We start from the raw sequence: 57,671 nt of genomic DNA, 5'->3' as shown, positions 1-57,671 counted from the left end.
TCGAGGAGGACCGAGTCCCCTCCGGCGTGGTGATCCAGGTGCTGACGCAGGCGCGGGAGGAGCTGATCGAGCGGACCTTCGAGTCGCTGCGCGGAGCGCGGGCGGCCGTCGTCCACCTGTACAACTCCACCTCGACGTTGCAGCGGCGGGTGGTGTTCGGGCTCGATCGCGAGGGGATCACCGCGATCGCGGTGGAGGGCGCCAAGCTGTGCCGGAAGCTGGCGGAGGAGCTGACGGGCACGGACGTGTTCTTCCAGTACTCGCCCGAGTCGTTCACCGGCACCGAGCTCGACTACGCGCTCGAGGTGTGCGACGCGGTCACCGACGTGTGGCGGCCGACCCCCGACCACAAGGTGATCCTGAATTTGCCGGCGACGGTGGAGATGGCCACGCCGAACGTGTACGCCGACCAGATCGAGTGGATGCACCGCAACCTGGCGTACCGCGACTCGGTGGTGCTGTCGCTGCACCCGCACAACGACCGGGGGTCGGCGGTGGCGGCGGCGGAGCTGGGCTACATGGCCGGGGCGGACCGCATCGAGGGCTGCCTGTTCGGCAACGGCGAGCGGACCGGCAACGTCTGCCTGGTCACGCTGGGCATGAACCTGTTCTCCCAGGGGATCGACCCGCAGATCGACTTCTCGGACATGGACGAGATCCGCCGGGTGGTCGAGCACTGCAACCAGCTGCCGGTGCATCCGCGCCACCCGTGGGGCGGCGAGCTGGTCTACACGGCGTTCTCCGGCTCCCACCAGGACGCCATCAAGAAGGGGCTGGAGCGTCTGGAGCGGGACGCCGCCGCGGCCGGGGTCGGGCTGCGTGAGTTCGGCTGGGAGGTGCCGTACCTGCCGATCGACCCCAAGGACATCGGCCGCACGTACGAGGCCGTGATCAGGGTCAACAGCCAGTCGGGCAAGGGCGGCGTGGCCTACATCATGAAGGCCGACCACCAGCTCGACCTGCCGCGGCGGCTGCAGATCGAGTTCTCCCGCGTGATCCAGGCCCACACCGACGCCGAGGGCGGCGAGGTCACCGCCGCCGACATGTGGCGGATGTTCCAGCGGGAGTACCTGGTCGCCGGCCCGCGGCTGGAACTGATCGCCCACCGCGCGACCTCCGAGCTGGGCGAGGAGGACATGCTGAGCTGCGTGGTCCGGATCGACGGCAAGATCCGCCAGATCACGGGCGCCGGCAACGGGCCGGTCTCGGCCTTCGAGGACGCGCTCACCTCCGCCGGGATCGACGTGCGCGTCCTGACCTACGCCGAGCACGCGCTGGGCGCGGGCGGCGACGCCCGCGCCGCGGCGTACGTCGAGTGCGAAGTCGACGGCGTCGCCGTATGGGGCGCGGGCATCGACGACAACATCGTCACCGCGACCTTGATGGGAATCGTCTCTGCGATCAACAGGAGAGGTTGACTCCGCAATGGATTACCGAAAGCTCAACGAGCTCGTCCGGTTCGTCCGAGAGAAATCGCCTTTCTACGGGGAGCTCTACCAGGGGTTGCCCGACCGGATCGACGACATCACCACGCTCCCGATCGTCGACCACACGGCGTTCTGGGAGGCGAACACGACAGCGAAGAACCGGGTGCTCACGGCGCCGCTCACCGACGCCCTCATTTTCAAGACGGGAGGGACCACCGGAGCTCCCAAGTTCGCCGCCTATTCGTCCGGCGAGTGGCAGGACTTCGTCCTCGACCTCGGCCACTCCATGGTGCGGAACGGCCTCCACCACGGGCACCGGGTGGCCAACCTGTTCTACGGCGGAGAGCTGTACGCGAGCTTCGTCCTCTGGCACGAGGCGCTGATCCGGATCTCCACCGAGAACGTCCTGCTCCCCATGGGCGGCGCGGCCTCACCGGCGGCGATCTCCACGGTGCTGTCCGACTTCGAGGTGCAGGTCACCTGCTCCACGCCCACCACCATCTGCAGGGTGGCGAACCACCTGCTGGAGCAGGGGCGCACCCTTCCGTCGATGGAGATCGTCTTCTTCGCCGGTGAGCCGATCTTCGAGGACCAGCGGCGGCTGCTTGCCGCGGCCTTCCCCAACGCCGAAATCTGCGCGGCCATCTACGGCAGCGTCGACTCCGGGGTGATCGGCCGCCCGATGCGCGGGAGAGACCAGCGGCTCTTCCTCGGCCCCGACCGCGACGCGGTACTTGAGATCGTCGACGAGGTCACCGGTGAGCCCATCCGCGAGCCGGGACGGACCGGGCGCCTGATCAAGACGGATCTGCGCAGGCGGCTCCTGCCCGTGCTGCGTTATCCGGTCGGCGACCTGGCCGAGTGGGTGGATCCCGCGTCCGGTCTCTACCGCCTGAAGGGCCGGCACGTCGAGGGCCTCAGGATCGGCCCGGTGACCCTGTTCACCGAGGACGTCCGGGGCGTCGTCGACGGTCTCTCCACGGCCGACGCGATCATCGGGATGCAGCTCGTGGCCTATCGCTCCGACGGGCTGGACGGGCTCCTCATCAAGCTCGCGGCCCGGCCCGATTTCGCGGACGCCGACGCCACCGCCGCCGAGCTGATCGCGACGCTGGACAAGTGCCGCCCCCTGCTGGCCGAGACCGTGTCCGCCGGAATGATTCACCCGGTGCGGGTGGAGTGGAGCCGCTACGGCGATCTCGAGGTCAACAACCGCAGCGGCAAGCTGCGGGCCGTCATCGACACCCGGCCGACCGACTAGCGCGACAGGCAGACCGGAACGAGCCTCCACGCGATTTCGCGTCCTGTCCGCACCCGCCGGGCGGGACGTCCCTCCAATCAGCGGGATTAGGGGAAATGTCATGACAGAGACCATTCCGTCAGCCGCGGACGTCATCCCGGCCGTATTCGCGGCCCTGCCCGGCCAGAAGATCGAGCACCGCCCCCTCTCGTTCCGGCCGCTGGCGTCCGACGGGAGGGTGGGAGCCGAGATCCACGAGCTGTACACGACCGAGGAGACGGGGCCCGACGGCCCGGCTGCGGCCCTGGTCCGGTACCTGCCGGGCGCGACCGCCAAGCCGCACCTGCACCCGGGCTACGAGACGATCTACGTGCTCGGCGGCGAGCTGGAGACGGACGACGGGGTCTTCCCGGCGGGCAGCGTTCTGGTGATGCATCCCGGGAGCGTGCACGCCCCGCGCAGCCCGCGCGGATGCCTGACGCTCGTGGTGTGGGAACAGCCCGTACGAACGATCTGACCTCACTGCCGTTGTTTCTGTACCTACTAGTATGTACAGTACTGGCGTGGACACGGTAGAGCGTCTGATTGAAAGCACGCGCGAGCTCCTCTGGGAACGCGGCTACACCGGCACCAGCCCCCGGGCGATCCTCGAACGGGCCGGGGTGGGGCAGGGGAGCATGTACCACCACTTCGACGGCAAGGCGGACCTCGCCCAGGCGGCGATCGAGCGGACCACGCAGGAGCTGCGGACCGAGGTCGGCAAGCTCTTCGCGGGGCCGGGGCCCGCGCTCGATCGGATCACCACCTATCTGCGACGCGAGCGTGACGTCCTCAAGGGCTGTCCCATCGGACGGCTGACCCAGGACCCCGACGTCGTGACCAACCCCGACCTGCGCCGTCCGGTGGACGAGACGTTCGCGTGGCTCAAGGCCCTGCTCACGGCGGTGCTGACCGACGGCCAGAACAACGGCGAGCTGGACGCCTCCCTGGATCCGGCCGCCACGGCGTCGACCATCATCGCCGTGATGCAGGGCGGCTACGTCCTGGCCAGGGCGGGGAACGATCCCGCCTACTTCGATCAGGCCATGGTGGGCGTCGTGGCCCTGCTCGACCGTGCCCGTACGGACGCCGGCCGCGCCTCCTGACCGCCGGCGTCCGGAGCGCCCTCGGATTTCCCTCACCTGACCTGGGAGCACACATGACCGACCGGCAGGAAGCCATCGTCGGAGAAGAGCCGTTGCCACCTCCACCGGAAGCCGCGCAGGAGGCCCGGCAGGAGACCCGGCAGCCGGAACCCGAGGACGCCGGGGTCGCGCGTCATCCGGGGATCGCCTTCACCCTCGCCGTCGTCGGCTATTTCATGATCGCGCTCGACATGACGATCGTGAGCGTCGCGATGTCGGCCATCAGCAAGGGCCTCGACTTCTCCGGCAGCGCGCTTTCGTGGATCACGACGTCGTTCACGCTGACGTACGCCGGGTTCATGATGTTCGGCGGGCGCGTGGTCGACCTGTTCGGGCGCCGGCGTTCCTTCGTCCTCGGGATCGGCCTGTTCACCGCCGCGTCGCTGGTCTCCGCGATCGCCCCCAACGGCGGGGTGCTGATCGCGGCGCGGGCGGTGCAGGGCCTGGGCGCCGCCATCACGACGCCGTGCACCCTCGCGCTCATCCTCGACCTCTATCCGGACGGCCCGCGGCGGCGCCGGGCGATGGGCGCGTTCCAGGCGGTGATCGGCTCGGGCGCCGGCTTCGGCCTGATGCTCGGCGGGGTGCTCACCGACGCCTTCGGCTGGCGGTGGCTCTTCCTGGTCAACGTGCCCGTCGGCGGCCTCATCCTCGCGCTGACGCCGTTGTTCATCCCCACGCAGGTCAGGGCCGCGGTCCGGGCCCGCAGGTTCGACGCGCTCGGCGCGGTGACCATCACGGCGGCGCTGGTCCTGCTGATCTACACCCTGTCCGAGACGGCGCAACGGGGGTGGCTGAGCACCGCCACGCTCGGCGGCGTCGCGGGCGCCCTGCTGCTGCTCGTCGCCTTCGTGCTGAACGAGCGGCGCAGCCCCGATCCGCTGCTACCGCTGCACATCCCGCGCAATCCGGTCGTCTACACGGCGAACCTGCGGGCGGGACTGGTGTCCGGGGCGTTCCTGTGCGCGCTGGTCTTCCTCGCCCTCGACGACGAGCAGGTGATCGGCCACACGCCCACCCAGGCGGGCCTGACCATCCTGCCGACCGCCGTGATGATCCTCGCCCTCGGCCGGATCGGCCCGCGCATCGTCGGCCGCTTCGGCATCCGGCTGGTGGCGCGGACCGCGCCGCTGATCATGGCGGCCGGCTTCCTCTGGCTGGCGGTCACGCCGTCGCTCTCCTTCCTGACGAGCAGGCTCGGGCCGGAGCTGCTGATCGGCTTCGGCGCGACGCTGGCCAACCTCTCCAACACGCTGGCCGCCACCGGAGCCGCCCGGCCCGCGGAGCGCGGCGTGGTCTCCGCCCTGCAGTACACGGCTCAGCAGACCGGGTCGTCCGCGGAGGTCGCGGCCTTCGTGGCACTCGCCGCCGCGCACACCGCGCAGCTGATGACCGGCCCGTCGCCGATCGGCTACACGTCCGCGCTGCACCAGGGCTTCCAGTTCGCCTTCCTCGCCGCCGCGATCGCCGGCTGCCTGGCCGCCCTCCTGGCCGTACGGCGGGCCAACTTCCCCGCCTGAGCGTCCCCGCCGTCGTGCCGGCCCGCCCGCGCCGGTACGACGGCGGCGGGCTGAGCAGCTCCTGGTGACGTCGTCTCCGTGCGGATCGCCGCACGGGCGAGAAGAATCCGCTACCTTCGTACAAGCGGTGACGAATCCATAGCTCGATGTCATGATTGGAGTCGCTTCTCGCGATTCTCCCACCGAAGTCACAGGGAGCACGCCGATCCTCCCATTAGGGGGACCGATAACGGCGGCGAGTGACTCGTGGAGGCGATTATGCGCGGGCCTCATGGGCAATGGGTATTTCCGCCCCGGTTGGGGAAAGGTCTAACGAGTCATATAGGTCGGACAATGGGGTGCCGATGAGGTCGCAGATGGTTCTCCGCCGTCTGCCGTTCGTCGTTATGGGCCTTGTGGCCCTGGTCGACGTGCTCGTCGGCCCGTCCCTGGGCTTCCTGCCGCTGCTGACGCTGGGGCCGACGTTCGCCTCGGTCTCGGGGAGCGTCCGCCGTACGGCGGCGGTGGGGGCGCTCGCCGTCACCATCTGCATTCCCCTGGCCGCCTACAGCCACCTGCTCGGCAAGCCGCAGAACAACCTCACCATCGCGACGATCGCCGGCATCACCTGCGCGAGCATGCTGGCGAGCTGGTTGCGGACCCGGCGCGAACGCGAGCTGGCGAACGTGCGGATGGTGGCGGAGGCCGCGCAGCGGGTCCTGCTGCGGCCGGTTCCGCGCCGCGCGGGAGAGCTGCGCATCGCCCTGTCCTACACCTCCGCCGCGGCCGAGGCCCAGATCGGGGGCGACCTCTACGAGGTCGTGACCACGCCTGACGGTGTGCGGCTGCTGATCGGCGACGTGCAGGGCAAGGGCCTGGAGGCCGTGGAGACGGCGGCCTGGGTGCTCGGGGCGTTCCGGGAGTCCGCCTACGACCAGCCCGAGCTGCTCGGAGTCGCCGAGCGGCTGGAGACCAGCCTCGCCCGCCATCTGGGCGGGGAGAAATTCGTCACGGCCATCCTGGCGGAGGTGCGCGGCGACGACATCCTCCTGCTCAACTGCGGCCATCCCGCTCCTGTCGTCCTGAGTCAGGACGGCGAGGTGCGCCACGCGGAGCCGCCGGAGGAGGGGGCGCCGCTCGGACTGGGACAGCTCGGGCTGTCGCTGCCGAAGCCCTATCACGTCCCCTTCGCCCACGGCGACCAGATCCTCTTCTACACCGACGGCGTCATCGAGGCCAGGAACCGGGACGGGGAGTTCTATCCGCTCGAGGAACGCACGCACCTGCTGCTCGGACCCGATCCGCAGGAGGCCCTGGACCAGTTGCGCGCCGACCTGCTGCACCACGTCGGCGGCCCCGTGCCGGACGACGCCGCGATGCTGCTGCTCCGCCGGCACGGAGCCTGAGGGCCGCGCTTTCACGCGGCTTCACGCGACTTCACGTGCTGTCACGCCAGGTAGCGCAGCCAGAGGTACGGCACGACCAGGGCGACCGTGACGACGGTGACGACCAGGCCGTAACGGGTGAACTGCCAGAAGCTGATCGGTGTGCGGTTGCGGGCCGCGACGCCGAGGACCACGACGTTGGCCGCCGCTCCCACGGCCGTCGCGTTCCCGCCCAGGTCGGCGCCGAAGGCCAGCGCCCACCACAGGGCGCGGGCCGGCCCCCGCGCGCCCTCGACCTGGATCACCTCTTCGACGACGGGACTCATGGTCGCCACGTACGGGATGTTGTCCACGATCGCCGACAGCACGGCGGAGACCCCGAGCAGCCCGAACATCGCCGCCTCCGGCCGTCCGGCCGTCGCGTCCCCGGCGACGTGGGACAACCGGTCGATGACGCCGGTCTCCACCAGGCCGCCCACCATGACGAACAGTCCGGCGAAGAACACCAGAGTCGGCCACTCCACCTCCGACAGCGCCCGCGTCGTGGTGATCTTGGTAACGGCGACGAGGGCGCCGGCGCCGAGCAGGGCGACCACGGACGGCTCGTAGTGCAGTACCGGGTGCAGCACGAACGCCGCCATGACGAGCGCGAGCACGGCCAGGCTCTGCACCAGGAGACGCCGGTCGGCGAGGGCCTCCCGCTCGTCCAGGGACATGACCGCCGACGCGAGCTCCGCGTCGTATTTGAGGTACCGCGCGAAGATCAGCCGGCACAGGGCGAGGAACACCACCATCAGAATGACGATCATCGGCGCCATGTGGACGAGGAAGTCGTTGAAGGTCAGGCCGCCGCGGCTGGCGATGATGATGTTGGGCGGATCGCCCACCAGGGTGGCCGCGCCGCCGATGTTCGAGGCCATCGCCTCCGCGATCAGGAACGGCGCCGGCGCGAGAGCCAGCCGTTCGCACACAAGGATCGTGACCGGCGCGATGAGCAGCACCGTGGTGACATTGTCCAGTAGCGCCGAGGCGATCGCGGTGATGACGACGAGCAGCGCCATCAGCCGGAACGGACGTCCCCGGGCCCGTTTGGCCGCCCAGATGGCCAGGTATTCGAAGACACCGGTCTCCTTGAGCACCCCGACGATGACCATCATGCCGAGCAGCAGGAAGATAACGTTCCAGTCGATGCCCGCGTGCGGCGAGAAGAAGGCCGCCTTGGCGTCGCTCGCGTGAATGAGCAGCATGATGCCCGCGCCGCCGAGGGCGGCGGCCACCCGGTGGATGCGTTCCGTGGCGATGAAGACGTAGGCGATCAGGAAGACGGCGACACTGAGCCAGGCGAGGGTGCTCATGCCCTCAGCGTCCCGTTGATGGTGAGCAGATTACGGGGCTGCACCGGCACATCCTTCGCATAGAGGACACGGACCTGCCGACCAGGCTTCCCGGCTCACCAAGGTCCACCCTATGCGGAAACGCCGTTCTGGCGACATAGCGCCCGAACACTCTCCGGCGGCCGACGCCGCCGGAGAGACGGTGCGGCCGCCGGGGCCGGTGGGATCACCACCGGCCCCGTGGGCGGTCAGACCGAACCGGTCATCGCCGCGTGGAGCCGCAGGTATGGCGCGGCGTCCGCGGACCTGTTCTGCCGCTCCAGGGTGCGGCCGAGCAGCAGATAGGCGTACTCCTCGGCCGGATCGCGCTCCAGGATCAGCCGGAGCTCCGACTCGGCCCGGCCGAGCTGGGCCGAGTGGTAGTAGGCGCGGGCCAGCAGCAGCCGGGCCGCGAGATCACCCGGGGCCTCGCCCACGACCTCCGTCAGGATGCTCGCGGCCCCGATGTAGTCCTTCAGCTCGAAGAACAGCCTGCCGCGCGCGTACCGCTCGGCCAGCGTCTCCATGTGTCACTCCGTTCCGGTTGTCAGAGGGCCGTCGGTGTGCGGGACCCGCTCGGGGGGGATGACGCCCAGGCGGCCCGCCTGGTAGTCCTCCATCGCCTGGATGATCTCGTCGCGGGTGTTCATCACGAACGGGCCGTAGTGGACGACGGGCTCACGGATCGGCTGCCCGCCGAGCAGCAGCACCTCCAGGTTGGGCTCCGCCTGGGGCTGGGCGGTGTCCGCGGCGACGGTCAGCGACCCGCCCGCGCCGAAGGTGGCCAGCTGGCCCTTGCGGAACGGCCGCCGCTCGGCCCCCGCGAACCCCTGACCGGCCAGAACGTAGGCCAGAGCGTTGAAGCCGGGGTTCCACGGCAGGTCGAGCCGGGCGCCGGGGGCGATGGTCGCGTGCACCATCGTGATCGGCGTGAACGTGACGCCGGGACCGGCGTGTCCGTCCAGTTCGCCGGCGATCACCCGCAGCAGCGCGCCGCCGTCGGACGAGGCGAGCAGCGCCGCCTCGCGAGCCCGGATGTCCTGGTAGCGCGGCAGGTGGAACTTGTGCGCCCGGGGGAGGTTGACCCACAGCTGGATGCCGTGGAACAGGCCGCCCGAGACCACCAGGTGCTCCGGCGGCTTCTCGATGTGCAGCAGGCCCGCCCCGGCGGTCATCCACTGGGTGTCGCCGTCGGTGATCGTGCCGCCGCCCCCGTTGGAGTCCTGGTGCTCGAAGACACCGTCGATCATGTAGGTGACGGTCTCGAATCCGCGGTGCGGATGCCAGGGCGTGCCCTTGGGCTCACCGGGGGCGTACTCGACCTCGCCCATCTGGTCCATGTGGATGAACGGGTCAAGCACGGACTGGGGGACCCCGGCGAACGCGCGGCGGACGGGAAAGCCTTCACCCTCGAGCCCGCTGGGCGCGGTCGTCACCGACCGCACGGGGCGCGGTCCGGCGACGGCCGGATCGGGTACGACGACGCGCGGCAGCGTCAGGGTGTCGGCGGTGACGGCTGGCATGGCCACCCTCCTGATTGAAAGTTAAAACACTGACGCCTTGAACCAACCGCGGCTCTCATACATTCCCGGACCGTCCCGGTTTGGGGGTAAGAGACGGATCGGGCCGGGATGGAGGTCCCGGCCCGATCTCACTTCTGCCTTCCCGGAGGGCTCAGGGGCTGGTGCAGGTCACGGTCGGCGTGGCCGCGGATCCGTTGCCGAGGAACCCGAAACTGGTGGACCCGCCGGCCGCGATCGAGCCGTTGTAGGACACGTTGCGGACGGTCACCTCGGAGCCGGAGGTGCTCAGGTCACCGCTCCACGCCTGGCTGATCGTCTGCCCGCCGGTCCAGGTCCACTTCACCGTCCAGCCGTTGATCGCCGAGCTGCCCGCACGGACGGTCACGTTCGACTGGAACCCGCCCGGCCACGAGTTCGTGGTCTCGATCGTCGCCGAGCACGCACCGGTCACCGGAGTGGACGGAGAGGCCGACGGGGACACGGACGGAGACACGGACGGAGAAGCCGACGGGGACGCCGACGGCGACCGGCTCGGCGTCGCGGAGGGAGAAGGCGACATCGGCGGGGTGGACTGGAACTGCGTGAAGAACTTCCACACCTCTCCCGAGGTCCAGGTCTGCCAGCCGTCACAGGTGCACCCGTCCCGCGGGCCGGGGTCGTGACCGGCTCCGTCGAAGGCGGCCCAGACGACCGGATATCCGGCCCGGCAGCCGGAGTAGTAGGTGACGATGTGGGTCAGGCTGCCCTGCGCGGGCTCGGGCGGGTTCTGCGGGGTGCAGCCGTTGTTCCTGACGAACGTGTCACGCAGCGACCGCCCGGAGGAGATGGGCAGCACGTTGTCCCGCAGGCCGTGGAGGCCCATGTAGCCGACCGGCTGCGTGCCGCCGCTGCACCCGCTGAGGTTCGCCCCGGAGTAGACCGCGACCGCGCGGAAGACCGTCGGACGGGCACAGGCCAGCGCGTACGACATCGCACCGCCGTAGCTGAACCCCGAGGAGAAGATCTGCGCCGTGTCGACGCACAGGGCCGCCTCGATCTGCTGAAGCATGTCGTCGACGAAGGTCACGTCCCGGCCGCCGGAGTTGGCCCAGCCGTTGCCGATGCCCTGGGGCGCGACGAAGATCGTGCTGTTGTTGGCGTTGTCGGCCAGGCGCCGCAGGCCGTAGTACGACCAGTTGTACCCGTCGGTCCCGCCCGAGTCGACGTCGTTGGCGGTGCCGCCGTTCCAGTGGAACCCGAAGATCAACCGGTAGGGGTGGTTGTTGTCGTAGGCGGCCGGGACCCGCAGGATGTAGCTGCGGCTCTGGCCGCCGCTCGTGATCGTGTGGGAACCGCTCGCCAGCGCGGGGGCCTTGCCACATCCGCCGGTCGCCGCGGCCGCGACCGACGCGCTTTCGCCGATGCTGCTCAGCGCCGCCTGGGCCGTGCCCAGGACGAGTAATACCGAGGCCGCGACGGCGGCGAAGACAGATCTATTCCTTGACATCATGCAATTTCCTCTGCCGTTCAAATAGGGAGACCATTTGTTTCTCCTCGACCGGCCGGCGCTCCCGAGATGTAGTCGAACCTTGGTTGCGCCCGCCGTCGGCCGACCCGGAACGGCGTGGCGACCAGCCATCGCTTTCAGCGTGCGTATGCTCAGCCCTTCCCTGCCGCCGGTGAGCAGGGCGGATTCAGGCGTGTGGCCGGCGCCGGCACCCGTCTCCCGAGGCGGAAAAGGAGGCAGGGGTCGGAGCGGGCTTCTGATCCGGCAATGCCCGGTGAATGCGGCGGATGCCGCCTCTCCGGTGAACTGGACCGCACTGGCGTTCACGGCTGGTCGAGCCGTAGGGGTTGGCGCTAATATCGTGGAGGGTGTCGAGTGCTCCTCTCTTCCGACTGGCGGGAGACGCTAGTGGAGCGGAGCAAATAGGACGCCACTGAGGAATGTCAAGGATCCGGCTTTTCTCCGCGCGGACCGATCGCCGAAAAAGGCCATTCCTCTGTTTCTGACCAGGTAGACGGTCGCGGTCATCGCCGATGCGCCGGGGTGAAAGTTTCACCGTGGGTGGTCGTGAAATTTTCACCCGCGTGGCTCCGTGTGTCCGGCGACGAGGTCGCCGAACCGTTCGATGCCCCCTTCATACGTGCCGACTCGGGACCGAATGGTGGTCGAACCGATTCGACAGTCGTGCGCTATTCGCGTTTTTTCCTCGCGCCACGTATTCCGGACGTTTCCTCGGCCGGATCCGACCGTGGTCGGACACCGGAATATCGATGAGGAAGGCGTCTCGATCTCATCGATATGTCCGTGCCTGGGGGTGGAAACGAGTCGGGCCGGGATGGAGTCCCGGCCCGACTCACCTCCGCCTCACTGGAGGGTCAGGGGGTGGTGCAGGTGGCGGTTGGGGTGGCCGCGATGCCGTTGGCGGTGAAGCCGAACATGGTCGACCCGCCCGCCGCGATCGACCCGTTGTAGTCGGCGTTGCGGACCGTCACCGACGAACCGGACACGCTCTGCGTGCCGTTCCACAGACTGCTGATCGTCTGACCGCTTGGCCACGTCCACTTCACCGTCCAGCCGTTGACCGCCGAACCGCCCGCCCGGACCGTCACATTCGACTGGAACCCACCCGGCCACGAGTTCGTCGTCTCAATCGTCGCCGAACACGCACCTGTCACCGGAACCGACGGAGACGCCGAGGGAGACGCCGACGGGGAAGCCGACGGCGAACGGCTCGGGGTGGCCGAGGGAGACGGGGAGGTCGGCGGGGTGGTGGAGTCGAACTGGGTGAAGAACTTCCACACTTCGCCGGGGACCCAGGTGCGAGAGCCGCTGTCGCCGGTGGCGCCGTCCTGGGGTGCGGCGATGTGGCCCTCGTCGAAGGCGGCCCATACGACGGGTGCCGTGGCTCCCGAGGCGGAGTCGAATCGTTGGCTGAACCCGCCGTCAGCCGGCCCGGAGCGGCGCGACGACCAGCGAAACCTGGAGCGGCTCGCGGATGTTCGCGCCGGTCGAGTCGTCGGGTTGGCGCTGACGTCAAAAGGTATGACGAATGCTCCTCTCTTTCCGGCTGACGCTGTTTTGCCGGTGCGGGGGAGCAAATATGACGCCGATAAGGCATGTCAAGGGTCTTGCCTTTGTCGCGCGGAACGCTTCCCCGGAAATGTCATCCCTTCCGTTCCTGACCAGGAGCGGAGCCACGGCTGGCGCCGGTGCGTCACGATGAAACTTTCATCAGTAATTCGTGTGACGTATTCAGTGGGGCCTTCGCTCGCGCCGACGCCGGTCGAGATCTTTCGAAATGATTTCGCCCGGCAAAATTCCGGGCGGGGCGTCCCGGAAAACGTGCCGGAGAAATTCCGGGAAAATGCGCTCTCGGTCGCGGATCAACGCCCTGCCGCGGAATGGACGCCGGTGAGGGCGAAGAACTCCTGCCGGGATCGGGGGTCCTCGCGCAGGGCGCCCGACAGCGTGGAGGTGACGGTGGTCGAGCCGGTCGCCCGCACGCCGCGCAGGGTCATGCATGTGTGCTCGGCCGCGATCACGACGCCGACCCCCTTGGGACGCAACTGGACGGTGAGCCAGTCGGCCACCTGCTTGGTCAGCCGCTCCTGCACCTGAGGCCGGCGGGCGAAATGCTCAAGGACCCTGGCGAGCTTGGACAACCCGAGAATCCGCTCGCCGGGCAGGTAGCCGACGTGCGCCACCCCCACGAAGGGCAGCAGGTGGTGTTCGCAGACCGAGCGGATCGGGATGTCGCGGGCCAGTACGAGTTCGTCGTAGCCCTCTTCGTTGGGAAACGTGGTCAGGTCGAACGGGTGGGGTGTGAACAGCTCGGCGTAGGCCTGGGCCATCCGCGCCGGCGTCTCCCGAAGGCTCTCCGACTCGGTGGAGATCCCCAGGGCGCGCAGGAAATCACCCGCGGCCCGCTCGGCGGCGGCGAGATCCACATCGGCGTCGGGCTGGTGGATCACCCTCAGAGCGGTGTCGGCCCTCGGGGTGTCGGCTGTCGCGGCCGGCCGTCGCCCGGCTCGGACGCGTGAAGCCGATCCAGGTGTCGTCGTCTGGTGTGGTTCGCCGATCATCACGACCTCCGCCTGCGGTCTGAGTTACGCCAACAAATATTGGTCTTATTGCTCCCTATGGGTCAAGTGGGTATCTCAATACGGGTTCGGCCGGATACCACCCATGCTCATTGGCGTTATCGTGGGCAGGTGACGATCGATCCCGCGATCAGCGCCGTCGCCGCGCTCGACGACGAGCTGCGCCGGGGCATGTACGTGCACATCCGGAGGGCACGCCGTCCGGTGACCCGCGACGAGGCCGCCGCCGCGGTCGGGATCTCCCGCAAGCTCGCCGCCTTCCACCTGGACAAGCTGGTCGACGCGGGTCTGCTGCGGGCCCGCTACGAGGCGGTCGGCGGAGTCCGCAAGGCCGGGCGCACCCCGAAGGTCTACGAACCGGCGGATACGGACTTCCGCGTCACCATCCCCGAACGCCGGCACGAGCTGCTCGCCGACATCCTCATGGACGCCGTTCTCAGCGAAGGCGAGGGTGGACGCGCGGGAGAGGGCGGAAACACGGGCAGAGCGGAAGGCGCGGGCGGAAACGCGGGCCGTGGGGAAAACGCAGGCGAGAACGCCCGCCAGGCCGCCGTCAGGGTGGCCGGGCGCCGGGGCGTGGAGCTCGGCGCCGCCGAACGGGCGCAGGCCAGACCGGGGCGGCTCGGCGCCGAACGGGCTCTCACCCTCACCGAGGGCGTGCTGGCCAGGCACGGCTTCGAGCCCATCCGGGTGTCACCCACGTGTGTACGGCTGGGCAACTGCCCGTTCCACCCGCTCGCGGCGCGGGCCCCCGAGCTGGTCTGCGGCATCAACCTCGCGTTCCTCGACGGCCTGCTCGCCGGTCTTCTGGACGTCCCGCGAGTCGGCGGGCCAGACGGCGTGCCAGACGCACCGGCTCGGGCGGTTCTGGCGCCCCGCCCCGGGGAGTGCTGCGTCGAGCTGCGCTCCTCGCGTGAGAGCTGACGGCATGCGCTTCTGATGCGCCTCTGATCCGCGCCTCCTAGCGTCGCCGGTAGACAGGCCGGTCATTCGCCGGCGCATCCGCCGTCGACCGCGGCCCTGAACGCGGCGACCTGGGACGAAGAGGAGCCGGACATGCACGATTCCACCGCGTCCACTGACGGGTCCACTGACGGGTCCACTGACGGGTCCACCGCCGCGCCGACCGAGCCGCTGTTCCCGCACGCCGTGCTGGAAGCGTTGCGGAAGGAGCCAGGCAGCACGGCCTTCGAACAGGGAGACAGGCGTGTCTCACGGAGCGAGGCGCTCGATCTCATCCGGCGCCTGGCCGCCGCGCTGGCCGACGCCGGGCTGGGCCCCGGCCGGGGCGTCGCCATCCACACGGCGGTCACGCCGGAGGCGTTCGCCGTCCAGATCGCCGCGCACGCGCTGGGCTGCCGCGTCGTGGCGGTGCGGCCCGGATACACGCCCGCGCAGCTCGCCCGCGTGCTCGGGACGGGGATCGACGTCCTCGTCGTCGACCCGTCGACGGCGACGGCGGAGCTGCTCGGCGCCGCCAGGCCGGCCGCCGTGCTTTCGCTCGGCCCCTGCCCGGAACGGCCAGGGGCCGACCTGCTGGCCCTCCCCGACGACGGTCGTGCGCTCACGGTCACGGCGCGCCCGGACGACGTGGCCCTGCTGACCTTCACCAGCGGCAGCACCGGACAGCCCAAAGGCTGCGCGGTCACCTATCGGGCCTTGAGCGAGGCGCACTGGAGCTGGCAACCCCGCGTCTGGTCGCCGGTGGCGCACGCGCTCGCCGACTCCTTCCGGCGCTATCTGCTGTTCGGCACGCTGTCCAGCATGGTGGTCCTGGAGTTCGTGGGCCTGTGCCTGCTCGGCGGCGGGACGGCGGTGATCCCCGAGGAGGACGGCAAGCCGCTGTTCCCCTACGCGCTCGAGCGCTACCGGATCACCGGCTCCATCATCACCGTGCCACGCCTGTGCCACATGCTCGACCTGCTCCGTGACGAGCCGGTCGACGTCGGCAGCCTGCGCGCGCTGATGGTCAGCGGGTCGCCGCTCAGCCCGAACCGGCTGATGGAGGCGGTGGAGCGGCTGGGCCCCGTCGTCTACCAGGGGTACGGCGCGACCGAGGCCGGGGCGATGTCCATCCTCACACCCGCCGACCTCGCCCGCTTCCCGGACCGCGCGCCGGCCTCGGTCGGCCGCCTGTTGTCCTCCGTCGAGATCAGCGTGCGCGACGAGGAGGGACGCGAGGTCCCCCCGGGCCGGACCGGGGAGATTCACGCCCGGAGCCCCTACCTGATGACGGGTTACTGGGACCAGCCGGAGGAGACCGGGGAGGTGCTGCGGGACGGCTGGCTGCGCACCCGCGACCTGGGCCGCCTCGACGAGACCGGCCTGCTGTATCTGTCCGGCAGGACCAGGGACGTCGTCATCGTCAACGCGATCGTGGTGTACGCCGGTCCGATCGAGCGCGTCCTGGCCGCCCACCCCGACGTGGCCGAGGCGTACGTGGCCGGAGCGCCGGACGACCGTACCGGCGAGGCCGTGCACGCGTTCGTCGTGCCGGCCGCCGGCCGCGCCCCCGACCCGGAGGAGCTGACCGAGCTGGTCCGCGCCGAGCTCGGCGCGGACAGCGTCCCCCAGACGATCACGACGGTGTCCGCCGTCCCTATGGCGACCAGCGGAAAGCCCGACAAGAGGGCCCTGCTGGAGCGGTACGGCCCGGCGGCGCGCTGACCGGCTCTGACGGGTTCCTCTGACAGATCTCTGAGAGATCTCTGAGAATCGCGCGCCAACACTGATGCCATCCCGTACGACCGCACGCAGCGATGGAGGCGTCAGTGCCGGACAACACCCTCGACTATCTGGTGATCGGCGCCGGGCCGGCGGGCCTGCAGCTGGGCCACTTCCTACAGCGGGCGGGGCGGAGGTACCGGATCCTGGAGGCGGGCCCCACGCCCGGCACGTTCTTCCGGACCTTCCCCCGCCATCGGCAGCTCATCTCCATCAACAAGAAGCACACCGGATGGGACGATCCCGAGCTCAACCTCCGGGTGGACTGGAACTCGCTGCTCACGGACGACCCGGACCTGCTGTTCACCCGCTACAGCGACCGCTACTTCCCCGCCGCCGACGACTTCGTGCGGTATCTCGGCGACTTCGCCGCGGCGCAGGCCCCGCACATCACCTACGACGCGCGGGTCGCCGAGGTCGCCCGCCCCGAACCCGGGGGTCCGTTCCGGGTGACCGACGAGCAGGGCCGCACGTACCGCGCGCGGCGCGTCGTCGTCGCCACGGGCGTCACACGGCTCAACACGCCGCAGATCCCCGGCATCGAGACGGCCGAGGGCTACGACACCTTCTCCACCGACCCCGCCGGCTTCACCGGCATGCGGGTCCTCGTCATCGGCAAGGGCAACTCGGCGTTCGAGACGGCCGACAGTCTGGTCGAGACGGCCGCGGTCATCCATGTCGCCGGTCCCCACTCGGTCCGGCTGGCCTGGCGGACCCACTTCGTCGGGCACCTGCGCGCCGTCAACAACAACTTCCTCGACACCTATCAGCTCAAGTCGCAGAACGCGGTGCTCGACGGCGACGTCACGCGTGTCGAGCGCCGGCCCGACGGCTCCTACCTGGTGACAGTGAGCTTCGTCCGCGCCGACGAGGTCACCAAGGACATCCCGTACGACCGGGTGATCGTCTGCACCGGGTTCCGGTTCGACGCCTCGATCTTCGCTCCGGAGTGCCGTCCCGAGCTGACGATCAAGGACAGGTTCCCCGCGCTGACCCCCGCGTACGAGTCGGTGAACGTGCCGGGCCTCTACTTCGCCGGGACGATCACCCAGTCGCGCGACTTCAAGCGGGGCACCAACGGATTCATCCACGGCTTCCGATACGGCGTCCGCGCCCTGCACCGCGTCCTGGAGGCCAGATATCACGACGTCCCGTGGCACGGCCGCACGCTCGCGGCCGACCACGCCACGCTGGCGGCGGCGGTGCTCGAACGGGTCAACCGCAGCTCCGGGCTGTGGCAGCAGTTCGGCTTCCTCGCCGACGTCATCGTCCCCGACGGGCACGGCGGCGCCCGCTACCTGGAGGAACTGCCGATCGACCTGGCCGGTCCGCCCGTCGGCGACGGCGGCCACTTCGCCGTCACGCTGGAGTACGGCCCCGGCCACGACCAGGTCGACCCGTTCGACATCGCGGTGGGGCGGATCCGGCAGAGCGACGCGGCGCGGGCGGACGAGGGCCACTATCTCCACCCGGTGGTGCGCCGCTTCCGGAACGGCGTGGTGGAGGCCGTCCATCACATCACCGAGAACCTGGAGAACGAGTGGACGTCGGAACAGGTGCACCTGCGCCCGCTTCAGGACTTCCTCCAGCGCCAGGCCCTTCCGATCCCGGCGTGACGCCCGTGCGCGCCCCGTCGGCGGTCCGGGAGTTCGAGGCGGCGGCCCGCGCCCGCCTGCTCCCCGCCCACTACGACTACTTCGCGGGCGGCGCCGGCGAGGAGATCACCGTACGGGCCAACGAGGCGGCCTTCGCGCGGCTCGCGCTGCTGCCGCGCGTCCTGCGCGGGACGGGGAAGCTCCAGACCGGGGTGACCCTGCCCGGCGGCCGGGCGGCCATGCCGGTGCTGGTGGCGCCGACCGCGTTCCACCGGCTCGCCCACCCCGAGGGCGAGAGGGCCACGGCACGTGCGGCGGCCGCCGCGGAGACCGTCATGGTCGTGAGCATGGCCGCCACGGTCGCCGTCGAGGACGTCGCGGCGGCGGCGCCGGGAGGCACCCTGTGGTTCCAGCTCTACATCCAGCCGGACCTCGCCTTCACCGAGGCGATCGTCCGGCGCGCCGAGGCCGCCGGCTGCACGGCGCTGGTCGTCACGGTGGACTCACCGGCCCGGGGACGGCGGGACCGGGATCAGCACAACGGCTTCGACGACCTGCCCGACGGCATGTGCTGCGAGAACCTGCGCGACGGCGACCGGGTGCGGCCGATCGTCATGTCGCCGGAGATCTCGTGGAGGCATGTCGACCTGCTCCGGCGGATGACGGAGCTGCCGGTGGTGCTCAAGGGCGTCACGCATCCCGACGACGCCCGCCTCGCGCTCGACCACGGGGTGGCCGCGGTGTGGGTCTCCAACCACGGCGGACGGCAGCTCGACACCGTCCCCGCCGCCGTCGATCTGCTGCCGGAGGTCGTGGCCGCCGTGGGCGGAGCCGTACCGGTGCTGCTGGACGGCGGCATCCGGCGGGGCACCGACGTGGTGAAGGCGATGGCGCTGGGCGCGTCGGCGGTCGCGGTCGGCCGCCCGGTGATCTGGGGGCTGGCGGCGGACGGCGAGCGCGGCGTGGCCCGCGTGCTCGGGCTGCTCCACGACGAGGTCGAGCACGCGCTGACCCTGCTCGGCGTCGCGTCGGTGCACGACCTGCGGCCCGGCCTGGTGCGGCCGTGCTGACCGCCGGGACTGTCGTGACCGTGGTGGCGCTGGCGGGCGCGGCCGCCGTCGTGCTGAGCCTGCCCCGGTGGCTGCCCGGCCGGGTCGTCGCGCTGCGCATGCGGGTCTTCGCCGGGATCAACGGCGACGAGAGCATCACGGTCCCCGGCGACCTGGTCGGCGTCGACCGGTTCAAGGAGGTCTACTCCCATCCGGCGGCCTGCGGGCGGAGCCGGGGAGCCGCCCTCTCCGACCTGTTCTGGTACTGGCTGTCGCCGGGACCCGAGATTCACCAGGAGCACCTGGAGCCGGGGGAGCGGTACGACGCCGTCGCCCTGGCCACCCGCCGCGTCCTGTCCGTGCCCCGGGAGCGGGCCGAGGAGCTCGCCCGCCGCTGCGTCACCCGGGCGCTGCGGCGCGGGCCGGGGACGGTCCGCCTGCGCGACCTGATGATGCCGGTCTGGGCCGAGTTCTATTACGAGCTCGTCTTCGGCGATCCGTGCCCGCCGGACGCCCGTGAACTGATCGTCGGCAACGCGAACGACGTCGTCACCGCGCTCAAGTGCTGCGGGCTGCGGCACATGGACCGGCGCGAGCGGCTGACCGGATATCTCGTCGAGCGGCTGCCCCGGGTGCGGCACGAGCTTCCGGCGGGCCTCACGGAGCGGGAGCGGGCGCTCTACCTCCAGGGCGCCTTCTTCAACACCGCGGTCGTCCAGATGTCGGAGGCCACGGCCCACGTGCTGATGGCCCTCGCCCAGCACCCGGACGTGCGGGCCAGGGCGCGGGCCGGCGACGACCGCTACCTCGATCAGGTGATCGCGGAGACGCTGCGGCTCTACCCGCTCTTCGGCGTCGCCCACCGCATCACCGACGGCGACATCGCCCTGGGCGACGGCGTGACGATCCCGGCCGGCTCGGTGCTGTGCTTCGACTACCCCGAGTTCCACCGCGCGGGCTTCGCCGATCCCGGCCGCTTCGACCCCGGCCGGTTCGCGCCGGGTCACCCGCCGGTCCGCGAGCTCAACCACATCCCGTTCGGCGTCTCGGCCAACCGTCCCTGCCCGGCGTGGCGGCTCGCGCCCATCACCCTGCGGGTCGCGGTGCGGGAGACCCTGCGGGCGTACGAGCTCGAGTCGACCGCCTCGCACACCCGGTCCCTGCCCAACCGGGGGCCGTGTCTCCTGACCCCCCTCGACGCCCTGCCCGGCCCGGGACGCCGCCCGGTGCTGCTCTACATGCGGTTCAGGGACGGCTGGGAGGACGTGTGGCGCAGCCTCGTGCAGCTCGTGCTCGGCACCTACATGGTGTGGGACGCGCGGCGGCTGCGGATGTGCGAGAGCCACTTCGCCGGCGGCCCTCCACCGGTCGTGCCCGGCCGGTCCTGATCTGGCTCGTTCCCGAACCTGTGCCCGTTCCCGTACCTGTGTCAGTTCCGGCCCCGAGCGGAGGCGCACACCATGTTCGTCGCGTCACTTCCCCTGGCCGTGGCGCCCGCCACGGATCCTCACCTGCAGTTGGTCCTCAGGGTGCTCCCGGCCCTGGTCGTCATCCTGGTGGCCGCGGCGGTGTGCGGCCGCCTGGCGCTCCTCGTGATGCAGCCACGCGTCGTCGGCGAGATGATCGCGGGTGTGCTGCTGGGGCCGACACTGTTCGGCGCGCTGTTCCCCGAGGCGCAGGCGGCCGTGTTCCCCGCCGAGGTCAGGCCGGTGCTGTACGTGCTCAGCACCATCGGCCTGACGCTGTACATGTTCCTGGTCGGAGCCGGGCTGGATCACAGTGCAGGCGCGCCGGGCGAGCTGCGCCGGGCGACGGCGCTGGCCGCGTCGGGCATACTTCCCTCGCTCGCCCTGGGCGCGGGCGCCGGTCTCCTGCTGTGGGACCGCCTGTCCCGCCCGGACGTCGGCCCGGCCGAGTTCGCCCTGTTCGTCGGCGGCGCGCTGTCGCTGACGGCCTTCCCCATGCTCGCCCGGATCCTGTACGAACGCGGGCTGGAGAACAGCCGGATCGGCCGGCTCACCCTGGTGGCGGCCTCCATCGACGACGCCGCGGCCTGGTGCCTGCTCGCGACGCTGTCGGCGGTGCATCTGGGGGCGGGACCCGGTGACGCGCTGCGGACCATCGGCCTGTCGGCGGTCTTCGCGGTGGTGATGCTCGCGGTGGTCGCGCCGCTGCTGCGCCCCCTCGGCCGCCGGGTCGCACAGACCGGCCGGCTCGGCGCCTCCGCCATCTACGTGATCATTTTGGTGCCGCTCACCGCGGGCTGGCTCACCGACTGGATCGGCGTCTACTCGGTGTTCGGCGGTTTCATCGCCGGGCTGTGCATGCCCCGCGAACCGGCGTTCCGCGCGGCGCTGCACGGCCGCATGATGGACGTCGTCTCGACGCTGCTGCTGCCCGTCTTCTTCGCGTTCTCCGGACTGAACACCCATCTCCAGGGCCTCGCCGGCGGACCCATGCTGCTGGCCTTCGCCGCGATCCTGGCCGCGGGCTTCTTCGGCAAGTACTTCGGCTGCGCGCTGTCGACGAGGGCCCTCGGGTTCGGCTGGCGCGAGTCCTGGGCGGTGGGAGGCATCATGAACGCCCGGGGCCTGATGATCCTCATCTTCATCAACATCGGCCTGGCGCAAGGCATGATCACGCAGGAGCTCTTCGCGATGCTCGTCCTCGTGGCCGTGCTCACCACCGCGGCGGCCCTGCCGCTGTACAAACTGGCGTTGCCCGACCGGCACGAGCGGGCGAGCGCGGCCGTGGACCGGGAGGGCGTGGAACAAGTTTCAACTAATTTCACGTGATCGCCCGGTTGGCCTGCCACGTCTGAGCAGGACCGCCCGATGGGGCATCTGGAACCTGGAAATTTCCCGATATAGGTGCCACCGTGGTCCGGTGGCACGGATCCCGGGGACATCCGAACCGCACTCTCGCCGGCTGCTGCTCGTCGAGGACGAGCGCGATGTCGGGAACATGCTGGTCGACCTCTTCACCGACGAGGGTTACGCGGTCGACCTGGCGCGGGAGGGGCAGCAGGGCCTTCACCTCGGGCTCAGCCGCGGTTACGACGTCATGATCATCGATCGCGGGCTGCCCGTGGTCGACGGGCTCGACCTGCTGCGGAGGCTGCGCAGCCGGGCCGTCACCGTGCCGGTGCTGGTGCTCACCGCGTTCGGCACGGTCGCCGACCGCGTCACCGGCCTCGACGCGGGTGCCGAGGATTATCTGGTCAAACCGTTCGAGATCGACGAACTGCTGGCCAGGGTGCGCGCCCTGCACCGCAGGAACCTGGACCAGGCCGGCCTGCTGCCGCTGGGCGCCGGCTGGCTCGACTCCGAGTCACACGTCGTACGGCTGCCGTCCGGCGACCAGGTGACGCTGTCCGGCCAGGAGTGCCGGCTGCTCCACGCGCTGGCGGTGCGCCCCCGGCAGGTGCACACGCGGGCCTCCCTGAGACAGCGTGTCTTCGACGGTGCCCGGGCCGAGTCGATCGTGGACACCTACGTCTACTACCTGCGGAACAAGCTGGGGCCGGATGTGGTGCGCACCGTACGGGGCGTGGGGTACCGCCTGGGCGGGCTGTGAGCGGCCGGCGGCGCGTCGATCCGGAGCGGCGGCTGCTGAGCCGGGCCCGCCGCCGGATCACCGTGCAGATGGCGGGCGGGTTCTCAGTGGTGCTCGCGCTGATGGGCACGCTGGTCTACTGCATCATGGTCAACGAACAGGACGTGGGCGCCCGGCGCGACCTGGCCATGGCGGCCCACTCCGCCCCGGTCGCCCAGCCCCCGCCCTGCATCTGGCTGTTCGAGCTGCGCGGGAGCACCGTACAGCGCTCTCCGGGGGCGCCGTCCGACCTGCCCGTACGCGCGACGCTGGAGCGGGTCGCCGCCGACGGGCGGACCCTGGTCGGCCTGGCCGAGGTCGCCGGGCGGTCCTATCTGATCCACACCCAGCGGCGTGACGGCGTGCCGGTGCAGGCCGTGTTGGACCTGGCCTACCAGACCGCCGAGCGGCAGCGGCTGCTGCGCACGCTCGCCGCCGCCGAGCTCGCCGCCCTGCTGGTGGCGCTCGTCATCGGCCAGGTCCTCACCCGCCGGGCGATCGCGCCGCTGGGCGACGCGCTCGACCGGCAGCGCCAGTTCACTTCCGACGTCAGCCACGAGCTGCGCACCCCGCTGACCCGGCTGCACGTCCGCGCCCAGATCACCGCGCGGCGGCTGCGGCGCGGATCCGACCCGCACCTCGTCGCGGGCGACGTCGAGCATCTGGTCGCCGGCATCGGGCAACTCGGCGAGGTGATCGAGGACATGCTCCTGTCGGCCCAGCTCAGCCGGCGGAACCGGCCGTTCGGCCCGGTCGACCTGGCCGCGCTCGCCGACGACGTCGCCGCGGCCGAGGCCGCGCGCGCGGCGCAGCGCGGGGTGATCGTCGACGTACGGCGGGGCCCCGGAGATCACGTCGTGCGCGGAGCGGAGTCCGCGCTGCGCCGCGTGATCTCCGCGCTCCTCGACAACGCGCTCCGGCACACGCGCGCGGGCGGCCACATCCAGGTGACCGTCAGCTCGGGTGCCGAGCTGGTCGGGCTCAGCGTGCGGGACGAGGGCGTGGGGCTGGATCCGAGAGATGCCGGCCGTCTGTTCGCCCGATACGAGGGCGGACAGCACAGCGGGGGGCTCGGTCTCGGCCTCGCCCTCGTCAGTGAGGTGGTCGACGCGCACGGCGGCTCGATCGTCGTGGACGGCCGGCCCGGGGCCGGAGCGACGTTCACGGTCCGCCTGCCCGCGCATCCCGCCCGGGCGGACGGCCCGCGAGGGCTCCCGGGGTCCTACACCGCGGAATCGCCCGCCGGGGAATCCGCACCGGAATCGTCAGCCCTGGAAGCGCCCGCCGTGATGCCCGACAGCGCCGACGCTCACAGGAGATGAGTGCGATGACGCCAGCCCGTCCGGCCGCTCGCCCGGCTGCCCGTCCGCACGCTCGCCCGGCTCGCCGCGCCGCGCGCGGAGCCGCCGCGCGCGGGCCCGCTGCACGGACGCGGAACGGTTTCCCGCGACGGCACATCCTGTTCTGGATCGTCGTGGCGGCCTTCGTCGTGCACGCCAACGGCATCGGCAACGGCTTCGTCTACTTCGACGACCCCGAGGGCGTGGTGGACAACGTGTCCATCCGGGAGTTCAGTCTCGCCAACGTCGGCCACTGGTTCACCACCCCGCTGCAGATGATGTACACGCCGCTGGTGTACGTGTCGTACGCGATCGACTACCTGTTCGGCCGGGGCGCGATGGGTGCCCACCACTTCACCAACGTGCTGCTGCACCTGGCCAACGTGGTGCTGGCGTTTCTGCTGATCCGCCGGCTGACCGGGCGGGACTTCCCGGCCTACTTCACGGCGGCCGCGTTCGCGATCCACCCGATGAACGCCGACACGGTCGCCTGGATCTCCACCCGCAGCACCCTGCTGGCCACGTTGTTCTCGCTGGCCGCGCTCCTGGCCTACCTGCGGTACGCCGAGTCGCGGCGAGTCCGGCCGCTGGTGTGGTCGGTGGTCCTGTTCGGGCTGGCCACGCTGTCCAAGTCGACCGCGGTCGCGATCCCCCTGGTGTTGTTCCTCGTCGACCACCTCCGGGGGCGCCCGCTCAGCCGGCGCCTGTTCGTGGAGAAGATCCCGTTCTTCGTCGTCGCCGTGGTGGTTGGGCTGGTCGCGCTCCAGGTCCGCGAGGACGTGGTGCCGCCGCACGACTACACCGTGCTCGACCGGATCCTCGTGGCCTGCTCGGCGCTCGTGGACTACGTGGTGCGGCTGGTCTGGCCGTTCCACCTGTCGCTGGCGTACCGATATCCCGGCACGCCGCTGCCCTGGTATCTGTACCTTTTCCCGTTCGCGCTCGTCGCCGGGGCGGTGGCGCTGTGGCTCATCAGGCCGGCCCGCACGATCGTCGTCTTCGGGCTGGGGTTCTTCGTGATCACCATCGCGCTGACCCAGTCCGTGCTGCTCATCGACAATTACCAGGCGAACAGGTACGTCTATCTGCCGTACCTCGGCCTCTTCCTCATCGCGGGACATTTCGCGGAGAAGGCACTCGATCGCCCGCACCGCGTCGTCCGGTTCGCCACCATCGGGGCGATGGCGGTGGTCGTCGTGCTGTTCGCCACGCTGACGATCACGCGGAACGCGGTCTGGAAGAACACCGAGACCGTCATGAGTGACGCCATCGCCAAGGAACCCGGTGTGGCGTTCACCTACAACAGCCGGGGCATCGCCCGCTTCCGAGACGGCGACTACACGGGCGCCACCGCGGACTTCACGCGCACCGCCGAACTCGACCCCGACTTCATGCTGGCCCACCACTACCTCGGCATGATCAAGTACACCCAGGGCGACTACGCGGGCTCGCTGCGCGAGCTCGACACCGTGGTGTCGCGGCTGCCGACCTTCGCGCCCGGCTACAGCGAGCGCGGAAAGGCCAGGGTCGCGCTGAAGGACTACGCGGGCGCGTACGCGGACCTCTCCTCGGCCATCACCTATGACCCCAATCTGGTGGAGGCCTACTATTTCCGGGGCGTCGCCGGCATCGAGCTGGGCAACGCGCGGAGTGCGCTGTCCGATCTCGACGTGGCGATCCAGTTGCTCCCCGGTTATGCCGACGCCTACTACCAGCGTGGCGCGGCCCGATCCCGGCTCGGTGACACGGGCGGCGCCTGCGCCGACTGGAACACCGCGGCTTCCCTCGGCAACGCCGACGCGAGCAGGTCGGCCGCCGGCGACGGCTGCACCGGTTAGGCCGCCCCCAGACCGGCCACCCGATGCGTTCGCCTGAGTACGTTAAGTTGACCATTCGGTTTGGGCGAAGATATATTCGGGAAATGCGAAGCGTTGGGCCTCGAGGGGCCCCCATCTTCCGCACGGAGACGCAAGCAAGACTCCTGGCGGCGCTCTGTCTTCGCGCAGATCAGACCTGGACGCTGGCGTCTCTCGCCCGATCGTTGGGCGTGAGTCCATCGAGCCTGCACCCGGAGATCCACCGTCTCGAAGAGGCCGGACTTCTGCTCGCGACGGCCGTGGGTCGATCGCGCGTGCTGAGTATCGATCAGACTCACCCCGTCGTGAAACCCCTGACGGAGATACTGGACTACCTCTACGGCCCAGGCGTCATCATCGCCGAGGAGTTCGGCCCCGTATCGGAAATCGAACTTCTTCTCATCTTCGGCTCCTGGGCCGCCCGCCACAACGGTGAGCCGGGACCTCCGCCACACGACATCGACGTACTCGTGGTCGGCTCGGCCAAGCGCGCCGACGTTTATGCCGCAGCTGACCGTGCCCAGGTACGCATCGGACTCCCCGTCAACCCGGTCCTCGCATCCCGCCGACGGTGGCAAGAGGCGTCCGATGCTCTGATCCGCCAGATCAAGGCGAGCCCGACAATCGATCTCACCCCGATCGAGGCGGGCCGGAAGGAGCGTGATCCCTGATGCGGTGGACGCGCGGCGAAGCCGACATCGAGCGCATGCTTTCGTCTAAGGAACTCCAGCGCGTCCAAGGCGACGCCGCAGATGGAGCGGGCTGGCTGAAGAAGGCCAAGGTTGTCTTGTCAAGCGCACAAGAACTGGTTGAGTCCGACCCGAACTCTGCATACACCCTGGCCTACGACGGGGCAAGATTCGCCTGTACGGGACTACTGGCTCAGCAGGGGCTGCGCGCTACCACCACCGGTGGTCACTACGCCGTCCAACAGGCGGTGATCCGCCAGTTCGGTGCCGCTTTCGAGCAGTTCAGCGTTATGCGACGACGTAGAAACGAGCTCGAATACCCCGTATTTCCCGATGAGACTGTCGACTGCGAGGAAGCAGAGGACGCGCTGACCGCCGCCCGACTAATCCTCGAGGCGGCTTACAGGATGATTGATCATCTCGGACTGTTCTGAGTCCGTGTGCGCGGTACCTCAACCCGGTAATGCTCGCCAGGGGCGATATCGGCTTGACGCCGGTGTCGCCAAGCGCGCGATGGGCCATGAATCTCGCCTTTCACGCGTCATACGCTGCATCTGGCCGGACGCATCCGCCCACTGAAGCAATACCTGCGGGGAGGGCGACGACGGCGAACGCGTAACGGCGTCGTGAGTTGACGGCGATCTTCCTTGCTGAATGTTTCACCGGCCCGCCGGTCCCGCACCTCTTCTCACCAGGACGGACGTCTGTTCGCCGTCCCGGCGGGGCGGCGGGGGGCGTTGACCGGCGGTCGCGGCGTCCGTAGCTTGACGCGTGTTCCCCTTCATGAATCTCGTACACATAGGTGAACAGCAATCACGTAGCGGGATCGGCGGCGGCACCCGGCCACCGCCCCGGTCAGGGTCCTGCACGGAGTCTCCGGGCGACGTTCCGGCCCCGCTCGATGGCGGTCGGAGCGGTACGTAGGTCCTACCGTCCCTCCATGCAAAGGAGCATTCCTTGCTCTCTCGGACCCCGACGCGACGGCGTCGCCTCGCCTTCCTCAACGCGGCCACGGCGGTGGCCGTGACCGCCGCCGGGCTCGCCACCCTGGCCTCCCAGGCCTACGCCGCGACCGGCTGCAAGGTCACCTACACCATCGCCTCGGAATGGCCGGGCGGGTTCACCGCCAACGTCGACATCACCAACCTCGGTGACCCGTTGTCGGGCTGGACCCTGGGCTGGTCGTTCAGCGCCGGCCAGCAGGTCACCAGCGGCTGGAACGCCACCTTCTCCCAGAGCGGCGGCAACGTCACCGCGACGAACGTCTCCTACAACGGCTCGCTCGCGACGGGCGGCGTCGCCTCGATCGGGTTCCAGGGCAGCTGGACCTCCGCCAACCCGGTGCCGGGCTCGTTCACCCTCAACGGGGTCACCTGCACCGGCGACGTCGGCGGCAGCCCCAGCCCCACCCAGAGCCCGACCCGTTCGCCCAGCTCGTCCCCGTCCGCGTCTCCGACGCGCTCGCCCAGCCCCAGCCCGAGCCCCAGCCCGAGCCCGAGCCAGTCGCCGTCCGGACCGCCGCCCACCGGGCTGATCGGCTGGGCCACCCAGGGCGGGGGCACCACCGGCGGCGCCGGCGGGTCGAACACCACCGTCACGTCCCTGAGCGCGCTCACCGCCGCGGTGAAGGGCACCGCCGCCAAGACCGTGCAGATCAACGGCAACTTCAGCTGCTCCGATGACGTGCGGGTGGGCTCCAACACCACCGTGGTCGGGGTGGGGGCGAGCTCCGGCCTGACCGGCTGCGGGCTCAACCTGGCGGACGCCACCAACGTCATCGTCCGCAACCTGAAGATCTCCAAGGTGCTCGCGAGCAACGGCAACGGCGACGCGATCCACCTCGACAACACCAAGCGGGCGTGGATCGACCACAACGACCTGTCGAGCGACACCAGCCACGGCACGGACTACTACGACGGCCTGCTGGACATCACCCACGCGTCCGACTACGTCACGGTCTCCTGGAACAAGCTGCACGACCACGTGAAGTGCTCGCTCGTGGGCCACAGTGACAACAACGCGTCCGAGGACACCGGGCACCTGCGGGTGACCTATCACCACAACGCGTTCCAGACCTGCGCCCAGCGCAACCCCCGGGTCCGCTTCGGCAACCCCGTCCACGTGTTCAACAACTACTACTACAAGAACCCGTCGTACACGGACTACAGCTACGGGGTCGCCGCCACCTGCGGCGCGGGCGTCCTGGTCGAGGGCAACTACTTCGAGAACGTCTCCGACCCCACCCACACGAAGGAGGGCTCCTCGCCCGGCGGCTCGATCGTGGCCCGCAACAACTACTTCGTGAACTCGGGCACGCCGCAGACCTCCGGCAGCGTGGCGAGCATCCCCTACTCCTACAGCGTCGACACTCCCAGCACCGTCAAGACGACCGTCCTGGCGAACGCGGGCACCGGCCACATCTGACCCGACTCGCGGGGAGGGCACGGCGAACGGCCGGCGCCCTCCCCGCCGCATCGGGAGACGTTCCGCCGGGCCCGTCTCCCGTGGCGCGTGCGCCGGCCGAGGGGATCAGCCCTCGCCCATGCCGAACGAGTCGTGGATCGGCCGCACCTCCACCGCGACGACGTGGAAGTCGACGACGCGTTCCGCGATCGCGCGGGCCCGTTCCGGGCTCGCGCAGTCGACCACGTAGTAGGCGGTCAACTGCTCGGCCGCCTCGGCGAACGGCCCCTCCGCAGTGACGGATCCATCGCCGTCGCGGCGGATCGTCGTCGTGTCTCTCGGGTAGGCCAGCCCGGCTCCGTTGAGCATCTCGCCGGTTCCCGCCAGATCGCGGTGGAGTGCCTCGTGCCTGCGGGACACGTCGGCCCGCTCCGCGGCGGACATCGCCTCGGTGGCCGCGGGGTCGGCGTACATCAGCACCATGTACTTCATGGGCCCGACCCTGGCACACGGCACCGACGAAACCCGTCCCGGCCGGCCCTCCCGACAGGGAAGGGCCGGCCGGGGTCGTGGTCAGGACGCGGGGGTCGGGGTCGGGGCGTCGGTGAGCGTCGGCTCAGGCGTGGGGGTCACGGTCGGAACGGGGTCCGGGGTGGGCACGGGTGACGCTGTGGGCGGCTCGGTGGGGGTGATTGTCGGAGTCGGGCAGGGCTTGGGCGCGTGCCAGACGGGCTTGCCGAAGTGCCACCGCATGGCGTATGGAGAGCTCTCGCCGAGGCGCCACATCTTCTTGCTCGGCTTCGACAGGTCGAAGACGTAGGCGGCCGCCGCCGTCTCCCCCTGAGGGGCGGCGGGCGTCGTCTCGATCGGCGAGGGGACGGCGCCGGTCTCGGTCGGGTCGAGGGGAGACGGCGGGGTGACACCCTGCGGAGTGGGGGTCGTCGAGGTGTCGCCCGGAGAGGGAGTCAGGGTGTCCGACGGAGCCGGCGACCCTTCGGGCGGCGTCGGCGTGCTGCTCGCACCCGGGCTCTCGGGCGCCGGGGCCGGGGTTTCGGGCGAGGGGCTCTGCGGGACAGGGCTTTCGGGAAGGGAAGTTCCGGGCGCCGGGCTCTCCGGCGCTGGGCTTTCGGGTACGGGGCTTTCGGGCGCGGGATTTCCGGGGGCCGGCGTGCCGGCCTGGGCGGCCGCGGTCACCGAGACCCAGGCGTTCTGCCGGATCTCGCCGCCGCGGCGGGCCGTGTAGACCCGCGTGGAGTCATCGATCGCGTACGTCCGTTCGAAGCCGTCCTGGCTCCGAACGGTGATCGAGTCAGGCGCCACGGCGACGGCCTGCCCGGTCTGGGTGAACACCGTGACCGCGCCGCACCGGTCTTTCGTCGGCACGACCACCTCGCCGTGGAGCGCGCCGAGGAACGGGCCCATCAGGGGCACCTCGACGGCGGGGGGAGCCGGGGTGGGCGTCGCCTCGGGGGGCTCGGTGACGGTCTCGGCCGGGGTGGCCCCGGGCGTCACCGTGATCGTCGCGGTCACGACGGGCACGGGAGGTTCGGTCGGCGCGATGGGCGTGGCGGACGCGGCCGCCGCCGCTCCGATGCCGCCCGTCGCGGTCAGTACGAACGTGGTCGCGAGGACCATGGGCTGGTAGACGCGCCGGCGTGGCCTGCCCGGTTCGGGCGATGGTCCTGGCTTCGGGCGGTGGGGGTTGGTCGGCACCGTTCCTCCATGTCGTTCTGTCCGATGGTGTCCGCCGAAGGGGGTCGGCGGACGTACCACCGGGGCGCTCTGCCCCGGTATCCAGCTGAAGTGACCGGCATATTTGTTGCCAAACCGTGTCGCTTCCGATGGATTGGGGAGACCTTCCCCATATCTTCCGGTTCCATGCGCCCCAATTTTGGACAGAAACCTCGCGTGCGGCTCAGGCGCGCGGTGTCTCGGCGGTTTCCGGGCGGGGGAAGGAGTCGAGCAGCCGCCGGACCGCGTCCAGGTCGCCGGACACGCTGACGTCTCCCGCGCGTACGGCCTCGTCCAGGTGACGCCTTCGGGTCAGCACGGCGGCGAACGTCCTGGCGTCGGTGGCGACGGTCGCGTCCGGCGTGGGCGCCTCGTCACGGGTGATGTCGATGTCGCCGCCGGAGGTGCGAACGGTGACGCGGTCGTCGCCGAAGGCGAGCAGGTACGTCGTGGACGGGCCGTCGCCCGCCTCCGGGGCGAAGTCTCCCTGGAGCGCCATCATGAGGGCGTCCACGCTGATGTCCGCGTTGAGGTCGCGGAACGGCGACAGCCGGCCCCAGCCGCCGAGGGCGGCGAGGACCGGCCGAAGCTGCCGTCCCCAGTCGGTCAGCTCGTACACCCAGGTCCGCGCGGGCGGACCGAGCTTGCGGCGGCGCACGATGCCGGACTCCTCCAGCTCGCGCAGCCGTTGCGACAGGCGGTTCGGGCCGGCGTTCGGCAGCCCGGCGCGCAGGTCGGTGAAGCGCTTGGGGCCGAGAAGCAGCTCGCGTACGACCAGCAGGGCCCAGCGCTCCCCGACCAGGTCGAGGGCGTGCGCGGCGGCACAGGCGTCGCCATACGTTCGCGTGCTTCCCACGCCGTCGAGTCTAACCGAGCCGTCATTCCGATACGGATCTGTTTGGTATCGAAGTTGTACTAAGCGGTACCAATATGTAAGCATCGATCATCGCCGAGCAGGAAGAAGGAGCGATGATCCTCATCACAGGGGCGAACGGACGCCCCGGATCGGCCGTGGTCCGCGAGTTCGCACGGCACGGCACGCCGGTCCGCGCGCTCGTGCGCAACCCGGAGAAGGCGGACGCCGTGCGGGCGCTGCCCGGCGTCGACGTCGCGCACGGCGACATGCTCTGGCCAGAGACGCTGGATTCCGCGCTGGCCGGGGTCGAGCGGGTACTGATGATCAGCAACGCCGGGCCGGACATGCTGGAAACCCAGTGCACGTTCATCGACGCCGCGACCAGGGCCGGAGTCCGCCACATCGTGAAGCTCTCCGGGAAGGACTCGGTCGACGGATTCGACCCCGAGAGGTTCCGCTCCAGCCGGAGCCACGAGCAGATCCAGCGCTACCTGGTCGCCTCGGGCACGCCGTGGACCGTGCTGCGGCCGAGCCAGTTCATGCAGGTGTACTTCGAGGAGGCGCCCGACATCGTCCGCCACGGCGAGATCCGCCTGCCGCTCGGTGACACGACGCTCGCCCCGATCGACATCGACGACATCGCCAAGATCGCCTACGCCGTGCTCACCACATCCGGTCACGAAGGCAGGACGTACGCGATGACGGGCCCCGAGGCCCTCACCATGGCCGAGATCGCCGCCCGCATCTCCGACGCCGTCGGCGGACCGGTCCGCTACCGCGACGTGACTCCGGAGGAGAAGCGGCTGGCCTGGCTCGAGGCCGGTTATCCGCCGCCGCGAGCGAGCGCGTTCGCGCAGCTCTTCCAGGAGCGGAGCCGGCTGGGCCGCTCGACCGTCGACCTGACCAGCCACGAGCGCTTCGGGATCGAACCGACGACCTTCGCGGCGTTCGCCCGTCGCAACGCGGACGTCTTCCGCGGCGTCACCGGTTACGCCGTCACTCCGGCCTGAACGACCCGCTCGATTTCGTACGAGGCCGCCGAAGGGCGGCGGTTCCGGAAAGAGGGATGAGATGGATTCCGATCTGAGCGGCCGGGCCGGGACGGGTGCCGGCGGCTCGCCGGTTCACGCCGACGAGCGTGCCGTGCTCGCCGTGTTCGACGCGACGTCCGGAGCGTGGGCGGACGGCGACGTGAACACGTTCGTCAGGTGGTACGCCGAAGACGCGTCCGTGATCCTCCCGGGGACGTACCTGCGGGGGAAGGCCGAGATACGCGCCCAGATGGGCGAGGCGTTCGCCCTGCCGCTGAAAGGCTCCAAGCGTGTTCACCAGGCCCGGAGCGTCCGGTTCGTCGGCGCGGACACGGCCATCGTGATCACCCGCAGCGCGACCGTGTTCCCCGGCGAGGCGGAACCTCCGGCCGAGCGATGGGAGCTGGCGACCTGGGTGTTGTCCAGAGGCGGCGACGGCTGGCTCGTCGAGGCCTACCACGGCTGCCCGGCGCGACGATCGTCACCCGCCGGTGGCGTCGATCAGGCGCCGCGCGCCGAGACGCAGCAGCTCAGCGGCGACTTCGGAGCCGAGGGCCGCGGGATCGTCGGGCGAGCCTGAGCAGTGAAAGCGGACGAGCTCCGAGCCGTCCCGATTGAACACCATCCCGTGCAAGCTCATCGCGCCGTCCGCCGTCGTGGTGGCGTAGCCGGCGATCGGGGAGTTGCAGTGGCCGCGCAGCTCGTGCAGCATCGACCGCTCGGCGAGGATGTGCCGGGCGGTCTGATCGTGGTTGAGCCCGCCGAGCAGGCTCATGACGGCGAGGTCGCGCTGCCGGGCCTGGACGCCGATGACTCCCGCCCCGACGGCCGGGACCATCGACACCACGCCCTCGTCCGCCTGGTGGAATTCGAGGGGGAGGACCTCCTGCGGCTGGGCGGTCTCGCCGATGCGGTCCAGACCGACGCGGGCGAGGATCAGGGCGGCGTATCCGCTGCCGTCCTCGTTCAGTCTGGCCAGGCGGCTGTCGACGTTCCCCCGGATCCGCTCGGTCCGCAGGTCGGGCCGGTACATGCCGAGCTGGGCGCGGCGGCGTACGGAACCGGTGCCGACGACAGAACCGGGCGGCAGGTCCGCCAGCGGCGTGCCGTCCCGGGTCACGACCACGTCGTGGACGTCGCCGCGTTCGAGGTAGGCGCCGAAGGCGGTCCCCTCGGCGAGCGGCACGTCCCCGGGCACGTCCTTCATGCAGTGCACCGCGACGTCGATCTCACCGGCGACGAGCGCTCTGTCGATCTCCTTGCTGAAGGCCCCCTTGCCGCCGATCCGGCTCAGATCGCCGTCCCACACGTCGGCGGAGACGCGGATCGGGACGATTTCCGTGGCGACGCCCGGCGCGTACTCGTGGATCAGTTCGGCCACGTGCCGCGCCTGCACGGTGGCCAGGAGGGAGGTACGGGAGCCGATGCGGAGCGGCCGGCCGCCGGGTGGCTCCAGAAGCGGGGCGGTCATGGGATGGCGTCTCCTCCTGGCCGGTGCGTTGTGTGGCGACCACCATCGTGCCGGAGAACGGCGCGGGTAATGTCCCGAGACGTGACAACCGAAGTGGAACGGCTGGCCGAACGGCTGCGGGACTTCGCCCGGGCCCGGGACTGGGAGCAGTTCCATACGCCCAAGAACTTGGCGATGGCCCTGGCGGGCGAGGTCGGCGAGCTGGTGGCGGAGTTCCAATGGCTGACGCCGGACGAGTCGCGTGCCCTGGATGAGGCGGCCTTCGGCCGCGTACGCTCCGAACTCGCCGACGTGACCGCCTATCTCGTCCGTCTCGCCGATCTCCTCGACGTCGACCTCATCGAGGCGGCCAACGCCAAACTTCTCGAAAACGAGCGTCGTTACGATTCCGATCTCTATCGGGGTTCGGCGAGGAAAGCGCCTCCACTAACCTCGTGATGACCATGTGATGCGGCCCGACGGGCTTCCGCGTTTGTACGGCTAGCGCCGGCGCGGATACGCCCCCACCCGCACGAGTTCTCTCGTGCTGCCTGGGGGAAGCCTGTGACGGCGTTACGGCTGTCCGTGGAGAGCCTGATTGCCTCGCCCAACGAAAAGGCGCTCGCCGAGCGGATCGGCGAGCATCTGCGGGTGACCACGGGCCGCGGTCCGTCCCCCTCCGAGGCCAGGTCATGGGAACGGAGCCTGCCCGCGCTGGCCCGGGACCTGGCCGACGCGGGGCTCAGCCAGGTCGAGCTGCTGGTCGAGTACAAACTCCCGTTGACCAGCAAGCGCGCCGACGTGGTGCTGGCGGGGGTGCACCCGCGGACCGGTCAGGACTCCTACGTCGTCATAGAACTCAAGCAGTGGAGTCGTGCCGAGCCGTCCGACCAGGGCGAGCACCTGGTCATCGTGGACGGCGTGCCGGGAAGGGAGCTGCTCAACCCCGCCGAGCAGGTCCGGCGCTACTGCGAATACATGTCCGACTTCCTGGGCGTGCTCAAGGACCGGCCGCAGTCCGTCCACGGTGCCGCGTACCTGCACAATGCCATGGACCTCGACATCGATGGCCTGCACGACCAGGTGCGGGACGAGCGGAGCAGGCTCTTCACCAAGCAGCGTCGCGGCGACTTCCACAAATACCTGCGCGAACGGCTGGCCGACAAGCCCGGCGCCGAGGCCGCGGACCGGCTGCTGAGCAGCCCGGTCGCGCCGAGCAAGCAGCTCATGGCGTACGCCGCCGGCGAGATTCGCGAGCGAGAGCAGTTCACCCTCCTCGACGAGCAGCAGGTCGCCTACGAACTGGTCATGCGCGCCGTCGACGGGGCGCGCCGGGCCGATTTCAAGCAGGTCGTCGTCGTCACCGGCGGCCCCGGAAGCGGTAAGAGCGTGATCGCCCTGTCCCTGCTGGGTGAGCTCTACCGGCAGGGCAGAACGGCGCTCCACGCGACGGGCTCGCAGTCGTTCACCCAGACCATGCGCCGGTATCCCGGCCGGGGCAGCACCCGGATCAAGAACCTGTTCATGTACTTCAACAGCTTCATGGACGCCGAGCGGAACGGCCTCGACGTCCTGATCTGCGATGAGGCGCACCGCATCCGCGAGACCTCCACCAGCCGTTTCACCCCGGCCGCCAAGCGCACCGGCCGGCCCCAACTCGACGAGTTGATGTCCGCCGCCCGCGTCCCGGTCTTCCTGCTCGACGAGCACCAGGTCGTACGGCCCGGCGAGCTGGGCACCGTCCAGGCGATCGAGCGGTACGCGGAGTCACAGGGCTACGCGGTCACCCGTGTGTCCCTGGACGAGCAGTTCCGCTGTGGCGGCAGCCGCAAGTACGAGAAATGGGTGCTGCGCCTGCTCGGGCTCGACGGAGAGGGGCCGGTGCCATGGGACGGCGACGACGACTTCGAGGTACGGCTCGCGCACTCTCCCCAGGAACTGGAGGCGGCCCTCCTCGCCAGGCCCGGCAGCGCGCGCATGACCGCCGGCTACTGCTGGCCGTGGAGCGATCCGCGACCGGACGACTCGCTCGTCGACGACGTCGTCATCGGCGACTGGTCGCGGCCCTGGAACGTCAAGAAGGACAGAGCAGTGGGAGACGCTCCGCCCAGCATGCTGTGGGCGACCGAGCCCAGCGGCTTCGGCCAGGTCGGGTGCGTCTACACCGCCCAGGGGTTCGAGTACGACTGGTCCGGCGTCATCATCGGCCCCGACCTCGTAGCGCGAGACGGTTCTCTCGTCACGGTCCGCTCCGAGAACAGGGATCCGGCCTTCACGAGCAGGAAAGCCGTGTCGGACGCCGATTTCGACAAGCTCGCTCGCAACGTATACAAAGTTCTGCTCACCCGAGGGATGCGCGGCACCGTGATATACGCCGTCGATCCGGCCACCCGCGACTTTCTCGCGGATTTACTCCCCAGGCTGTCGGCGATTACGGCTTAGAATTCCCCGCACGGCCCCGGCCGGGCCGAATCTGATCGCATCGGTCGGGCGGATCCCGCCGCCGCGGAGGCGGCCGACTTTCCCAACGAGCCCAACGAGGACCCATGACCCCCATCCCCGACCCCGCCTATGAAGTCGAAACACGGGCGGTCGTGCACCATTACACCACCACGCCCGACTCGGCCTCCTTCGTCGATCAACTGCAGTTGTGGGGCACACTGACCGCCGTCGTCATCTCCGTGATCGCGCTGGTCGTGGCCGTCCGCGCCGCGAGGCGTGGCCGCGCGTCCGGCGAGGCGTCCGGCGAGAAGTAGCGGCGACCCGGGGACAAGGCGTCCGGCGAGCCGGGGCGGCCGGAAGCTCCGCTCCGTCCCGCCGGCGGTACGGAGCGGAGCTCCCCGCATCCGCCCCTCAGCCCAGTTCGTGCCGCTTCGCCCATCCGGTGATCGCCGCGGCGATGGCCTCGGGCTGGTCCTCCGCCGCGTGGTGACCCGCGGGGCCGCAGTGCTCGATCTCCAGAGCCGCGATGTTCGCCGCGCACCATTCGGCCATGTCCGCCCCGATGCCCAGGGTCGGTGAGGAGTCGAACGTGAGCAGGAGCTTGGGGACGTCGCCGCTGGCCGCGAGCCACTCGTCGTAGCGTTCGACCCGCTCCGTCACGTCGGCGGGTTCGCCGTCGACCGGCAGTGAACGCGCCCACTCCAGCAGGGGGCGGCGGCTCTCCCTGGTCGGATACGGCGCCAGATACGGCTCCATCTCCTCCCGGCTCAGCGGCGTGAGCACCCCTCCGGTGAACGCCGTCTCCACGAGGAAGTTCTGATCGAGGACGAGCGTCTCGCCCTCCGGCCCGCGTATGGTCTCGGCGCGCGCGCGTGGGGCGTCACCCAGCTCGCTCCACGACATCGGCCGGATGATGGTCTCGAAGAAGGCGACGCCGCGCGCGCGGCCGGGGTGGCGGGCGGCCCAGTCGAAGGCGAGCGCCCCGCCCCAGTCGTGCCCGACGAGCACGACGTCCTCCAGTTCCAGCCGGTCGAACCAGGCGTCGAGATAGCGGGCGTGGTCCGCGAACCGGTACGGCACGTCCGGCTTGCCCGAGCGGCCCATGCCGATCAGGTCGGGGGCGAGCAGGCGGGCGGGGCCGCCGATGCCGGGCAGGACATCGCGCCACACATGGGATGAGGCCGGGTTGCCGTGCAGGAAGACGAAGGGGACGCCGCTCCCCGTCTCCTCGTAGTACATCGTCGAGTCGAGGACGTCGATCACGGGCATGACTTCTCCAAATTCGTTCGTCTAACTAACGTTAGTGTCACAAACGGAACCTACATCGTTAGTGCCACTAACGCAATAGGGGTTAGGATCGGCGGCATGAGCAGGAGCGCGTCCGACATGACCCACCACGGGGAGGTGACGCGCAGCCCTGCCCGGCTGCGACGCCTGCCCACCCGGCTGCTGTCGCTGGCCGCGATGCTCTCCGACCGCCTGGTGAACGAAGGGCTGGCTCATGCGGACGCCCGCAAGTGGCACTACGCCGTCCTCGCGACGCTGGAGGAGGCGGGGCCGGTGAGCCAGGCGGAGCTGAGCCGCCGTACCGGCATCTACCGCAGCGACGTGGTCGCCGTCATCAACGAGCTGGCCGGACGCGGCCTGGTGGAGCGTGCGCCCGACCCGGCCGACCGCCGCCGCAACGTCATCACGATGACGCGGCAGGGTCTCGACCGGCTGCGGAGCCTCGACGCGGTGCTCGCGGCCCTGGAGGACGAGGTGCTCGCGCCACTCACCGGGCCGGAACGCGACCAGCTGACCGGCCTGCTCACCCGGCTCGTCGACCACCACGCGGGGAGCACGGGCTGTGCCTGAGGACGGCGCGCGCCCACGAGCCGCGCCGGGAATCTGATCTCTGTTGACCGGCGGCCGCGTGCCGCGGGTGCCCCGGGGTGAGATCGCCCCGGGGCCGCCCGCCGGCGATCACGTGAACAGCCTCACCGGGTTTCCGGGGCGTCGAAGCAGCATCCGACGCGGGCGCCGCCCGACATGCTGACGATCCCGACTTCGGGGTTGAGGCTGCCGCGCACGATGCAGCCGCCGTAGCCGTCTCCTCCGCAGATCTCCGGGCTGGTGAGGAAGACACCCCAGTTGAGGTAGAGATCGTTCACCCCCGCGCCGTCGGGGTCGGGGAAGGGCTCGGCCGCCGGCCGGATCCGTCGCTGAACGACGTACGGACCGTTCATCGCCTCCCGCACACGGGTCTCCCACTCGGCGGCCGAGACCTCCCATCCGGGGACGATCCCGTTGCCGCCGTGGAGCAGGGTCGGCTTGAGGATCAGGTCGTGCTGCTCCGCCAGTGCGCGACTCTCCAGCGCCGGAGTCACCTTCCGCGTCCACGGCAGGAAGCGGTCGACACAGTCCAGCTCACGCGGGCTGAACGTGGAGCGGTACCGCTCGTCCGACAGCAGGGCCAACGCCCCCTTGTTGCCGTACAGCTCGGCGTCCAGACGGCTGAACATACCGACCCGCCCCTGCTCCGTCGCGCGGAGGAGAGGCTCGACGAGCGCCGCGTCGTCGTCCGAGAAGATCTCCTCCACGAGGAAGTAGCGGTAGATCACGTCGATCCGCCGGTCCTTGACGTACAGGTCGCCGCCGCGTTCGGTTATCTGGCCCACATGGCAGGGGATGGCCTCGAAGCCCTGCTCTTCCAGGACCCGCGCCCACACGTGCAGCCGCGGCTCGTAGGTGAGGAAGCTCTCCGGCCAGTCGGCCAGCGCCAGGACCGGCCGGTCGCCGGTCAGGAACGGCCCGCACTCGGCCCGCAGCGAGGTGGCGATCTGGACGAGGCTGTCGACGTATCCGAGGCCGTGCCGGTCGGCGAAGGAGGCCAGCGCGGGGTGCCGGAGCATCGTCCGGTTGATCTCGGCGTTCTCGAAACCGCCGAGCGCGCTGGTGATGTTGAGTTCAAGCAGCTTGAACCCGGTCTCATCCCGATACAGGTCAGACCGGGCCAACGGGACGCGGGGCGCGTCCAGCGCGGCGGCCCGGCGAACGATCGACGTCTGGACGTCGTTCATGCCGACCGCCCGCGCCAGCCCCTCTATCTCGCCGCCGAAGAGCCGGTCCGGCAGTTCGTTGAGGAGGTCGTAGACCGTGCGCAGGTCGGCGGCGAGCCCCGCTCGCTCGGCCGCGGAGATGAAGACCGGCGCCGGCAGGAACCGTCCGCGGTAGGCGACCGCCAGCAGGTCGGAGGCGTCGGCGTGCTCGATGAGCTGCCGGTGATCGACGCCGAGTTCCGCGAGATAGGCGATGTATTCTGCGCCCAGTCGAGACCGAGCCGAACGCACGTCGTGCATCGTCACAGTGAGGTGCTCCTCTCAGAGCGAACGCAGGAATGCGGATAGCGCGGTGTGACAGGCCTCCAGCTCGGCGCGGCCGACCACCTCGAACGGCGTGTGGGCCAGCTGCGAGTCGCCCGGGCCGAAGTTGACCGCGGGGATGCCGTGCGCGGCGAACCTGCCGACGTCGGTCCAGCCGAGCTTCGGGCGGACCTCGGTGCTCGCCGCCGCGCACAACCCGGCCATCAGCGGGTTGCCCAGATCGGGCGGGGCCGGTGGCGACGCCAGGCGCACCCGCGCGGCGTCCGCCTCGGGGGCGAGCCCGAGCACCAGCCTCTCGGCCGCGCCGCTGTCCACGTCGGGGGAGTGGCGGTAGTTGACCCGGAGCACGCAGTGGTCCGGAACGACGTTCCCCTGAACGCCGCCCTCCACGGCGACCACCGACATCGACTGCCGATACTCCAGCCCGTCGATCGTCGCCGTCCCAGGCGTGAAACCGGCGATGCGATGGAGCGCGGGTGCGGCCTTGTGGATGGCGTTGAGCCCTTTCCACGGGCGTGCCGTATGCGCCCGCGATCCGGTGAAGGTGAGCTCCACCACCAGGTTGCCCTGGCAGCCCGCCTCCACGAGTCCGTTCGTCGGCTCCAGCAGAACGGCGAGGTCGCCGTCCACCAGCGAACGGTGCTCCTCGAAGAGGACCCGCATACCGCTGCCGTGAGAGCCGGTCTCCTCGCGGTCGTAGAAGACGAACGTCCGGCCCTGGCCCTCGCCCGGCTCCTGCTCGGCGAGCGCCAGCATCACGGCCACCCCGCCCTTCATGTCGACCGCCCCCAGCCCCGACACCGAGCCGGGGGCGTCCGGCGCGGGCGCCTGCCGGTCGGACATCGGGACGGTGTCCAGGTGGCCGGCCAGGACGACCCGGCGCCGCTCGGCGGGCGCCGGCTCGGTCCGTGCCACGATGTTGTTGCCGGTCCGGTACAGCCGCAGCCAGGGAGCCCGGGTCCGGAGCCTCCGTTCGACCAGGTCGGCCAGGGCTCCTTCCGAGCCGCTCACCGACGGCACCCCGACCAGCGCGCGGGTGAGTTCCACCAGGTCGGCGCTGTCCAGAACCGCCCGCCGCCGCGCCGCGGCCTCCCGTACGGCGTTCACGCGCTCACCCCATAGGCCGAGAACCAGGACGAACGGGCGCCCGCCGCGAGTCGTACGGCGAGGCCCGCCATGATGAGAGCGCTGAGCCCGAAGACCGCGGTCGTGCCCCAGGCGTGGGCCACGAGCCCGGCGAGCCCGGCGCCGAGCGGCATGGCCCCCCACGCGACGAGGCGGTAGACGCTGTTGACCCGTCCCTGCAGGTCGACGGGGACGAGGGTCTGACGCAGCACCACCACCACGACATCCCACGTCACGCCGGCACAGGCCACGAGGGCCAGCGCCAGTCCCACGGCCCACCCCTGGGGGATCAGCCAGGCCAGCACGTTGCCGCAGCCCATGGCGCAGGCGACGCCGACGAGCACGCGCTCTCCGCCGATCCACCGGACGAACCTCGGCGCGATCCGGGCCGCCAGTACGGCTCCCGCCGCCTGGCAGGCCAGGATGACGCCGTACCCGAAGTCGCCGAGATGCAGGACCTCGTGCGAGTGCACGACGAGCACCGCCAGCCCGCCGGTCTGCGCGAGGTTGGCCATCGCGGCCACCAGGGCGAGGTTGCGGAGCAGCCTGTGCCGGGCCAGCCAGCGCGCTCCGGTCGGCAGGTCGGCCAGCAGGCTGGGCCGCCGCCGGGCGGGATCCGGGGTCACAGGTGCCGCGACGGCGCCCGGCGCGGAGGCCAGCCGGATCGACGTCAGCAGCACCGCCGACAGCAGGAAGGTCGTGGCGTCGATCCCGAAGGGGAGGGCCGCGGCGAAGGCGAAGAACGCCGAGCCGACCAGCGGCCCGACGAACTGGTTGCCCGCGGTCTGCGCCGCCATCATCCGCGCGTTCGCCTCGACCAGCAGCGGCCCGGGCACCAGGGACGGCACCAGCACCTGCGACGCGTTGCGGAAGAACGTCTCGCCCGCACCGATCAGGAAGAAGACCAGGTAGAGGAGCACCAGGCTGGCGTGGCCCGTCACCAGCACCACCGCCAGCGTCCCGACGGCCGCCGCCCGGACGAAATCGATGCCCGCCATCGCCGGCCGGAGCCTGACCCGGTCCACCAGCACGCCCGCCGGAAGGCCGAGCAGCACGTACGGCAGGGTCAGCGCCATGGTGACCCCCGCGACCAGCCGCGGGTCGCTGGTGAAGGAGGCGGCGACCAGCGGTCCGGCGGTGAGCGTCATGCCGTCTCCGACGGCCGACAGGCTGGAGGCCACCCACAGGCGGGAGTACGCGCCGCCGAGGCGCTGCCCCGGGGCCGCGTTCTGGGTGGTGACGCTGGACTGTCCGGACATCACGCGAACTCCAGGTGCGCCAGAGGGTCGGTGACGGGACGCGGCGGCCGGTGCGCGCCGGGATCCGGCCGTCCCACGTAGAGGAACCCGAGCAGCCGCTCCGAACCGGTGATCCGCAGCGCGGCGCGTACGGAGGCGGCGTCGAGGAGCGGCCCGGTCCGCCACTTGGCGGCCCAGCCCTCGGCGTGCAGCAGGAGACTCAGCATGGCCACGACACACGTGGCGGCGGCCAGCTGCTCCCACTCCGGGACCTTCGGGTGCTCGCGCGGCACCAGGACGATGGCGACGAGGAGCGGGGCGCGCAGCGGCTTCGCGGCGTCGCCGCCCGCCTCGGCCATCGCCTCCCCGAGCAGCTTGCGCGCGTCGTCGCGCAGCGCGATCAGACGCCACGGACGCAGCGCCGCGTGGTCGGGCGAGTTCATGGCGAGACCGGTCAGCCGGACCAGGTCGTCGTCGCCGGGCGCCTCGTCGAGCAGCCGTCCGCCGCCGCACCGGCTGCGCACCGCCTGATGCACGGACATCTCCGGCGTCGCGGACATCGCGGGCATCATGCCGGTCACCGCGCGTCCGCCGCGATGCGGAGGGCCGCCCTGTTGTAGCCGTGCGCGAGCCGGGCGTCGCGCAGCGACAGGCCCGCCCGGACGTCGCGCAAAACCCGCTCCTCCATCTCGCCGATGCGGACCACCTCCGCCGCGATGTCGTCGGCCGCCGCGGAGGGCACCCGCAGCACGCCGTTCCCGTCGGCGCAGACGATGTCTCCCGGGCGGACCTCCACGCCCTCGTCCCCGATCACGACCGGCACCTGGACCGCCCGCATCCGCACCCTGTTCTTGCCCGTACGCATGAACGCGTCCCTGGCCCACACCGAGTAGCCCAGTTCGCGGATTCCGTCGACATCGCGGCAGTAACCGTCGATGACCGTCCCGGCGATGCCGTTCGCCAGCGCGACCGAGGTCAGGATGTCGCCCCAGACCGTCACGGCCCGGCCCTCGTTGGCCAGGACGACGACGGAGCCCGCGGGCACGTCCTCGATGTAGTCGGCGGCCGCCGCGGGGCGTCCCTCCGCCACCGGCTCGAACATCACGGTGAAGGCGGGGCCCACGACCACCGCGGACCCCGACATGCGGCGCAGCCCGAACACCGCGCCGGCCAGTCCCGCGATGTCGAGCGCGTCACTGATCGTCGACGTCGAGCGGGCGGCCAGGACACTCAGAGTTTCGCTCACACCCGGTCCCTCGTCAGAACGTGGACGGCCAGTTTCCGCCCGCCCTGGAAGATGTTGACCCGCGCGTTGTGGCTGGCCTTGGATCCGAATCCGGCGACCTGGCCGCCCAGCACGTACGTGTCGAGGCTGAACGCCATCATGGAGACCCGGTCGCTCCCCGGCGTGATCACCGGGTAGGCGGCCGGCGCGACCAGCCGCTGGGCGACGTGACCCTCACGCAGGGCCTGGCCGACGGCCTGCCGCCAGGCGGCGCGCGGCACGTCGTGGCCGATCGTCACGCCGTCTCCGCGGATGTCGTACGGCTGTTTGACGACGTACGACCGCTGGTCGTCCAGCAGGCGCTCGACGAGCTCGCCGGAGGTGACCCGGCGGGTCCACGGCAGCAGCCGGTCGGCCAGCCGCCGCTGTTCGGCGGTGAACAGCGACGCGAAGCCGGGCTCCTGGACGAACGCCAGGGCCAGCTTGCTCTCCGCGACATACCGGGCGCCGAACGGATTGAGGTGCACCAGCGGCGTCTCCAGCAGCGCGGCCTCCCACGCCTTCGCGAACTCGGCGTCCGCCATCATCCCGGTCCAGGCCACGGTGTTGACCTTGTTCCAGCACAGGTCGGCGCCACGGTCCCCGAAGCGGGCACGGCCCCTGACGACGGTCAGCTCGCGCGGATCGGCCAGGAAGGCGTCGATCCCGCGCGCGTTGAACTCGGAGACCATCTCGGCGCTTTCGCGGTTGGCGGCGCCGGCGGGCTGCAGGATCGCCAGCGCGCCCGGCTCGCCGCACCTGCCGGGGTCCGCCCGCGCGGCCAGGCGTGCCCCCTCCAGCAGGGCGCGCAGGAAGAGATCGCCACCCCGGTACGTCAGCGACGTCAGCCGTCCGCGCCCGGACGACAGTCCGGCGACCAGGTCGTTGATCCGCGCGGTGAACAACGTCCCAGCCGGGGCGTCGGCGTTGTTCTCCAGGATGACCAGCCGCTCCGTCTCCTGTTCCACGTAGCCGTCGAGCCGGCACACCCAGGGCCGGTCACCCGGCCCGGCGTCGGCCATGACCAGCCGGTGCGCCCCGGCACCGAGGCCGAACCAGGCCTGCACCTCCTCGTGCTCGCGGTACAGCCGGACCACCTCGCCCAGGAGGGCGACGTAGCCGGCGAGGTCGTCCCGCAGCGGCTCGGCCTCCTCGTGCCGGACCAGCAGTGGCAGCGGGGAGAGCGGGAAGTCGCGGTTCTGGAACGCCGGAGCGGCGGCCACCGCCTCGCTGACGGCCCGGTCGGTGGCCGCGGGATCGGCGATCAGCCGGTGCGCCTCGGCCATCGCCTCCGGCCAGGCGATCACCGATGCACTCCTTCCAGGCCGAGGACGACGTGGGTGGCGGGTTTGTGGCCGCGCGCCTGGGCGAAGTGCTCCTCGACCAGCCGCGCGGTCACCGGCCGCCGCGGCCAGGACCCGACCGCCGCGCCGTCGACCTCCCGGACCGGCCCGAACTCGATGCCGGTGCCGCACAGGAACACCTCGTCCGCGGCGCGTACCCGGTCGGGGGTCACCGCCTCCTCGGCCGCGCTCAGCCCGAGGTCCGCCGCCGTCGCCAGCACCCACGCGCGGGTCACGCTGGGCAGGACGGCGTCGGCGAGCCGCGGCGTGACCAGACGGTCGCCCTCCACCAGGAAGACCGTGGCCGTCGGCGCCTCGCTGACCAGCCCGTCCACGGTCAGGAGCAGGCAGTTGTCGTAGCCGTCCCGCCGGGCCTCGGCGAGCGCCAGGCGCGGACCGGCGTACGCCGAGATGTTCTTGGCCTCGTTCGGGAACGTCGCCGGGCCGGGACGGCTCCACCCGCTGATCGTGAGGCGCATCCCGGTGTCGTCGGCCAGCCAGCGCTTGCGGCCGGACGGTGTCACGGTGACGGTCAGCACCGGCTCGGCGGCCGCGTCGATCCCGCCGGCGTTCCCGGCGCTCACCGCGATCCGGACGTAGCTGTCTCCGGTGACCTCGTTGACCTCCACCAGATGGCGGAGGATCCGCGGGACCTCGGCGCACTCGTCGTCGTCCAGCCCCATGATCCGGCACGAGTTGCGCAGCCGTTCCAGGTGCTGGTCGAGCAGCCACGCGGTGACGGCCCCGTGGGCGCCGGCGTAGAGCCGGACGCCCTCGAAGACCGACACCGCGTACCGCAGGGCGATGGAGCCCACCGGCAGCACGGCCGCCGCGGAGGGCACGTAGTGCCCGTCGTGATAGACGACGCTGTAACCGACGCTCACGCGCCGGCCCCGTACCGGAACACCGGCTCGGAGGCGTCGTAGCCGGTCGCCAGGATCATGTCGAAGTGGCGGTGCCGCAGCTCCAGCGCTGTCGCCAGGGCGTCGACGGCCTGCGCCCGCAGCAGATCGGTCGAGCAGTAGCGCCGCAGCAGCTCGCGGGCGGCCGCCGCGTGCTCGTCCTCCAGCTCGCTGACCGCCTCCGACTCCGACTCGGCGGACGCGTGGTGGACGAAGAACTCGTATCCCTCCCGCGGCAGCCCGTAGACGTCCCGCATGACCGACAGCATGCTCTCGCCGCCGTTGTTGACGATGGGCGGCTGGCCCTCCATGAGCAGGAGCACCGACGCCGCTCCGGCGGTGAAGTGCAGTTTGCCGCTGTTGCAGGCGGCCACGTTGTGCGCGATGACGGCGGCGGTCTCCGGGGCGATCGGCGCGTTCTCCAGCTGCTCGGGCGTCACTCCGACCCGGGCGCCGAAATCGGCGAAGGTCTGCAGGTGCCGCTGCGACTGCGACAGCGTGCCGGTCTCCTCCTCGTAGATGTTCTCCACCAGCAGTTTGCGCAGGTCGTAGTCGTCGATGTTGGAGGCGATGCCAAGGATGTGACGGGTCCACACGCTCTTGATCGGCCAGCGGTGCAGCACGAACGCCTGCAGCAGGCGCCGCGTCGCCTTGCCCGCCAGAATCGTCTGGTAGAGCGGGCTCGTCATCTTCCGCCGCTCGTAGATCATCGAGTCGAGCGTGGCGATGAAATCAGCCATGAAGCTTCCTTCTCTGTCGGGGTGTCCAGCGGAGGGGAGATCTTGGGGGTGCCGCCTCGGGCCTCTCAGATGCCGCTGCGCAGCACGGCGTCGTAGCCGTTGAGGGCGGCCTGCTCCTCGAGCGCGCCCGCCTGATCGAGGCTGACGTCGAGGAGCCCGGCCACGAGCGAGTGCGAGGTCCCGTCGGAGAGCATCCGCAGCCGGGCGGAGTAGGTGCTGCGCTCCTGCAGCAGGGGCTCCACCCGATAGTCGGCGCCGGCCTGGCGGACGTAATGGCCGACGACCAGTTCAAGGGGCAGGTTGCCGCCCCCCTTGCCGATGCCTCCGATGGAGGCGTCGACGGCGCTCACCCCGGCGTCGACGGCGACGCAGGAGTTGATGAACGCCAGGCCGAGGTTGTTGTGGGGATGGAAGCCGAGCGGCACCGGGCAGCCCGCCGCGGTCTTCTCGACCCGCTCCTTGACGTCGGAGGGATAGAGGCTGCCGTTGGAGTCGGCCAGGTACACCAGCTCCGCGCCGGCCTCCGCGCACAGGCGGGCGCGCTCGGCCAGCTCCTCCGGCCGTACCCTGCTGATGTGGGTGAGGTTCGCCACCACCGCGAGGCCCGCCTCCCTCGCGGCCTCGAAGTAGTGCCGGACCCCGGTCACATCGCCGCCCGGGACGACGATCCTGAGCATCTCGACGCCGTGCTCGCGCAGATCGACGATCCGCTCGGGCGACACCTGTGGGGGACGCACCATGACCGCCAGGCGCGTGTGGGCGACCTCGGCGCGCAGCGCGCCGAGGTAGTCGGGCTCACAGCGGCTGGACGGGGCCAGCCGGCCTCCGTTGGCCGCGCCCAGATAGCCGACCTCGACATAGGGGACACGCGCGGCGTCGACGGCCCGCACGATCGAGACCGCCTCGGCGAGCGTCCAGCTGTGCTTGTTCACATAGCCGCCGTCGCGGAGCGTGACGTCCAGGATGAGCGGCCCGTTCGCGGGAAAGCCGATCAGGTTTTCGCGCGACGCAGGGGGATACGCAGACATGCGGTTACTCCACAAGGATTGAGAAGATCCACACCGGCGGCGGCTGAAGGGACGCCTGAACCAGCCGGGGCGGGTCAGCGACCGTACAGACCGTTCACCTCGAGGTCTCGCAGACGCCGGTAGTCCCTCAGCACCTCAAGCGGGTCCGAGGACGCCAGATATACGAATCCCGGTGAGGTGACCAGATCCACCGTCTGGGGCAGGGGTTCGCCCGACGCCGGGACTCCGGCGACCCCGACCGCCGTGGGAAGCTCGGCGATGCGATCCGCCCAGTCGCCGGCCTGCTCCGTGATTGGAGCCGGATTGATGAGCGCGACGTTCCTGACCGCCGCGTCGATGACAACCTGTCGTTCGTCGAATTCCGTCAGTGAGCCGGGGGACAGCAGAATGCGGGCCAGCAACGCCGTTTGGGACATGCCGGTCAGCTTCTCGACGGTGTCCGGGATCGTCCCTCCGCCCAGTCGCACGCCGCACTCGATGAGGACCGGCCCGCGCTCGGTCAACATGACCTCGGTGTGCGCCGCGTAATAACGCACTCCCAGCGCGTCGAGAACCTCGCACACGAACTCGCGCAGCACGGCCGCCTCGGGCGAGGAGAGATCCACCGGCTCCTCATAGTCATAGACGGGAGTGCCGGCCGGACCAAGGCGCTTGGTATATCGCCAGATCTCGGCCATCCGGTGAACACCCGATTCGGACACCGAATTGATGTAGAACTCCGTGCCGAACAATCTCTCCTGGACCAGAACCGTGCGATTCGGTGTGTCGTATATATTGCGTCCGGCCAGAATCAGCGCGCAGGCCTCGCGTACTTCCGCCGCGTTTCCGCAGAAGCGAACCTGATCCGAACCCGCGCTGTCGACCGGCTTGACCACCGCCTCTCCGCCTAGCGTTTCCCGGTACCAGGACACGGCGGCGTCGACTGTCCCGAATTCCTCTCCGAGCGGAGTCGCCAGGCCGGCGGCCCGTACGACCCGTGCCATCTCGGACTTGTCCCGCCGGGTGTTGACCAGCGCGATGTCGTTGCCGTCGAGGCCGAGCCGATCGCTGAGGATGTCCGCGCAGATCACCCCGGCCTCCGAGCCCGAGATCACGTGCCGCACATCCAGGGCGGCGAGCTGTTCCACCACCAGGCGCAGATCCGTATGACGGGAGTCGATGTCAATCACATAGTTCTCCGGCCGGAACGTCCGGCTGAAGAAGAGAGGTATTTCGGTCGTGCTCCGCACGTGTACGCAGCGCACCCCCCGCTGACTCAGCTCCCGCCCAAGAACGCTACCGGTCGAGTAGGAATCGACGATCGCGACGGCCCCACCCGAGACAGTGAACGACATGGTAGACCTACTCTTTCAAGCATGTGATTACGCTCGTAGGCTCTGCATCGCGGCCGCTACCCATCACAATGAACGGACCCCGCTGGGTAGCTCGAATCTCAGCTGATTTGACCACGCGGAGTCGGAACCGGTCAAGGCTTCGCCTGTTGTTCAATATTTGACAGGTCCGGCGCTCATGTGGATTTATGGATTTCCGCTTGGGCCGTAATCGACGGGCGCCCGGCCGGGGACTTTCATGTCATCCGATGAGTTTCCGCGACGCGGACGGTCCTATCCGCATGACGGATTCTGCGATCTTCTTCACCGTCGGCCCGGAGCCCGCGCGTGCGGACATCCCGGCCCTGTGCGCCGACCTCGCCGCGCTGGTGCGCGGCCGCGGCGGCGGCGTGGTGATCTGCGACGTGGCCGAGGTGGCCCGTCCCGGCGTGGTGACGGTCGAGGCGCTGGCCAGACTCAGCCTGACCGCGCGGCGGCACGGTTGGAGTCTGGTGGTCAGCGGCGCCGGCCCCGACCTGCGCGAGCTTGTGCGCCTGCTCGGATTGACCGGCGTGCTACTCCAGGTGGGACGGCAGTCCGAACAGCGGGAAGAGACGGGCGGTGTCGAGGAAGTTGTTCACGGCCCCGATTCGCCCGGCTGAGATCTCCAGGACGATCAGCGCCCACGGGTCGTGGCCGGAACCGCTGAGGCTGGGCCGATACTGGCCGAACGCCGGCATGCCGTTGGCCGTCACCGGCACCAGGCGCGAGCCGCGGCAGCCGCTGCCCGTGCCGGCCATCCAGGAGGTGATGTCGTCGTGGCCGCGCAGCCACAGCGGCAGCGGCGGCATCGACAGCGTCGCGTCGTGACGCAGCAGCGCGGTCAGCGCCGTGAGGTCGTAGTCTTCGAACGCCTTCACATAACGCGCGAGAAGCGCGTTCTGCTCGGCGTCCAGCGGCGCGCGCACGTCGGCGGCGGTGTCGGCGGCCGCGATGGTGGCCCGGGCCCGCTGGAGGGCGCTGTTGACGCTGGCCACCGAGGTGCCGAGCAGGTCGGCCACCTCCTGGGCCGACATGGCCAGCACCTCCCGCAGGATCAGCACGGCCCGCTGCCGCGGCGGCAGGTGTTGCAGCGCGGCGACGAACGCCAGCCGGATCGACTCGCGTCCGGCGACCACGTCGGCCGGATCGGCGGCCTCGGGCAGTACCCGGCCGTCCGGCGCCGGGCCCACCCAGATCTGGTCGGGACGCGGCTCGCCCGGGTCGGTGGCGCGGCCGGACCCTGCCGGGCCGAGATCCATGGGCCGGACTTTCCGTTGGGCGCTGGAGAGCATGTCGAGACAGACGTTCGTCGCGATCCGGTACAGCCAGGTCCGCAGCGCCGCGCGCCCTTCGAACCGGTCAAAACCACGCCAGGCGCGGACGAAGGTGTCCTGTACGGCGTCTTCGGCCTCGAAGACGGACCCCAGCATCCGGTAGCAGTAGCCGGTCAGCTCGGGCCGGTACGCTTCCAGCCGCGACTCGATCGGTGCGTTGGTCGCCACATCGCTCACCCTGACGAACCTAGCGGCCGGCTACGACATTTTCGCGGGGAGCGGTGACGCGGATCTCCTTCGGGAGCGCCGGAAGATTCTTTCGCCGCCGGCGATGAGTTTCCGGTGACCGCCTCGTCTACACCGTCATCACGCCGGCCGAGAGCGTCGGCTGGAAGCATCGACTGGAAGCACGGAAGGGACACATCATGACCGCCACGACCTGGACCGCCGAAAGCGCCGCCTCCGGCCAGTACGCCGAGGTCAACGGAATCAACCTTTACTACGAGACGTACGGGGACGGGCGCCCGATGATCCTCCTGCACGGGGGTCTCGGCTCGGGGGAGATGTTCGGGCCGATCCTGCCCGCCCTGACCGACCACCACCAGGTCATCGCCGTCGACCTGCAGGGGCACGGCCGGACCGCCGACATCGACCGGCCGCTCGATTACCGGCTGATGGCCGACGACGTGGCCGCGCTCATCGACCACCTCGGCCTGCGCGAGCCGGACGTGGTCGGCTACTCCCTCGGCGGCGGGGTGGCGCTGCAGGTCGCGTTCAGGCACCCGGAGAAGGTGGGCCGCCTGGTCGCGGCGTCGGCGAACATCAGGCGCGACGCCGTCTATCCGGAGCTGCTCCAGCAGCAGGGCCAGGTGAGCGCGGCGGCCGCCGAGTTCATGAAGGACACCCCGATGTACGAGCTCTACCAGCGGGTGGCGCCCCGTCCTGAGGACTTCCCGAAGCTGCTCGACAAGATCGGTGCGGCGATGGCGGAGGACTTCGACTTCACGGAAGAGGTGCGCGGGCTGCGGATGCCGACGCTCGTGGTCGCCGCCGACGCCGACATGGCGCCGCCGAGCCACTACATCGAGGTCTTCAAACTCCTCGACGGCGGGCTGCGCGACGGTGGCTGGCAGGGCGACGGCCGGCCCAAGGGCGGTCACGCGCTCGCGATCCTGCCCGGTCTCACCCACTACGACATCTTCAGGTCCCCGCTCTTCGCGGCGGTCACCGTCGACTTCCTCGACCGCGAGAGCTGACCGGATCACCCCCCCCCCCCCCGCACAGCGGAAGGGCCCCCCTTGCGGAAGGCCCTTCCGGGTGAGTGCGAGAACTATCGCATCACTTCTTCTTGGTCAGCGTCACATTGAGCGACTGGCTCACGCTCTGACCGTTCGCGGTCTTGAACATGATCGTGACATCGACGGGGAGCTTGCCCGTCTTGGTCAGGGTTTCGAGGTACGCGGGCGCGGCGGTCACGGTCATCGTGAAAGAGCACCCTTCGCGCACCTGGTAGGTGGCCGGGGTCACCTTGTCGCCGGACAGGGTGACCGTTCCGGCCGTGTTCACGGTGGCGTTGATCGTGGCCGTGCCGGTCTTGGCGTTGGTCTCCACCTTGCCGATCTTGATCGTCGGGGCCGGGGGCGCGGGGGCCACCGTGTAGCTCACCGCCTTCGAGCGGGTCGCGTTCCCGGACGAGTCGACGACCAGTGCCTGGAACGTGACGTGCTTGCCCGACTTCGAGCTCGGCGTCCAGCTGAACTGGTACGGCGCGGTGGTGACAGTGCCGGCCTTCTCGCCGTTGACGAGCAGGGTCGCCGACTGGACGGCGAAGTCGTCGCCGGCCCGGATCAGCGGACGCACCTCCGATCCAACCTGGAGCTCCGATCCGCTTCCCGGGTCGGCCAGTTCGGCTGTCGGCGCCTGGTCGTCGACGCGACCCGCTCCGGTCGGCGCGTCCCGCGGCGACGTCCGGCGCGCACCCGTGACGACGACCGTGGGCTTGCCCGTGCTGTCGGAGCCGGAGACGGCCTCGGAGCCCGGACGGGGGCCGTCCGTGACCACATGGCCCGTGCCGAAGTAGCTGTCCGACACGGTGAAGGGGGCGCCGTCGCGCACCGCGGTGTTGCCGGCGTTCGCGTTGTACACAGCGAATCCGTTCCCGGTGAGCACGTCACCGGAGGCGGTGAGCCCTCCGGCCGCATCCGTGCCTGCGTCGGTCAGCAGGATGCCGTACGACTGCGCCGGCGCGGGCGAGTAGTAGTTGCCGGTGATGCGGCTGTTCTTCACGAAGCCGGTCACACCGCTCGTGTACTTGACGCCGACCTGGGGGAAGAGGCCGTTCGGCGTGCTCGTGACGACCGAGCCGGTCACGTAACCGTGGTAGCGGATGCCGGTCCGGACGGTGTTGTCCGGGCTGCCGTCCTTGCCGCGGGCGCCGTCGAACAGGATGCCGCCCGACTGGTAGCCGGTGATCACACTGTCGGCGACGGTGAGCTCGCTCTCGACCGTGCCGGAGCTCGCCCCCTGGATCACGCCGGTCTTGACGACGCCCCAGCCGTGCGGGTGCGCGGCCAGCTCCTGCGCGTCGGCCGCGACCTTCATCGGACCGACGACGCTGTCCGCGACCCGTCCGGCCGCGCCGAAGTACGCGATGCCCGCCTCGGCCCAGACCTTGCCCGAGGTCACCGTCACGCCCGAGATGTCGACGAACAGCTCGTTGGTGTCGGTCGAACCGAGCGACTGCCTGGACACCGTGATCACGTTTCCGCCGCCGTCACGCAGGTAGGGCTGGTCGCCCGCCAGCGTCCCCAGGGACTGGTCCGGCTCGATGATCACCTTGTCCGATCCCGCGCCCTTGATCTTCAAGGGCTTGTTGATGGTAAGGCCGTTCCGCGCGCCGGTCTGGACCGGGTTGGACGCGCTGTTCAGCGGGGTCGACGACTCCTGGTAGACGCCCTCGCAAACCACGATCGTGTCCCAGGGCGCCGCGTAGTCGACGGCCGCCTGGACAGAGGTGAACTGGGCGTCCGGGCACTGCTTCCTGTCGTCGTCGACCGTCCAGGTGGTGTTCCCCTGCGGGTTCGCGACCACGTCGTTGAGCTTGACGTCGCCCGGAGTGTTGTCGTAGCCGGCGAGGTAGGTCGCCGGGTCCGGGCCGCCGAGGGCGGACCGGCCGTAGCCGGCGCCGTTCGCCTTGTCCCCGTCCGACAGGAGCTTCGACCCGGCCTCGCTCTCCTGGAAGCGCACATCGGCCATCTCGATCGAGCCCGACTTCGGCATGTCACCCACACCGAAGCGGAACTCCAGCTTCGACAGGGAGCCGACGTCCACGCCCTGCGCCGCGAACTCGCTGAGCGGGACCCGGATCTGGTCGAGGACGATGTGCGTGTTCGGCGTGTTCGTACCGGTCGACATGTGCAGGGCGTTGCCCCAGCGCGGGTCTCCGGCGTCGGCGGTGCCCTCGTGACCGGCCGTGTCGCTCAGCGCGATCACGAAGTGCTGGGTCGTCGAGGCCGGGTCGTACGACGTCGGCCGCTCGTTCGGCCACGCCGGGTTGTCCGGGGTGCCGTTCACCGTGGTGTCCTTGGTGCTGTCGCCGCGGTTGTCGGCGCCCGGGTTGCGGGTGTCGAAGAAGTTGACGGCGGCGTCCAGGGCCAGGGCGTTGAGGCCGCGCATGTCCTTCGACGCGGCCGGGATCTGGGCCGTGAGCGTGGCGGCCGAGCCCTGGTCCCACGCGAGCGTGAGCTGACGGCCGTAGGAGTGGTTGATCGGGCTGTTCTCGCGGGTGCCGTTCTGGCCGCCGAGCGCGCCCGCCGCGGGGATCGGGCAGGGCTTGGCCGCGGCCGGCAGCCCGCTCTTGCCGAGCTGCGACGGCGCGAAGTCCTGCGGCTCCGGGTTGCACCAGTCGAACCCGCCCGCGGTCGAGGCCGGCTTGGGCGTGACGCCCGCGGCCTGCGCGTACGGGTCCGCGAAGCCGCTGCCGCTCAGGGAGCCGCCGAGGGCGTTGAGCGTGAGCGGGTTCTTCACCTCGGGACGTATCACGTCGACCCGCTCCTGCGGCGCGGCGAAGTAGCTCGTGTTGACCCGCTGGTTGCACGGGATCGCCGTGCCGGACGGGCTGGTGGGGCAGGCCGCCGGCGGGACCTGCAGCCCGGTGGAGGTGTTCGAGAGCTGACCCGTCATGTACGGCTGGAACGCGCCCTCGCCGCCGACGTAGCGACGGAGGAAGGCGGCCATCGTCGCCAGTCCGAGCTTCTCCTGGTCGCCCATGCGCGCCGCGTCGCCCGAGATCTTGGTGTTCACCGCGGGGTTGAGCGGGTCGGAGTTGTCGACCACGTAGTTCTGGTTCGGGTCGGTGTAGCTCGCCGCACCGCTCAGCCGCAGGTTGTGCGGGTGGATGTTGTTGGTGGCGAACGGCGCGGAGTTTCCGCACGCCGCGTCGTTGTTGCCCTGGCCGTCCGCGCCGCCGTCGGCGTACCAGACGGTGTTGTACCAGTTGTGGATCGCGCCCAGATGCTCCACCTGGATCCGCGGGAAGGGGTCGGCGGGGTTGACGTACTGGCTGCGCTCGAACAGCCGGGCGCCCTGCAGATTGGAGACGTCGCCGTCACACATCGGCAGGATCGCCATGAACGGCATGCCGTACGGGGCCTTGCGTTCGTAGTCGACCGGCGCCAGTGAGATGACGCCGCGGATCGGATAACGCGGACCGTCGGTGCGGATGCGGTTGTAGTCGAGGAAGTTCGCGACCGCGTCGCCGCCCCGCGAGTGCCCCATCAGGCCGATGCGGCTCATGTCGAGGTGGCCGGAGAGCGTCGTGCCGATCGTCGTGTGGTCGTCGACGGGCAGGCCCTTGGGCCGGTTGGCCGCGCTGATCGCGTCGAGGGTGGCGGCGATGAGCATGCGCCGGTTGTGCATGCCCTTGCCCTTGTTGTTGTCCTGCCGCATCATCAGCTGGTCCTGCGACACGGAGAACGTCGTGTATCCCCAGGTCGCGAGGTTCTCCGCGAGGTACGCGTAGCCGTCCTCGTTGTGCTTGAACTGCGAGCAGGTGGCGTGCGCGCTGTCCTGGCCGGCGTCGCAGGAGCCGTGGTTGCCGTGCACCAGGACGATCAGTGGCGAGGGTTTGGTACGCCGGCTCCAGTCCGGCATGTAGAGCTGACCGCGAATCTCGACCTGCTCCGGCGCCTGCGCCGTCCCCGCCGTCGGGGCGGCTCCGTCGGAGTTGGGCTCCTCGATGGTCGCCAGGCCGAACTTGGCCTCTTCGATGACCTGCTGCCCGAACGGCCCGCGGGCCGTGGGGTCCGGCAGGGCGGCCGAAGGCGTCGCCGGCGTCGTCGGGGTGGGCTTCGGCGCGGGCGCCTTCGTCGTGGCGGCCGTGGCGGGGGACGTCGCGGTCAGTGCGGTCAGCGCTACGGGGACCGTCAATGAGGCAGCGATCACCCGGAGAAGCACGCGGGCGCTCCTCCGTGTTGGTACTTTCACAAGCTCTCCCGATAAAGGAGTGAGAAGTGGTGCAGTCGGGACGTTAGCCAGCCAACGTTTCTGGTGGGTTTCGTAATAAGAGCGTCTTATTTGGTGAGACGTCGCATTTGTGGCTGGCGGCGCGGACTGTCCCTGTGGCGGGCCCAAGAGGGTCGCCGCCGAATTAATGCCTGATCAGGTGGCTACGCGAGCGGACCCGAGGCAGGAAGGGGAGAGGTGAAGTGCGCGCTGATGTCCATCGGCCGGGCGGCCTTCGCCGCGCGCGAGTGCTGCCGCCCGGCACCTTGATCGTTAACGCCGAATAAATATGAGCGTAACAAGTGCGGCGTAATGCGGATAAAAGCAGAAATGCCCTCCGATGCGGCGGGGCGCGCCGCACCGGAGGGCCGGGAATAGCCTGATCAGCTAGTCCATGTCCACTTCTGGTTGTTGCCACCCCAGCAGGAGTAGATCTGGATCTGGGTGCCGTTGGCAGTGCCCTGTCCGGCGGCGTCCAGGCACAGCCCGGACTGCACGCCGACAATGGTGCCGTCGGAGTTGAGCCGCCACTTCTGGTTGTCGCCGCCCCAGCAGGAGTAGATCTGCACCTTGACGCCGTTGCCGGTGCCGGCGGCGTCGAGGCACTTGTTGCCGTAGACCCGCAACTCCTGGGCGGAGGTGTAGGTCCACGTCTGGTTGCTCTGGCCGTTGCAGTCCCAGATCTGCACCTGCGTGCCGTCCGTGGTGCTCGCGTTGGGCACGTCCAGGCAGCGGCCGGACGCGGCGCTCTTGATCGCCCCGTTGCCACCGCCGCCCGGCGTCGGGCTCGAGCTCGGGCTGGTCGGCGGGTTCGGGCTGGGCGAGGTGCTCGGACCGGCGGCGTTGAGGGCGTTCAGCACCGAGGTGTAGGCGGCCTTCTTGTTGCCGGAGCTGTCGAACAGCAGCGGGCTGGTGTTCGCGCCCAGCCAGGAGTCACTGTCGCGCACGCCCCACACCGTGATGCCGACGCAGCGTGACACGGCCAGGCAGTCGTTGGTGATGCTGGCGTACGTCGAGGCGGATCCGCCCTGGACGTCCAGTTCGGTGATGGCCACATCGACGCCGAGGGCGGCGAAGTTCTGCAGCGTGGTGCGGAAGTTGCTGTTGTAGGCGCTGTTGCTGTTGAAGTGGGACTGGAAGCCGACGCAGTCGATCGGCACGCCGCGCGACTTGAAGTCCTTGACCATGTTGTAGACGCCCTGCGTCTTGGCCCAGGTCCAGTTCTCGATGTTGTAGTCGTTGTAGCAGAGCTTGGCGGCGGGGTCGGCGGCCCGCGCGGTGCGGAACGCCACCTCGATCCAGTCGTTGCCGGTCCGCTGCAGGTTGGAGTCGCGGCGTCCGCCGGAGTTGCCGTCGGCGTAGGCCTCGTTGACGACGTCCCAGTAGGCGATCTTGCCCTTGTAGTGGGCCATCACGCCGTTGATGTGGTTGATCATCGCCGAGCGCAGGTCGCTGCCCGACAGCGACTGCATCCAGCCCGGCTGCTGGTTGTGCCAGGCCAGGGTGTGCCCGCGGACCCGCTTGCCGTTCTGCACGGCCCAGTTGTAGACCCGGTCGCCGTTGGTGAAGTTGAACTGGTTGCGGTTGGGCTCGGTCGCGTCGATCTTCATCTCGTTCTCGGGCGTCACCATGTTGAACTCGCGGTTCGCGATGGTGGTGTAGGCCGAGTCACCGAGCTTGCCGGCGGCGATGGCGGTGCCGAAATAGCGGCCGCTCTGCGCCGCGGCCGCGCCGAGCGTGCTCGCCGCCGCGCCGGCGGGAACCGACACGGTCAGCGCCATGGCGGCGCCGAGCACACCGACGGCGCCGGCCACCAGGGCCCGGCGCACGGTTTTGATGGATCGCGGGCTTCCAGACGGGGGTAAGGCGTTTGCGCCCATGCCTGAGCCTCCATAGCTGAACGAACGGGAAGAGGACACACGGGGGGAGATCCCGTGAAAGCGACGCCGCGTCCCATCACTGGACGCCGATTACGCGGCCGTCAGGGACGGTTGCCCCCGCAGTGCACCACCACCGAGCGGGGGAACCGTCTCGGGGACTCAGTGTGTGAATTCCGCAGAA

General features: G+C 70.2%; 51 protein-coding genes (1 of these 51 only partly in view). 26 read left to right on the top strand and 25 right to left on the bottom strand.

Annotated elements, in window-relative coordinates; genetic code table 11:
* The 6 genes from leuA to JOL79_RS16940 form a co-directional block, all read left to right on the top strand.
* Positions 1-1,418 carry the 3' portion of a 2-isopropylmalate synthase gene (leuA, locus tag JOL79_RS16965; RefSeq protein WP_210156788.1) on the top strand. The gene continues 280 nt to the left of window position 1, outside the view, so the window shows 1,418 of its 1,698 coding nt (coding positions 281-1,698); its start codon lies off the left edge, out of view; the stop codon is at positions 1,416-1,418.
* Positions 1,419-1,425: 7 nt separating this feature from the next.
* Complete coding sequence (locus JOL79_RS16960; protein WP_210156787.1) at positions 1,426-2,688, top strand: AMP-binding protein; 1,263 nt, start codon at positions 1,426-1,428, stop codon at positions 2,686-2,688.
* 100 nt (positions 2,689-2,788) lie between these two features.
* Positions 2,789-3,184, top strand: coding sequence for a cupin domain-containing protein (locus JOL79_RS16955; RefSeq protein ID WP_210156786.1), 396 nt, complete (start codon positions 2,789-2,791; stop codon positions 3,182-3,184).
* Between the two features lie 46 nt (positions 3,185-3,230).
* Positions 3,231-3,812: a TetR/AcrR family transcriptional regulator gene (locus tag JOL79_RS16950; protein ID WP_307848568.1), complete on the top strand. Its 582-nt coding sequence runs from the start codon at positions 3,231-3,233 to the stop codon at positions 3,810-3,812.
* 53 nt (positions 3,813-3,865) lie between these two features.
* Entirely contained in the window at positions 3,866-5,371 is a 1,506-nt protein-coding gene (locus JOL79_RS16945; protein WP_210156784.1) for an MFS transporter, read from the top strand.
* 356 nt (positions 5,372-5,727) lie between these two features.
* On the top strand, positions 5,728-6,756 hold the full coding sequence (locus tag JOL79_RS16940; RefSeq protein WP_230984914.1) for a PP2C family protein-serine/threonine phosphatase: 1,029 nt from the start codon (positions 5,728-5,730) through the stop codon (positions 6,754-6,756).
* Positions 6,757-6,797: 41 nt separating this feature from the next.
* Here the strand turns inward: JOL79_RS16940 and JOL79_RS16935 are convergent, their stop codons facing one another.
* The 7 genes from JOL79_RS16935 to folE all read right to left on the bottom strand — a co-directional run bounded on the left by JOL79_RS16935 (position 6,798) and on the right by folE (position 13,588).
* On the bottom strand, positions 6,798-8,090 hold the full coding sequence (locus tag JOL79_RS16935; RefSeq protein WP_210156782.1) for an ArsB/NhaD family transporter: 1,293 nt from the start codon (positions 8,088-8,090) through the stop codon (positions 6,798-6,800).
* 227 nt (positions 8,091-8,317) lie between these two features.
* The gene (locus JOL79_RS16930) at positions 8,318-8,635 is read right to left on the bottom strand and encodes a tetratricopeptide repeat protein (RefSeq protein ID WP_210156781.1); all 318 of its coding nucleotides are present in this window, start codon (positions 8,633-8,635) and stop codon (positions 8,318-8,320) included.
* Between the two features lie 3 nt (positions 8,636-8,638).
* Complete coding sequence (locus JOL79_RS16925; RefSeq protein WP_210156780.1) at positions 8,639-9,631, bottom strand: pirin family protein; 993 nt, start codon at positions 9,629-9,631, stop codon at positions 8,639-8,641.
* Between the two features lie 151 nt (positions 9,632-9,782).
* Positions 9,783-11,120, bottom strand: a complete 1,338-nt coding sequence (locus JOL79_RS35965; RefSeq protein ID WP_210156779.1) for a CE1 family esterase — start codon at positions 11,118-11,120, stop codon at positions 9,783-9,785.
* 872 nt (positions 11,121-11,992) lie between these two features.
* Positions 11,993-12,226: a cellulose binding domain-containing protein gene (locus tag JOL79_RS35450; protein ID WP_307848567.1), complete on the bottom strand. Its 234-nt coding sequence runs from the start codon at positions 12,224-12,226 to the stop codon at positions 11,993-11,995.
* Positions 12,227-12,263: 37 nt separating this feature from the next.
* Complete coding sequence (locus JOL79_RS35445; protein ID WP_307848566.1) at positions 12,264-12,416, bottom strand: hypothetical protein; 153 nt, start codon at positions 12,414-12,416, stop codon at positions 12,264-12,266.
* Between the two features lie 584 nt (positions 12,417-13,000).
* The gene (folE, locus tag JOL79_RS16910) at positions 13,001-13,588 is read right to left on the bottom strand and encodes a GTP cyclohydrolase I FolE (RefSeq protein ID WP_307848565.1); all 588 of its coding nucleotides are present in this window, start codon (positions 13,586-13,588) and stop codon (positions 13,001-13,003) included.
* Positions 13,589-13,828: 240 nt separating this feature from the next.
* Between folE and JOL79_RS16905 the strand changes: the two genes are divergently transcribed.
* From JOL79_RS16905 to JOL79_RS16850, 12 genes are all read left to right on the top strand, one after another.
* Positions 13,829-14,641, top strand: a complete 813-nt coding sequence (locus JOL79_RS16905; protein ID WP_210156776.1) for a helix-turn-helix transcriptional regulator — start codon at positions 13,829-13,831, stop codon at positions 14,639-14,641.
* 132 nt (positions 14,642-14,773) lie between these two features.
* A complete protein-coding gene (locus JOL79_RS16900) occupies positions 14,774-16,384 on the top strand; it encodes a class I adenylate-forming enzyme family protein (protein WP_210156775.1) in 1,611 nt (536 codons plus the stop codon).
* A 104-nt stretch (positions 16,385-16,488) separates the two neighbouring features.
* Entirely contained in the window at positions 16,489-18,057 is a 1,569-nt protein-coding gene (locus JOL79_RS16895) for an NAD(P)-binding domain-containing protein (RefSeq protein ID WP_307848564.1), read from the top strand.
* The gene (locus JOL79_RS16890) at positions 18,054-19,106 is read left to right on the top strand and encodes an alpha-hydroxy acid oxidase (RefSeq protein WP_210156773.1); all 1,053 of its coding nucleotides are present in this window, start codon (positions 18,054-18,056) and stop codon (positions 19,104-19,106) included. The genes JOL79_RS16895 and JOL79_RS16890 overlap by 4 nt, the downstream gene beginning before the upstream one ends.
* A complete protein-coding gene (locus JOL79_RS35040) occupies positions 19,100-20,473 on the top strand; it encodes a cytochrome P450 (protein ID WP_210156772.1) in 1,374 nt (457 codons plus the stop codon). Before JOL79_RS16890 ends, JOL79_RS35040 begins: the two co-directional genes overlap by 7 nt.
* A gap of 72 nt (positions 20,474-20,545) precedes the next feature.
* On the top strand, positions 20,546-21,880 hold the full coding sequence (locus tag JOL79_RS16880) for a cation:proton antiporter (RefSeq protein ID WP_210156771.1): 1,335 nt from the start codon (positions 20,546-20,548) through the stop codon (positions 21,878-21,880).
* Between the two features lie 91 nt (positions 21,881-21,971).
* The gene (locus JOL79_RS16875; protein ID WP_210156770.1) at positions 21,972-22,661 is read left to right on the top strand and encodes a response regulator transcription factor; all 690 of its coding nucleotides are present in this window, start codon (positions 21,972-21,974) and stop codon (positions 22,659-22,661) included.
* Positions 22,658-24,001 (top strand): sensor histidine kinase, encoded by a 1,344-nt coding sequence (locus tag JOL79_RS16870; protein WP_210156769.1) that lies wholly within the window; start codon positions 22,658-22,660, stop codon positions 23,999-24,001. Before JOL79_RS16875 ends, JOL79_RS16870 begins: the two co-directional genes overlap by 4 nt.
* 152 nt (positions 24,002-24,153) lie before the next feature.
* Positions 24,154-25,857 carry a glycosyltransferase family 39 protein gene (locus JOL79_RS16865; protein ID WP_210156768.1) on the top strand — a complete coding sequence of 568 codons (1,704 nt, stop codon included), beginning with the start codon at positions 24,154-24,156 and terminating at the stop codon, positions 25,855-25,857.
* A gap of 209 nt (positions 25,858-26,066) precedes the next feature.
* Positions 26,067-26,546: a nucleotidyltransferase domain-containing protein gene (locus tag JOL79_RS16860; protein WP_210156767.1), complete on the top strand. Its 480-nt coding sequence runs from the start codon at positions 26,067-26,069 to the stop codon at positions 26,544-26,546.
* The gene (locus tag JOL79_RS16855) at positions 26,546-26,998 is read left to right on the top strand and encodes a HEPN domain-containing protein (protein WP_210156766.1); all 453 of its coding nucleotides are present in this window, start codon (positions 26,546-26,548) and stop codon (positions 26,996-26,998) included. Before JOL79_RS16860 ends, JOL79_RS16855 begins: the two co-directional genes overlap by 1 nt.
* A gap of 523 nt (positions 26,999-27,521) precedes the next feature.
* Complete coding sequence (locus JOL79_RS16850) at positions 27,522-28,988, top strand: pectate lyase family protein (RefSeq protein ID WP_210156765.1); 1,467 nt, start codon at positions 27,522-27,524, stop codon at positions 28,986-28,988.
* Between the two features lie 105 nt (positions 28,989-29,093).
* Here JOL79_RS16850 and JOL79_RS16845 read toward each other — a convergent pair whose 3' ends face one another.
* From JOL79_RS16845 to JOL79_RS16835, 3 genes are all read right to left on the bottom strand, one after another.
* Positions 29,094-29,459 carry a YciI family protein gene (locus JOL79_RS16845; RefSeq protein ID WP_210156764.1) on the bottom strand — a complete coding sequence of 122 codons (366 nt, stop codon included), beginning with the start codon at positions 29,457-29,459 and terminating at the stop codon, positions 29,094-29,096.
* A gap of 81 nt (positions 29,460-29,540) precedes the next feature.
* Positions 29,541-30,680 carry a hypothetical protein gene (locus tag JOL79_RS16840; protein ID WP_210156763.1) on the bottom strand — a complete coding sequence of 380 codons (1,140 nt, stop codon included), beginning with the start codon at positions 30,678-30,680 and terminating at the stop codon, positions 29,541-29,543.
* Positions 30,681-30,882: 202 nt separating this feature from the next.
* Entirely contained in the window at positions 30,883-31,554 is a 672-nt protein-coding gene (locus JOL79_RS16835) for a winged helix-turn-helix transcriptional regulator (protein ID WP_210156762.1), read from the bottom strand.
* 113 nt (positions 31,555-31,667) lie between these two features.
* Here JOL79_RS16835 and JOL79_RS16830 point away from each other — a divergent pair, with 113 nt between their 5' ends.
* A complete protein-coding gene (locus JOL79_RS16830) occupies positions 31,668-32,564 on the top strand; it encodes an SDR family oxidoreductase (RefSeq protein WP_210156761.1) in 897 nt (298 codons plus the stop codon).
* Between the two features lie 61 nt (positions 32,565-32,625).
* Positions 32,626-33,165 carry an SgcJ/EcaC family oxidoreductase gene (locus JOL79_RS16825; RefSeq protein WP_210156760.1) on the top strand — a complete coding sequence of 180 codons (540 nt, stop codon included), beginning with the start codon at positions 32,626-32,628 and terminating at the stop codon, positions 33,163-33,165.
* On the opposite strand, the gene hemC is transcribed toward JOL79_RS16825, so the two are convergent.
* Positions 33,067-34,056 carry a hydroxymethylbilane synthase gene (gene hemC, locus JOL79_RS16820; protein WP_210156759.1) on the bottom strand — a complete coding sequence of 330 codons (990 nt, stop codon included), beginning with the start codon at positions 34,054-34,056 and terminating at the stop codon, positions 33,067-33,069. The genes JOL79_RS16825 and hemC overlap by 99 nt on opposite strands.
* Positions 34,057-34,137: 81 nt before the next feature.
* Between hemC and JOL79_RS16815 the strand changes: the two genes are divergently transcribed.
* From JOL79_RS16815 to JOL79_RS16805, 3 genes are all read left to right on the top strand, one after another.
* Positions 34,138-34,494: a nucleotide pyrophosphohydrolase gene (locus JOL79_RS16815; protein ID WP_307848563.1), complete on the top strand. Its 357-nt coding sequence runs from the start codon at positions 34,138-34,140 to the stop codon at positions 34,492-34,494.
* Between the two features lie 105 nt (positions 34,495-34,599).
* On the top strand, positions 34,600-36,477 hold the full coding sequence (locus tag JOL79_RS16810; protein ID WP_210156757.1) for a DUF2075 domain-containing protein: 1,878 nt from the start codon (positions 34,600-34,602) through the stop codon (positions 36,475-36,477).
* A gap of 104 nt (positions 36,478-36,581) precedes the next feature.
* Positions 36,582-36,791, top strand: a complete 210-nt coding sequence (locus JOL79_RS16805) for a hypothetical protein (RefSeq protein WP_210156756.1) — start codon at positions 36,582-36,584, stop codon at positions 36,789-36,791.
* A gap of 97 nt (positions 36,792-36,888) precedes the next feature.
* Here JOL79_RS16805 and JOL79_RS16800 read toward each other — a convergent pair whose 3' ends face one another.
* On the bottom strand, positions 36,889-37,746 hold the full coding sequence (locus JOL79_RS16800; protein ID WP_210156755.1) for a haloalkane dehalogenase: 858 nt from the start codon (positions 37,744-37,746) through the stop codon (positions 36,889-36,891).
* 96 nt (positions 37,747-37,842) lie between these two features.
* Between JOL79_RS16800 and JOL79_RS16795 the strand changes: the two genes are divergently transcribed.
* Positions 37,843-38,334, top strand: a complete 492-nt coding sequence (locus JOL79_RS16795; RefSeq protein ID WP_230984913.1) for a MarR family winged helix-turn-helix transcriptional regulator — start codon at positions 37,843-37,845, stop codon at positions 38,332-38,334.
* 122 nt (positions 38,335-38,456) lie between these two features.
* Here the strand turns inward: JOL79_RS16795 and JOL79_RS16790 are convergent, their stop codons facing one another.
* The 10 genes from JOL79_RS16790 to JOL79_RS16745 all read right to left on the bottom strand — a co-directional run bounded on the left by JOL79_RS16790 (position 38,457) and on the right by JOL79_RS16745 (position 48,816).
* Positions 38,457-39,824 carry a hypothetical protein gene (locus JOL79_RS16790; protein ID WP_210156754.1) on the bottom strand — a complete coding sequence of 456 codons (1,368 nt, stop codon included), beginning with the start codon at positions 39,822-39,824 and terminating at the stop codon, positions 38,457-38,459.
* A 15-nt stretch (positions 39,825-39,839) separates the two neighbouring features.
* On the bottom strand, positions 39,840-40,949 hold the full coding sequence (gene dapE / locus JOL79_RS16785; RefSeq protein ID WP_210156753.1) for a succinyl-diaminopimelate desuccinylase: 1,110 nt from the start codon (positions 40,947-40,949) through the stop codon (positions 39,840-39,842).
* Positions 40,946-42,226: an MFS transporter gene (locus tag JOL79_RS16780; protein ID WP_210156752.1), complete on the bottom strand. Its 1,281-nt coding sequence runs from the start codon at positions 42,224-42,226 to the stop codon at positions 40,946-40,948. Before JOL79_RS16780 ends, dapE begins: the two co-directional genes overlap by 4 nt.
* A complete protein-coding gene (locus JOL79_RS16775; RefSeq protein ID WP_210156751.1) occupies positions 42,226-42,765 on the bottom strand; it encodes a nitroreductase family protein in 540 nt (179 codons plus the stop codon). Before JOL79_RS16775 ends, JOL79_RS16780 begins: the two co-directional genes overlap by 1 nt.
* 17 nt (positions 42,766-42,782) lie before the next feature.
* On the bottom strand, positions 42,783-43,451 hold the full coding sequence (locus JOL79_RS16770; RefSeq protein WP_210156750.1) for an RraA family protein: 669 nt from the start codon (positions 43,449-43,451) through the stop codon (positions 42,783-42,785).
* A complete protein-coding gene (locus JOL79_RS16765) occupies positions 43,448-44,776 on the bottom strand; it encodes a hypothetical protein (protein WP_210156749.1) in 1,329 nt (442 codons plus the stop codon). The genes JOL79_RS16770 and JOL79_RS16765 overlap by 4 nt, the downstream gene beginning before the upstream one ends.
* Complete coding sequence (locus JOL79_RS16760) at positions 44,773-45,696, bottom strand: aminotransferase class IV (RefSeq protein WP_210156748.1); 924 nt, start codon at positions 45,694-45,696, stop codon at positions 44,773-44,775. The genes JOL79_RS16765 and JOL79_RS16760 overlap by 4 nt, the downstream gene beginning before the upstream one ends.
* Positions 45,693-46,454 carry an iron-containing redox enzyme family protein gene (locus tag JOL79_RS16755; RefSeq protein ID WP_210156747.1) on the bottom strand — a complete coding sequence of 254 codons (762 nt, stop codon included), beginning with the start codon at positions 46,452-46,454 and terminating at the stop codon, positions 45,693-45,695. Before JOL79_RS16755 ends, JOL79_RS16760 begins: the two co-directional genes overlap by 4 nt.
* 65 nt (positions 46,455-46,519) lie before the next feature.
* Positions 46,520-47,482: a hydroxymethylglutaryl-CoA lyase-like TIM-barrel protein gene (locus tag JOL79_RS16750; RefSeq protein WP_210156746.1), complete on the bottom strand. Its 963-nt coding sequence runs from the start codon at positions 47,480-47,482 to the stop codon at positions 46,520-46,522.
* A gap of 74 nt (positions 47,483-47,556) precedes the next feature.
* On the bottom strand, positions 47,557-48,816 hold the full coding sequence (locus JOL79_RS16745; protein WP_210156745.1) for an ATP-grasp domain-containing protein: 1,260 nt from the start codon (positions 48,814-48,816) through the stop codon (positions 47,557-47,559).
* Between the two features lie 245 nt (positions 48,817-49,061).
* Here JOL79_RS16745 and JOL79_RS16740 point away from each other — a divergent pair, with 245 nt between their 5' ends.
* Positions 49,062-49,454, top strand: a complete 393-nt coding sequence (locus JOL79_RS16740; protein WP_210156744.1) for an STAS domain-containing protein — start codon at positions 49,062-49,064, stop codon at positions 49,452-49,454.
* Here the strand turns inward: JOL79_RS16740 and JOL79_RS16735 are convergent.
* The gene (locus JOL79_RS16735; protein WP_307848562.1) at positions 49,368-50,345 is read right to left on the bottom strand and encodes a sigma-70 family RNA polymerase sigma factor; all 978 of its coding nucleotides are present in this window, start codon (positions 50,343-50,345) and stop codon (positions 49,368-49,370) included. The genes JOL79_RS16740 and JOL79_RS16735 overlap by 87 nt on opposite strands.
* A gap of 188 nt (positions 50,346-50,533) precedes the next feature.
* Between JOL79_RS16735 and JOL79_RS16730 the strand changes: the two genes are divergently transcribed.
* Positions 50,534-51,364 carry an alpha/beta fold hydrolase gene (locus JOL79_RS16730; RefSeq protein WP_210156743.1) on the top strand — a complete coding sequence of 277 codons (831 nt, stop codon included), beginning with the start codon at positions 50,534-50,536 and terminating at the stop codon, positions 51,362-51,364.
* An 82-nt stretch (positions 51,365-51,446) separates the two neighbouring features.
* Here JOL79_RS16730 and JOL79_RS35440 read toward each other — a convergent pair whose 3' ends face one another.
* Complete coding sequence (locus JOL79_RS35440) at positions 51,447-55,562, bottom strand: Ig-like domain-containing protein (protein WP_210156742.1); 4,116 nt, start codon at positions 55,560-55,562, stop codon at positions 51,447-51,449.
* 431 nt (positions 55,563-55,993) lie between these two features.
* A complete protein-coding gene (locus tag JOL79_RS16720) occupies positions 55,994-57,439 on the bottom strand; it encodes an endo-1,4-beta-xylanase (protein ID WP_307848561.1) in 1,446 nt (481 codons plus the stop codon).
* Between the last annotated feature and the right edge of the window lie 232 nt (positions 57,440-57,671).

It is taken from the genome of Microbispora oryzae (assembly GCF_017896165.1).
Classification (GTDB): domain Bacteria; phylum Actinomycetota; class Actinomycetes; order Streptosporangiales; family Streptosporangiaceae; genus Microbispora; species Microbispora oryzae.
The sequence above is the reverse complement of the archived record's forward strand: the minus strand, read 5'-3'. Positions and strand labels throughout refer to the sequence as shown.

Coding starts and splice junctions, on each gene's coding strand:
- JOL79_RS16730 (WP_210156743.1), top strand. CDS start 50,534: ATGACCGCCACGACCTGGACCGCCGAAAGCGCCGCCTCCGGCCAGTAC.
- JOL79_RS16845 (WP_210156764.1), bottom strand. CDS start 29,459: ATGAAGTACATGGTGCTGATGTACGCCGACCCCGCGGCCACCGAGGCG.
- JOL79_RS16940 (WP_230984914.1), top strand. CDS start 5,728: ATGGTTCTCCGCCGTCTGCCGTTCGTCGTTATGGGCCTTGTGGCCCTG.
- JOL79_RS16775 (WP_210156751.1), bottom strand. CDS start 42,765: ATGTCCGCGACGCCGGAGATGTCCGTGCATCAGGCGGTGCGCAGCCGG.
- JOL79_RS16750 (WP_210156746.1), bottom strand. CDS start 47,482: ATGTCTGCGTATCCCCCTGCGTCGCGCGAAAACCTGATCGGCTTTCCC.
- JOL79_RS16825 (WP_210156760.1), top strand. CDS start 32,626: ATGGATTCCGATCTGAGCGGCCGGGCCGGGACGGGTGCCGGCGGCTCG.
- JOL79_RS16745 (WP_210156745.1), bottom strand. CDS start 48,816: ATGTCGTTCACTGTCTCGGGTGGGGCCGTCGCGATCGTCGATTCCTAC.
- JOL79_RS16960 (WP_210156787.1), top strand. CDS start 1,426: ATGGATTACCGAAAGCTCAACGAGCTCGTCCGGTTCGTCCGAGAGAAA.
- JOL79_RS16925 (WP_210156780.1), bottom strand. CDS start 9,631: ATGCCAGCCGTCACCGCCGACACCCTGACGCTGCCGCGCGTCGTCGTA.
- JOL79_RS16805 (WP_210156756.1), top strand. CDS start 36,582: ATGACCCCCATCCCCGACCCCGCCTATGAAGTCGAAACACGGGCGGTC.
- JOL79_RS16795 (WP_230984913.1), top strand. CDS start 37,843: ATGAGCAGGAGCGCGTCCGACATGACCCACCACGGGGAGGTGACGCGC.
- JOL79_RS16780 (WP_210156752.1), bottom strand. CDS start 42,226: ATGTCCGGACAGTCCAGCGTCACCACCCAGAACGCGGCCCCGGGGCAG.
- JOL79_RS35965 (WP_210156779.1), bottom strand. CDS start 11,120: ATGATGTCAAGGAATAGATCTGTCTTCGCCGCCGTCGCGGCCTCGGTA.
- JOL79_RS16880 (WP_210156771.1), top strand. CDS start 20,546: ATGTTCGTCGCGTCACTTCCCCTGGCCGTGGCGCCCGCCACGGATCCT.
- JOL79_RS16945 (WP_210156784.1), top strand. CDS start 3,866: ATGACCGACCGGCAGGAAGCCATCGTCGGAGAAGAGCCGTTGCCACCT.
- JOL79_RS16800 (WP_210156755.1), bottom strand. CDS start 37,746: ATGCCCGTGATCGACGTCCTCGACTCGACGATGTACTACGAGGAGACG.
- JOL79_RS16900 (WP_210156775.1), top strand. CDS start 14,774: ATGCACGATTCCACCGCGTCCACTGACGGGTCCACTGACGGGTCCACT.
- JOL79_RS16930 (WP_210156781.1), bottom strand. CDS start 8,635: ATGGAGACGCTGGCCGAGCGGTACGCGCGCGGCAGGCTGTTCTTCGAG.
- JOL79_RS16830 (WP_210156761.1), top strand. CDS start 31,668: ATGATCCTCATCACAGGGGCGAACGGACGCCCCGGATCGGCCGTGGTC.
- JOL79_RS16755 (WP_210156747.1), bottom strand. CDS start 46,454: ATGGCTGATTTCATCGCCACGCTCGACTCGATGATCTACGAGCGGCGG.
- JOL79_RS16855 (WP_210156766.1), top strand. CDS start 26,546: ATGCGGTGGACGCGCGGCGAAGCCGACATCGAGCGCATGCTTTCGTCT.
- JOL79_RS16935 (WP_210156782.1), bottom strand. CDS start 8,090: ATGAGCACCCTCGCCTGGCTCAGTGTCGCCGTCTTCCTGATCGCCTAC.
- JOL79_RS16955 (WP_210156786.1), top strand. CDS start 2,789: ATGACAGAGACCATTCCGTCAGCCGCGGACGTCATCCCGGCCGTATTC.
- hemC (WP_210156759.1), bottom strand. CDS start 34,056: ATGACCGCCCCGCTTCTGGAGCCACCCGGCGGCCGGCCGCTCCGCATC.
- JOL79_RS16740 (WP_210156744.1), top strand. CDS start 49,062: ATGAGTTTCCGCGACGCGGACGGTCCTATCCGCATGACGGATTCTGCG.